The 56,643-nt window shown below is 70.4% G+C and carries 49 protein-coding genes and 1 CRISPR repeat array (1 of these 50 cut by a window edge); of the genes, 35 read left to right on the top strand and 14 right to left on the bottom strand.

What is annotated here, in order from left to right:
* Positions 1-28, top strand: partial view of an SDR family NAD(P)-dependent oxidoreductase gene (locus tag ABT061_RS11460; RefSeq protein WP_350915313.1) — the end only. 1,520 nt of this gene lie to the left of the window's left edge; 28 of the gene's 1,548 nt are visible here — the last part of the coding sequence; its start codon lies off the left edge, out of view; it ends in the stop codon at positions 26-28.
* Between the two features lie 173 nt (positions 29-201).
* Here ABT061_RS11460 and ABT061_RS11455 read toward each other — a convergent pair whose 3' ends face one another.
* The 4 genes from ABT061_RS11455 to ABT061_RS11440 form a co-directional block, all read right to left on the bottom strand.
* Positions 202-1,866, bottom strand: coding sequence for a GNAT family N-acetyltransferase (locus ABT061_RS11455; RefSeq protein WP_350915311.1), 1,665 nt, complete (start codon positions 1,864-1,866; stop codon positions 202-204).
* Between the two features lie 329 nt (positions 1,867-2,195).
* Entirely contained in the window at positions 2,196-3,395 is a 1,200-nt protein-coding gene (locus ABT061_RS11450) for an SMI1/KNR4 family protein (protein ID WP_350915310.1), read from the bottom strand.
* Between the two features lie 404 nt (positions 3,396-3,799).
* Positions 3,800-5,122: a hypothetical protein gene (locus ABT061_RS11445; RefSeq protein WP_350915308.1), complete on the bottom strand. Its 1,323-nt coding sequence runs from the start codon at positions 5,120-5,122 to the stop codon at positions 3,800-3,802.
* A gap of 522 nt (positions 5,123-5,644) precedes the next feature.
* Complete coding sequence (locus tag ABT061_RS11440; protein ID WP_350915306.1) at positions 5,645-6,691, bottom strand: S66 family peptidase; 1,047 nt, start codon at positions 6,689-6,691, stop codon at positions 5,645-5,647.
* Positions 6,692-6,802: 111 nt separating this feature from the next.
* Between ABT061_RS11440 and ABT061_RS11435 the strand changes: the two genes are divergently transcribed.
* A complete protein-coding gene (locus tag ABT061_RS11435) occupies positions 6,803-7,114 on the top strand; it encodes a calcium-binding protein (RefSeq protein WP_350915304.1) in 312 nt (103 codons plus the stop codon).
* Positions 7,115-7,259: 145 nt separating this feature from the next.
* On the opposite strand, the gene ABT061_RS11430 is transcribed toward ABT061_RS11435, so the two are convergent.
* The gene (locus ABT061_RS11430; RefSeq protein ID WP_350915302.1) at positions 7,260-7,484 is read right to left on the bottom strand and encodes a hypothetical protein; all 225 of its coding nucleotides are present in this window, start codon (positions 7,482-7,484) and stop codon (positions 7,260-7,262) included.
* 134 nt (positions 7,485-7,618) lie between these two features.
* On the opposite strand from ABT061_RS11430, the gene ABT061_RS11425 reads away from it, so the two are divergent.
* Positions 7,619-8,602, top strand: a complete 984-nt coding sequence (locus tag ABT061_RS11425) for a GNAT family N-acetyltransferase (RefSeq protein ID WP_350915300.1) — start codon at positions 7,619-7,621, stop codon at positions 8,600-8,602.
* Between the two features lie 71 nt (positions 8,603-8,673).
* The gene (locus ABT061_RS11420; protein WP_350915298.1) at positions 8,674-9,717 is read left to right on the top strand and encodes a PLP-dependent cysteine synthase family protein; all 1,044 of its coding nucleotides are present in this window, start codon (positions 8,674-8,676) and stop codon (positions 9,715-9,717) included.
* 99 nt (positions 9,718-9,816) lie between these two features.
* Here ABT061_RS11420 and ABT061_RS11415 read toward each other — a convergent pair whose 3' ends face one another.
* The 3 genes from ABT061_RS11415 to ABT061_RS11405 form a co-directional block, all read right to left on the bottom strand.
* Complete coding sequence (locus tag ABT061_RS11415; RefSeq protein ID WP_350915296.1) at positions 9,817-12,132, bottom strand: M64 family metallopeptidase; 2,316 nt, start codon at positions 12,130-12,132, stop codon at positions 9,817-9,819.
* A gap of 173 nt (positions 12,133-12,305) precedes the next feature.
* On the bottom strand, positions 12,306-13,727 hold the full coding sequence (locus ABT061_RS11410; RefSeq protein WP_350915294.1) for a S28 family serine protease: 1,422 nt from the start codon (positions 13,725-13,727) through the stop codon (positions 12,306-12,308).
* Between the two features lie 160 nt (positions 13,728-13,887).
* Complete coding sequence (locus ABT061_RS11405; protein WP_350915292.1) at positions 13,888-14,790, bottom strand: putative sugar O-methyltransferase; 903 nt, start codon at positions 14,788-14,790, stop codon at positions 13,888-13,890.
* Between the two features lie 741 nt (positions 14,791-15,531).
* Here ABT061_RS11405 and ABT061_RS11400 point away from each other — a divergent pair.
* From ABT061_RS11400 to ABT061_RS11380, 5 genes are all read left to right on the top strand, one after another.
* Complete coding sequence (locus ABT061_RS11400) at positions 15,532-18,294, top strand: helix-turn-helix transcriptional regulator (RefSeq protein ID WP_350915290.1); 2,763 nt, start codon at positions 15,532-15,534, stop codon at positions 18,292-18,294.
* A gap of 28 nt (positions 18,295-18,322) precedes the next feature.
* Complete coding sequence (locus tag ABT061_RS11395) at positions 18,323-19,549, top strand: methyltransferase domain-containing protein (protein ID WP_350915288.1); 1,227 nt, start codon at positions 18,323-18,325, stop codon at positions 19,547-19,549.
* Positions 19,542-20,537, top strand: a complete 996-nt coding sequence (locus ABT061_RS11390) for an NAD-dependent epimerase/dehydratase family protein (RefSeq protein WP_350915286.1) — start codon at positions 19,542-19,544, stop codon at positions 20,535-20,537. Before ABT061_RS11395 ends, ABT061_RS11390 begins: the two co-directional genes overlap by 8 nt.
* A 158-nt stretch (positions 20,538-20,695) precedes the next feature.
* Positions 20,696-21,301 carry a dTDP-4-dehydrorhamnose 3,5-epimerase family protein gene (locus ABT061_RS11385; protein WP_350915283.1) on the top strand — a complete coding sequence of 202 codons (606 nt, stop codon included), beginning with the start codon at positions 20,696-20,698 and terminating at the stop codon, positions 21,299-21,301.
* 87 nt (positions 21,302-21,388) lie between these two features.
* The gene (locus tag ABT061_RS11380; protein ID WP_350915281.1) at positions 21,389-22,864 is read left to right on the top strand and encodes an NDP-hexose 2,3-dehydratase family protein; all 1,476 of its coding nucleotides are present in this window, start codon (positions 21,389-21,391) and stop codon (positions 22,862-22,864) included.
* Here ABT061_RS11380 and ABT061_RS11375 read toward each other — a convergent pair.
* Entirely contained in the window at positions 22,830-23,939 is a 1,110-nt protein-coding gene (locus tag ABT061_RS11375; RefSeq protein WP_350915279.1) for a DegT/DnrJ/EryC1/StrS family aminotransferase, read from the bottom strand. The genes ABT061_RS11380 and ABT061_RS11375 overlap by 35 nt on opposite strands.
* 404 nt (positions 23,940-24,343) lie before the next feature.
* On the opposite strand from ABT061_RS11375, the gene ABT061_RS11370 reads away from it, so the two are divergent.
* Together ABT061_RS11370 and ABT061_RS11365 are read left to right on the top strand one after the other, a co-directional pair.
* The gene (locus ABT061_RS11370; RefSeq protein WP_350915277.1) at positions 24,344-25,537 is read left to right on the top strand and encodes a macrolide family glycosyltransferase; all 1,194 of its coding nucleotides are present in this window, start codon (positions 24,344-24,346) and stop codon (positions 25,535-25,537) included.
* Complete coding sequence (locus tag ABT061_RS11365) at positions 25,537-27,105, top strand: AfsR/SARP family transcriptional regulator (RefSeq protein WP_350915275.1); 1,569 nt, start codon at positions 25,537-25,539, stop codon at positions 27,103-27,105. Before ABT061_RS11370 ends, ABT061_RS11365 begins: the two co-directional genes overlap by 1 nt.
* On the opposite strand, the gene ABT061_RS11360 is transcribed toward ABT061_RS11365, so the two are convergent.
* A complete protein-coding gene (locus ABT061_RS11360) occupies positions 27,021-28,634 on the bottom strand; it encodes an FAD-dependent monooxygenase (protein ID WP_350915273.1) in 1,614 nt (537 codons plus the stop codon). The two genes, ABT061_RS11365 and ABT061_RS11360, sit on opposite strands and share 85 nt — an antisense overlap.
* 153 nt (positions 28,635-28,787) lie before the next feature.
* Here ABT061_RS11360 and fabG point away from each other — a divergent pair, with 153 nt between their 5' ends.
* The 22 genes from fabG to ABT061_RS11250 all read left to right on the top strand — a co-directional run bounded on the left by fabG (position 28,788) and on the right by ABT061_RS11250 (position 48,005).
* Positions 28,788-29,537, top strand: coding sequence for a 3-oxoacyl-ACP reductase FabG (gene fabG / locus ABT061_RS11355; protein ID WP_030916371.1), 750 nt, complete (start codon positions 28,788-28,790; stop codon positions 29,535-29,537).
* Between the two features lie 48 nt (positions 29,538-29,585).
* A complete protein-coding gene (locus ABT061_RS11350) occupies positions 29,586-29,882 on the top strand; it encodes an acyl carrier protein (RefSeq protein WP_343964540.1) in 297 nt (98 codons plus the stop codon).
* Positions 29,879-30,355, top strand: coding sequence for a 3-hydroxyacyl-ACP dehydratase FabZ (gene fabZ, locus ABT061_RS11345; protein ID WP_350915271.1), 477 nt, complete (start codon positions 29,879-29,881; stop codon positions 30,353-30,355). Before ABT061_RS11350 ends, fabZ begins: the two co-directional genes overlap by 4 nt.
* Before the next feature lie 3 nt (positions 30,356-30,358).
* Positions 30,359-31,423 (top strand): aminomethyl transferase family protein, encoded by a 1,065-nt coding sequence (locus tag ABT061_RS11340; RefSeq protein WP_350915269.1) that lies wholly within the window; start codon positions 30,359-30,361, stop codon positions 31,421-31,423.
* A 28-nt stretch (positions 31,424-31,451) separates the two neighbouring features.
* Complete coding sequence (locus tag ABT061_RS11335; protein ID WP_350915267.1) at positions 31,452-33,722, top strand: beta-ketoacyl synthase N-terminal-like domain-containing protein; 2,271 nt, start codon at positions 31,452-31,454, stop codon at positions 33,720-33,722.
* The gene (locus ABT061_RS11330; RefSeq protein ID WP_350915264.1) at positions 33,719-34,549 is read left to right on the top strand and encodes a nitroreductase family protein; all 831 of its coding nucleotides are present in this window, start codon (positions 33,719-33,721) and stop codon (positions 34,547-34,549) included. Before ABT061_RS11335 ends, ABT061_RS11330 begins: the two co-directional genes overlap by 4 nt.
* Positions 34,546-35,787, top strand: a complete 1,242-nt coding sequence (locus ABT061_RS11325) for an FAD-dependent oxidoreductase (RefSeq protein WP_350915262.1) — start codon at positions 34,546-34,548, stop codon at positions 35,785-35,787. The genes ABT061_RS11330 and ABT061_RS11325 overlap by 4 nt, the downstream gene beginning before the upstream one ends.
* Entirely contained in the window at positions 35,784-36,665 is an 882-nt protein-coding gene (locus ABT061_RS11320) for an alpha/beta fold hydrolase (protein WP_344745556.1), read from the top strand. Before ABT061_RS11325 ends, ABT061_RS11320 begins: the two co-directional genes overlap by 4 nt.
* Before the next feature lie 20 nt (positions 36,666-36,685).
* Entirely contained in the window at positions 36,686-37,591 is a 906-nt protein-coding gene (locus ABT061_RS11315) for an ACP S-malonyltransferase (protein ID WP_350915260.1), read from the top strand.
* Positions 37,588-38,019, top strand: a complete 432-nt coding sequence (locus ABT061_RS11310; RefSeq protein WP_350915258.1) for a holo-ACP synthase — start codon at positions 37,588-37,590, stop codon at positions 38,017-38,019. The genes ABT061_RS11315 and ABT061_RS11310 overlap by 4 nt, the downstream gene beginning before the upstream one ends.
* Before the next feature lie 27 nt (positions 38,020-38,046).
* Positions 38,047-38,895 carry an ester cyclase gene (locus ABT061_RS11305; RefSeq protein WP_350915256.1) on the top strand — a complete coding sequence of 283 codons (849 nt, stop codon included), beginning with the start codon at positions 38,047-38,049 and terminating at the stop codon, positions 38,893-38,895.
* 13 nt (positions 38,896-38,908) lie between these two features.
* On the top strand, positions 38,909-39,727 hold the full coding sequence (locus ABT061_RS11300; RefSeq protein ID WP_350915254.1) for an alpha/beta fold hydrolase: 819 nt from the start codon (positions 38,909-38,911) through the stop codon (positions 39,725-39,727).
* Positions 39,724-40,206: a 4'-phosphopantetheinyl transferase superfamily protein gene (locus tag ABT061_RS11295; protein ID WP_350915252.1), complete on the top strand. Its 483-nt coding sequence runs from the start codon at positions 39,724-39,726 to the stop codon at positions 40,204-40,206. Before ABT061_RS11300 ends, ABT061_RS11295 begins: the two co-directional genes overlap by 4 nt.
* Positions 40,206-41,252 (top strand): right-handed parallel beta-helix repeat-containing protein, encoded by a 1,047-nt coding sequence (locus ABT061_RS11290; RefSeq protein WP_350915250.1) that lies wholly within the window; start codon positions 40,206-40,208, stop codon positions 41,250-41,252. The genes ABT061_RS11295 and ABT061_RS11290 overlap by 1 nt, the downstream gene beginning before the upstream one ends.
* Positions 41,249-42,187 carry an ABC transporter ATP-binding protein gene (locus ABT061_RS11285; protein WP_350915248.1) on the top strand — a complete coding sequence of 313 codons (939 nt, stop codon included), beginning with the start codon at positions 41,249-41,251 and terminating at the stop codon, positions 42,185-42,187. The genes ABT061_RS11290 and ABT061_RS11285 overlap by 4 nt, the downstream gene beginning before the upstream one ends.
* A 2-nt stretch (positions 42,188-42,189) precedes the next feature.
* The gene (locus tag ABT061_RS11280; RefSeq protein WP_350915246.1) at positions 42,190-43,368 is read left to right on the top strand and encodes an ABC transporter permease; all 1,179 of its coding nucleotides are present in this window, start codon (positions 42,190-42,192) and stop codon (positions 43,366-43,368) included.
* The gene (locus ABT061_RS11275; protein ID WP_350915244.1) at positions 43,365-44,516 is read left to right on the top strand and encodes an ABC transporter permease; all 1,152 of its coding nucleotides are present in this window, start codon (positions 43,365-43,367) and stop codon (positions 44,514-44,516) included. Before ABT061_RS11280 ends, ABT061_RS11275 begins: the two co-directional genes overlap by 4 nt.
* Before the next feature lie 32 nt (positions 44,517-44,548).
* Entirely contained in the window at positions 44,549-44,716 is a 168-nt protein-coding gene (locus ABT061_RS11270) for a hypothetical protein (RefSeq protein WP_350915242.1), read from the top strand.
* Entirely contained in the window at positions 44,713-45,588 is an 876-nt protein-coding gene (rfbA, locus tag ABT061_RS11265) for a glucose-1-phosphate thymidylyltransferase RfbA (RefSeq protein ID WP_350915240.1), read from the top strand. The genes ABT061_RS11270 and rfbA overlap by 4 nt, the downstream gene beginning before the upstream one ends.
* Positions 45,589-45,826: 238 nt before the next feature.
* Positions 45,827-46,168, top strand: a complete 342-nt coding sequence (locus ABT061_RS11260) for an ArsR/SmtB family transcription factor (RefSeq protein ID WP_350915238.1) — start codon at positions 45,827-45,829, stop codon at positions 46,166-46,168.
* A gap of 70 nt (positions 46,169-46,238) precedes the next feature.
* Entirely contained in the window at positions 46,239-47,351 is a 1,113-nt protein-coding gene (locus ABT061_RS11255) for a CapA family protein (RefSeq protein ID WP_350915236.1), read from the top strand.
* 12 nt (positions 47,352-47,363) lie between these two features.
* Complete coding sequence (locus ABT061_RS11250; protein ID WP_350915234.1) at positions 47,364-48,005, top strand: protein-L-isoaspartate O-methyltransferase family protein; 642 nt, start codon at positions 47,364-47,366, stop codon at positions 48,003-48,005.
* A gap of 138 nt (positions 48,006-48,143) precedes the next feature.
* Here the strand turns inward: ABT061_RS11250 and ABT061_RS11245 are convergent, their stop codons facing one another.
* Positions 48,144-48,479, bottom strand: a complete 336-nt coding sequence (locus ABT061_RS11245; RefSeq protein ID WP_350915232.1) for a hypothetical protein — start codon at positions 48,477-48,479, stop codon at positions 48,144-48,146.
* 564 nt (positions 48,480-49,043) lie between these two features.
* Between ABT061_RS11245 and ABT061_RS11240 the strand changes: the two genes are divergently transcribed.
* On the top strand, positions 49,044-50,867 hold the full coding sequence (locus ABT061_RS11240; protein WP_350915230.1) for an APC family permease: 1,824 nt from the start codon (positions 49,044-49,046) through the stop codon (positions 50,865-50,867).
* A 66-nt stretch (positions 50,868-50,933) separates the two neighbouring features.
* On the opposite strand, the gene ABT061_RS11235 is transcribed toward ABT061_RS11240, so the two are convergent.
* From ABT061_RS11235 to ABT061_RS11225, 3 genes are read right to left on the bottom strand one after another with little or no spacing between them, the layout of a single operon-like run.
* The gene (locus tag ABT061_RS11235) at positions 50,934-51,773 is read right to left on the bottom strand and encodes an ABC transporter ATP-binding protein (RefSeq protein ID WP_350915228.1); all 840 of its coding nucleotides are present in this window, start codon (positions 51,771-51,773) and stop codon (positions 50,934-50,936) included.
* Positions 51,770-52,573 (bottom strand): zf-HC2 domain-containing protein, encoded by an 804-nt coding sequence (locus tag ABT061_RS11230; protein ID WP_350915226.1) that lies wholly within the window; start codon positions 52,571-52,573, stop codon positions 51,770-51,772. The genes ABT061_RS11235 and ABT061_RS11230 overlap by 4 nt, the downstream gene beginning before the upstream one ends.
* Positions 52,570-53,097 carry an RNA polymerase sigma factor gene (locus ABT061_RS11225; RefSeq protein ID WP_350915224.1) on the bottom strand — a complete coding sequence of 176 codons (528 nt, stop codon included), beginning with the start codon at positions 53,095-53,097 and terminating at the stop codon, positions 52,570-52,572. Before ABT061_RS11225 ends, ABT061_RS11230 begins: the two co-directional genes overlap by 4 nt.
* Before the next feature lie 116 nt (positions 53,098-53,213).
* Between ABT061_RS11225 and ABT061_RS11220 the strand changes: the two genes are divergently transcribed.
* Complete coding sequence (locus tag ABT061_RS11220) at positions 53,214-54,167, top strand: nucleoside hydrolase (protein ID WP_350915222.1); 954 nt, start codon at positions 53,214-53,216, stop codon at positions 54,165-54,167.
* 181 nt (positions 54,168-54,348) lie between these two features.
* Positions 54,349-56,633: a CRISPR direct-repeat array (repeat unit 28 nt; unit sequence GGACCATCCCCGCGGGCGCGGGGCCGAC).
* Positions 56,634-56,643 lie beyond the last annotated feature (10 nt).

Here is a 56,643-nt window from a genome sequence, read left to right as displayed (position 1 = left end):
CAAGGACTACGCGGAGGCCCCGTGGTAGGCGGACCTCATGACCGGGATCGTACGGAGGTGTCGCGGGCTCGCGATGCTCGTTGACCGGGTGCTGTCCGCCGGAGGTATCGGGCGACTGTTCGTCAGTGGCAATCCTCTCGGCCCGGCGGGTGCCGAGGCTGATCCCGGCGGACGGCTGTGGCGGCCAACGAATCCGCTCGATCAAGCCGAGGCCGCCGCCCGTAGGGCCGATACCAGCAGGTAGCCCGGGTATTCGCGCAGCCGAGGATAGGCACTGGTGTGGTAGCAGTTCCAGTAGCTGATCACCCGCTGTTCCGTCACTGTCAGAAAGTCCGGATTGTCGGCGAAGAATCGCCCGTAGGCGGCGTGGACACCGGAGCCGGGCCGGCCGAGACCATCAAGCATGCGGTGGACATCCCCCACGATCTCCATGACGTACTCTCCGACCAGTCGCGCCACGTACGGGATGACCCATGGCTCCAGTGAGCCGACGATCTGAGCGAGGTGGCGCTGCCGGACGAACCCGTCGTGGTGACGGGTGTAGAGGCAGTGCAGGATCACCCGCTGGACGGGGGACAGCGCACTGAGCGCCTCGGAGGTGGGTTCGGGATGGTAGATCCGCTCGGGAACGGTGACGCGGTCCTCGCCGACGGTCACCTCAAAGGACGTCGCCGAGCAGTGTCCGGCGATCGGCATGACCCCGACAGCAGTGCGAACGTCGTCGGCCAGTGCGAAGGGGAAGGCGCACGTGAGGGATTCGTTGAGCCTGCCGGCCGGTTCCGGCTGCCGCGGCTCGGCGGTGGCTCGCCACCGATAGTGGGCGTCGGGGAGGTTCTCCTCGTTGTCGCCGCCGTCTCCCAGCGTCACCAGGGTGAAGCCGTGCCGTTCGTAGAAGCGGCGGGCGCCGGTGTTCTGCTGGAACACGTGCAGGTTGAGCAGGCTGGGCCGTACCTTCCTGGTCTGGGCGAGCAGGGCTGAGCCGATGCCGTGGCCCTGGGCCTCCGGCGCGACGTACAGGTGTGCCAGCCACTGGTCGTCCAGCGCGGCGAATCCGGCGACCTGGCCGTGTAGTTCGGCCACCCATGTCTCGTGGCTGGCGACCACGACCCCGGCGATCCAGGCCCGGGTCTCCTCGTCGGTGTGCAGCCGCGGCAGGTAGGTCATCTGGCCACGCGCGGCCAGGAAGACGTCCGCGATCCGCTCCGCGTCGCCGCGCCATGCCCGGCGTACGAGCGGTAGCGCGTCGTGTGCCACGAGTTCGGCCATCTTGCGCAGCCGAAGGAAATAGGTGAACGCCTCGGAGAAGGACAGGGGGTAGCCGAACCGTACGGCACGCAGGTCGGCCAGGCAGGACCGCAGGATGTCCCGATGGTCGGGATGCAGGGCTCCGCCCCGGCGCAGGTAGGTCTGTACGCAGCCCGCGACGGTCAAGTCCAGCATGGCCAGATCGGCCTTGTCCGCGGGCGGTACCTCCGGGAAGGGCAGCCGCTCGTACTGGGTCCACAGGGTTTGCACCGTTTGGTGCATCGCCTCGTGCGCGTCCGGGCCTGGCCAGCGCCAGCCGTGCCGGTAACGGCGCTCGTCGGCGGATACGGTGCGGCGATCGTGTTTTTCCACCGTACGGCGCAGCGCGAACGCCGCCATCTCCGCCAGCCGGGCTTCCCGGCTGGTCTCCAGGATGTCCAGCGCGCGGAGCAGGGCGGTCTCGTCCGTCCGTATCCGTCCGGCGCGGCCGGTGATGTAGTCCCAGGTCGCGTTGTATCCAACGGGCATGTAACGCTCGACCGCGCATCTGAGGGAGGTGTAGCGCAGGCCGTACGGCAGATCCTGATTCCGGACCCGGCGTGCGTAGATACCGAAGCTCATGATGCCGCTCGGACGGCTTCGCGGGCGTTCACCTTCTCGGACATCGTCATACAGTGCCATGTCCGGCTATGAACGGGCCATCGGATATCGCGGCATCCGTTGATGTCAGCCCAGGCCGAGCGTTTGGCGTGGCCGTAGGGCGCGGGCGCGCAACGCGGCCTTGGCGGCGGCGGCGCCCTGCGGCGTGAGTGCGAACGGTGCGCTGAGCGGGCGCGTGGGGCGATGGCAGTCGAGTGCTCACAGAGGTAGAAGTTCATCCGCGAAGGTCCATGGGTGGTGATGGATCGTCCACCGCGTCCTTGCCGAGGATGACACCACGGAGCCCACGGTCAGCCGGTGGCGATCGCGTCGAAGCGGGGGGCGTCGGTGGTGTGTCCCCAGCGGCGGCATTCCCAGGCCAGGCGCCGGGCGCGGAGTCGTAGCGCGATGGGGGTGCGGTCGGCGGGACGTGGGTGGCCTGCCGATCGGAGTCCTCTCCCGAGCGGGGCGTCGGCGCGCAGGACCTCCTCGGCGGCCGAGGGGTCACCGGTCAACACCCGCAGGAGGGCGCGGCGCACGTAGCCGAAGTCGTCGTTGGGACAGCGCGCGATGTGCTCCTCGGTCGCCGCGTACGCGTCGTCCAGCCGGCTCTGCGTCAGGAGCAACTCGACGCGCAGGCGGTGCAGCAACGACCTGTCGAGCCACCAGCCGTTCCGCGGGATCGCGTGTTCCACGGTGGTCAGGGCATCGGTGATGCCGCCTTCCTCGCGCAGCAGCACGGCTTCGGCGAGCGCGAGGCGCACCGCTTCGTGGTCCCCTTCGGCGCCGACCGCATGGGCTTGGGCGAGGAGGTCGCGGGCGTCGCTGTTGCGGCGTTCGTAAAGGGCGAGGTAGGCCCGGCCGGCCAGCCGCAGGACTTTCACCGCCGGCTGCTCGTCACCGTCGGCGAGCGGCGGCGGGAGGAGGCTGAGCAGCCGCCGGTCCACGCTCCAGCCGGTCTCGTCGCGCACGGTGGCCTCGATCCGCTCACCCAGCACCTCGCGCAGCGAAACCTCCAGCCAGTCGTGGTACCACGCGCCGAACGACTCGGCCTGCGGGGCCAGCGCCTCGCCGACGCACGTCCAGTCGCCCCAGACCTGGCCCGCGGCGGGGCCGTTGACGACCAGGTGAGAGCGGTAGCCGCAGCCGTGCTCGGCGACCGGCAACAGTCCCTCGAACGCGGCTTCCATGACGTCGTCGTAGTCCTCGTCGTCCGTGGGCGGCTCCCACTCCTCCGTGAACGGGAACAGACCGAACCGCGCCCAGGCGCCGTCCAGCCGCACCCCGTGCACCCCGTAGTACGGGCCGGCGCCGCCATTGCCGAGCCGGGTCAGGAACGTGCGGTAGTCGGCCGGAAAGCGCACCCCGATCCGCGTCTCGACGGCCTCCAGCGCGGCCTCGTCGAGCGGCGGCTTGAACCGGTAGCGGTGTTCGCGGGCGCCGAAAAGGTCGAGGTCCGTGTCGTACTCACGGAGCGCGTCGAGGCCGCGCCGGATGACGTCCAGATCCACAGCGGCACCCTACCCGGAGGCGGCCTGAATACGGCGGAAAGGGACTTTGGGTGTTAAACACCGGGCTGGTGTGGGGTGATGGGTGCCCTTGGTCCGATCTCTCGAACGCGTCCACCTCGAAGGGAGGTCATGGTGGGTGTCTGGGCAGGGGTTTTCCTTGATCTGGGTGATTGAGCACCTCCCCGGCGTGCTCAATCACCCAGATCAAGGAAAGTGTCACTTCCGGGGTGTCGGCGGCGGGAAACGGGTGGCCGACGAAAGTGGTCTGCTTCTACGCTCAACGGAGGTATCGGGCGGCTGTTCGTCAGTGGCAATCCTCTCGGCCCGGCGGGTGCCAAGGAGCCGGCGAGGCTGATCTCGGCGGACGGCTGCGGCGGCCAATGAGGCGGAGAACCAGGTAGGTTTCAGCCGGGTGGCGGCTCGCGCGCCCACCGGGGCGGCTCGCGCCTGGCGGCTTCGATCGCCGCGCGGGTGGGACGTCCGACCGAATCGGGGATCCGGTCGAGAGGGACACCGAGCGCCTCAGCCCAGAGGCCGCGCCAGGAGAGCCGACGGGCGGCCTTCCGCTCGGCGCGGTGACGGCGACGGTCGGCCTCCGCCCGGGCAGCGGACTCGTCCCGCAGCCACGGCGGGGTTTTCCTGAGCAGTCCCGCGACGTGGTCGGCCGCCCAACGGCCGCTTGCCGGGCGGAGCCGCCGGATCACGTCGGCGGGTATGCCGAACATCTCGGCCACGGACTCGTCGGACAGCCGGGAGGCCGCTCGGGCGGCCTGGTCGACGGCGGCTCGCTCTGCTCGGCGCCGCTGGGAGGCTTCTTCGACGGCACGCCGCTCCTCCGCGTGGACGGCTCGTTGCAACTCCACCTCCGCCCGCGCCCGCAGTAGCCAGGCAGGAGGTGAGGAGACCGCCTCACGGAGGAGGGGAGCCAGTAGGTGGCCGCCGAACTGGGGCAGCTCGGCTGAGATCATCTCAACGGGCACACCCAGCTCCCGTTCCGCGTCCCGGGGCGAGACCAGGAGACGCACAAGTTCCACTGATCTCGGGGTGAGTTCGGCGAGCATCGCCTCCAGCTCGGTGCGAGAGAGGCGGGCATCGCGCAGGATCTCGGTGAGCGGCGGGACGCGGGGGTCCGCCATACGGCTAAGGGGTCTGAGCGGCCCCGGCCAGACGCCGGCGGCGGCCATCAGCGCAGCGGTCCACAGGAGGATCCGCACGCCGTCCGCGTCGAGGGTGGGCTTGGTCGCCTCTATCTCCGCGCGGGTCGCGACGGCGCGTGCGAGGTTCAGCTTGCGGGTCTGGACGGCCTTCCTGGCTGCCTCGGAGCGGGAGACCGCCCGCGCGGCGGCGCGTAGCTCGGCGTCCGCGCGGACGTGGTCGGCCAGAGCGTCCACGTCAGCGGCGCGGTAGTAGCGAACGGTGAGGGTCTGGCCGTACTTCCGGATCTCCTCGGTGGCCACGGGTGCCAGACCGGCGGCGGCGGTGATCCGTTTGAAACGGTCGGCCGAGACGCCGAGCCTGGCCGACGCCTCGGTGATGGTGCAGCGGCGTTCCGCGGCGAGTAATTGCCGGAAGTGCTCGATGTCGGCTTCGGCCGCCCTGACGGAGACGGGATCGAAGGTCCGGTCGGGAAAGCGCCGGAGCAGGCCGGTCGTGACCGCGAGTTCGATCTCCCAGACGCTGAGCCCGAGCGACTGCCGGACCGCGTTCCTGCCCAGGCCCCGTGCCATGGCCCCACCTCCCGTGTCGGACGTCAGTGTGCCGGGCCGCTACGACATTTCAGTGAGTCGTTATATCGCGGCGGAGAGTAACCGAGACATCGTCGTGGTTGTCGCAGACGTCATCGCCCCGTAGACCGCCGTCTTTTGGAGTCCAGGGGACGGCACGTCATACGGATCTTCCCGAGTGCCGCCGGTTCTGGGTCGGTTGAATCCACCGATCCTTGGGTGGGCGGCCTCTTCCGTCGCTTCCTCGACGGCTTCCGCTACCGGTGACGGCGGCGTCGTGCTGAAGGAAGAGGGGCGATGAGTGACGGATATTCCACTGTCCGGCAGATCGGCGGGGCGTCCAGGCTGCGGATCGACCATGGGGCGTCGAGCTTGGGGCCCAGGTGGGCCAGCAACTCGATCACCACTTGCGGGCTGCATTGACGGATCGCCCGGCCGAAAATCTTCAGAGCACCCCGGTCCGATAACGCTCGGATACCAGGAGACCGCCGACCGTACGCGCTCGCCGACAGCGCACAGCCGGGATCAGTAGTGAGCGATGATGCGTCGAGCCGGGCCGTCCACGGTCACCTGTCCGCCGTAGGGCAGGATCCATTGGGGATCGGTGTGCCCGAAGTCGACCCCGAACACGACCATGGCCTCGGGGTTGTAGGAGTCCAGTGCCCGCAGGATCGCTTCGCGTTGTTCGGCGCGGTAGGTGTCCCGCGCTTCGGGTGCGGTGCGGCGCAGCAGGCCGCTCGCTTTGGCCGTACCGATGAGGATGGCCGGAAACTGCGCGAGCAGACCACGTTCGCCGGCGTTGCGTAGCATGCGGAACACCTCCTGGGCCGAGGGCATCTCCTCGGAGGTCTCCAGCAGCAGCACGCAGCCGGCGTAGTCTTCGACCGGGCGGATCCATCGGTTCGCGGCCAGGTTCCAGTGCAGGATCTCCAGGTTGCCGCCCCAGGTGGGGGCGGTGACGACCCGGTCGGGCCGGTGCCAGCTCCAGCCGGGACTGGGCCGGGTCGGCGCCGCACGGTTCAATGACGCGGGTTCGCCCCAGTCGAGCTCGTCTTCGCTGAACACGTCGACCGGATGCAGTTCGATGTCCCCGCCGGTGAGCAGCGCCGCCCGCAGTGAGTCGGCCGACACCGGGTGCAGGCCGCCGCCGCGCCCCAGGTGCACCATCGTCGATCCGCCGTGATAGCCCGCCACATCAAGGTTCCACAACCAGTTGAGCAGGTTGGTGTTGTCGCTGTAGCCGACGAACGGCTTGGGGTTGGCGGTGACCACGGCGGGATCCAGGAAGGGCAGCACGCTGATCTGGTCATCCCCTCCGATTGTGGCCAGCACCGCGCGGATGTCCGGGTCGGTGAACGCGTCCATCAGATCGGCCGCTCGATCCTGTGCCGAGGCGCTCAACCGGCGGGTCGTCGGATATTCCACCGGTTCCAGCCCGAACTCGTCGCGAAGCCGCCGCATCGCCAGCTCATGCACGGCCGGGAACATCCCCGGTGCCGCGAAGGAGGGCGAGACCACCGCGACCCGGTCTCCGGCGGTCAGCTTCGCAGGCGTGGTCAGATTGGTGCGCATGTCCTCATCTAACCGGATCATGCGACTGGAAGCTGATAGGGGAGGTCGACCTCGGTCCCTCAAGCTGAGATCACGGCCATGGCGCCGCGCTGCCCTGGTTAGGTTGTGGCCATGGGGAAACTGAGCAAGGCGGAGCTGGACGCGTTGGTCGAAGAGGCCACAGTCGACGCCTACAACGAGGACGAGCAGCTCTCCGGGTTCCACGTCATGCTCGATGAGCACTTGGCGCTGCCGTTCCAGACGACCGTCCTGGGGGTCGAGGTCACCGTCAAGGAGATCGACCTGCTCCCGGGGAGCGGAATCGTCGCGATCTGTGTCCGCGGGTCACACCGGCAGACGATCGGCATTCTTGACCTTCCCCTGCCGACTCCGCCGCCTGAGGGTTCAGAGTGGATCGAGGCCTACCGGCATTGGGGCCCCTGACGCTGTGCGGTGCTGCGCGTGCTGGTGGAGTCAGATCCGGATCGGTTGGTCAGGGGCGGAAGCCACTCAGAGCCAGAAGGTGTCGTGGCGGAAGGAGAAGGCGGCCGGAGACGGCGAACTCCGCACGGCTGATCCTGCGATGATGTCAGCCCAGGCCGAGCGTTTGGTGTGGCCGTAGGGCGTGGGCGCGCAACGCGGCCTTGGCGGCGGCGGTGCCCTGCGGCGTGAGCGCGAACGGTGCGCTAAGCGGGCGCGTGGGGTGATGGCAGTCGAGTGCCCACAGCCGGTGGCGCATGGCCACTCGCTCGTCGAGGACCGGTTGGGCGAGGCCACCGAGGGTGCCCCGTTCCTGGCCGAGGACCTCAATCATGTTCCGATCGAAGTCCTCGGCGCTCATGGGGCAGTGGGCGATGACGGTCGCGACCGTGGTGTCCCGGTGTCGAGAGCCTCGTCGCGGGAAAATCGGTCGCCGGGCCGGGTGGTCTGCTTCTACGCTCGATAACCATGACCGTCGAGTGGGCCCCGCTGGGCAAGGACGATGTCGGGGCGTGGGCGGAGTTGCTGGTGGCGATCGATGCGGTGGATCAGGTCGGGGGGAGAGAGTCCGCGGACGACCTCGCCGAGGAGCTCGTCAATCCGCTGCTCGATCCCGTCGAGGGCACGCTGGGGGCGTGGGAGTCCGGCCGGCTGGTCGCGTACGGGGTGACCATGGCTCGGGCCGCGGCCGAGCCGGTGCATCGGATGAGCCTGTGGGGCGGGGTGCATCCGGAGTATCGGCGCCGGGGGCTGGGGGGCCACCTGCTGGAGTGGGCGATAGGCAACACCCCGGTGCTGCACGAGCGCCGCTTTCCCGGGCAGCCGCTCGAACTCCACGTCGAGGTGGACAGCCGCAACGAGGGCTTGCGGGCGCTGGTCGCCGGAGCCGGGATGGAGCCGGCCCGGTGGTTCTACGGGATGGCCCTCGACCTGGGCGCCGAGCTGCCGGAGGTATCGCCGCCGGACGGGCTCCGGATCGTCACCTACCGGGATGACCTGGAGGACGCCGTCCGGGAGGTGCGTAACCGCTCGTTCGTCGACCACTGGGGGAGTGTCCAGCACACCCCGGAGTCCTGGCGGAACACCATCGTCGGGGTGAAGGTGTTCCGGCCCGAGGGGTCCTTCGTCGCGCTGGACGCGACGGGGAAGAGCGTGGGCATTCTGCTCACCCACTATTTCGAGGCCGACACCGAGGCGACCGGGGTCCGTGAGGCGTGGATCCAGATCATCGGCACCCTGCGCGAGTGGCGCGGGCGCGGGGTGGCGGGCGCGCTGCTCGCGCACGCGCTGCGCGAGTTCCGCGCGCAGGGGTACGACAAGGCCGGGCTGGGGGTGGACGCGGACAACCCGACCGGGGCTCTCGGCATCTACACCCGCGCCGGGTTCGAGATAGCGCACCGCACGGCCGACTACGGGCTCCCGCTGGTTCCCTTGGCGGCAGGGCGATCATAAGAACGCAGGACAACGGCAGGAACACTGTTGGCAGGTATGGTTCGGCGGGCCGCACGGTTTGGATTGCCCGGATGATCAGTGCGTGGGCGGCGGAGGCGATCGTACGGCTGGATGACGAGATGGAGCGGGCGGGCTGCACGCCGCTGCGCCGGTTCCCGTTGCCCGCCGGGTGGGAGGTGCGGCTGTGGATGAAGGACGAGTCGGCGCAGCCGACGGGGAGTCTCAAACACCGGCTGGCGCGTGCCCTGTTCCGCCAGGCGATCGCCTCGGGCCGGATCGCGGAGGGCACCACGGTGGTGGAGGCCACCGGGGGTGCGATGGCGGTCGCCCAGGCCTACTTCGCCCGGTTGCTCGGCCTGCCGTACGTCGCGGTGATGCCCAGGAGGTCCTCGGGGGAGGGCGTCGAACGGCTGGGCGGGACGTGCCGGTTCGTCGATCCGCCCCTGGCCATCTACGGCGAGGCCAGGGAACTGGCCGATCAGGTCGGTGGCCACTACCTGGACCACTACGTCTCGGCCGCGGCCGTCGACTGGCACGGGGGGAGTCTGGCCGAGGAGCTGTTCAGGCAGGTGGGGGAGTGCCCGCACTGGGTGGTCGTCGGCGCGGGCACCGGTGCCACCTCCGCCGCCGTCGGCCGTCACCTGCGTGCCCATGAGCTGCCGGGCCGGCTGGCCGTGGTCGATCCGGAGAACTCCGCCTACTTCCCGGGCTGGGTGAGCGGCGCCGCCGACTACGGCACCGGGATGCCGTCCCGGATCGAGGGGATCGGCCGGCCGAGGATGGAGCCGGGGTTCGTCCCCGATCTCGTCGACCTGGTGGTGCCGGTGCCGGACGCCGCCAGTGTGGCCGCCGCCCGCCGGGTGCGCCGGGAGACCGGGCTGACGGTCGGCGCTGCCACGGGCACGAACCTGTGGGGTGCGCTGGAACTCGTCACGCGGATGCGCGCCCAGGGCGTCCGGGGCGACGTGGTGACCGTGATCGGCGACGCCGGCGCGCGCCACCTGCGGACCTGCCACGACGATGGCTGGGCGGCGGACAGGGGGCTGGACTGGCGGCCGTACGCGGCGCGGCTGGAAGGCCTGCTCGATCATGGGGAGTGCTGGACGACTTCGTGAGACACGAGGGTGGGACGTCCCGCACCCGACTGTGCGGAACGTCCCACCGTTGAGCGCGGGTGAGCCCCTACCGGGGGGCGCTCACCCGCGTTCTCCCCGTCAGTGGCCGTGGTTGTGCTCGTACATGCCCTTTTCCGGGATGGTGCTGGAGACCACGGCTTCGTAGGCCTTGCCGCGGGGGTTGGGGCGGGGGTCGACGAGGCCGGCGCACTGGCCGCTGCCGGTGATCTGGTTGGACACCCCGGCGTTGGACGGCGCGGGCGTGTTGCCGCCGCAGGCGAGCGCGCCGCGGACGCTGGTGCCCGCCATCACGAGCGCGTCGACGGTGGTGTTGTCGTTCAGCACCGCCGCGCCCCTGAGGTCGGAGCCGGCGATGATCAGCTGGCCGGTGGTGCCGGAGACGGTGACCGCGCCGTTGATCCGCGCCTTGAGCAGGTGCACCTCGGCGGCGGCGGACGAGGTGACCGCTCCGCTGATCGTGCCGCCGGTCACCACCAGGGACGCGCCGGCGGAGACGGTCACCCCGCCGTTGATCCGGGCGTCGTTCAGGCAGGTGACGCCGGAGCGGACAGCGAGCGTCCCGTTCCTGGTGCCGGTGACCGTGGTGGTGCAGGCGGGCGGCGTAGCGAGGGTGGTGACCGTGAAGCTCTTGGCCGTGCCGTAGTTGCCGCTGGGGTCGATCGAGCGGTACTCGACGGTGTGCCTGCCGCGCGGCAGCTTGCCGAACGTGAGGCTGTCGATGACGGTGCCGCTCTCGCTGAACGTCCACGGCAGGTCGGCGGAGGTCGGCCAGCCGAAGTAGTTGAACCAGCCGTCGCCGTCCACCCGGGACTCGCTCACCACGTACCCGTCCTGGTCGTCGCCGCCGGTGAGCCTCATGGTGAAGGGGCCGTTGTAGACGTGGGTGTCGCCGGAGGCGACCAGCGGCTCGGAGAGCTGGTAGCCGGTGGTGGGCGGCGTGTTGTCGACGGTCCAGGACCGGGTGTCACCGCCGGAGGTGGCGGTGAGGGTGTGGTTGCCGGGGGTGAGGGTGAGCGCGCCCAGATCCAGGTCCCCGTCGCTCTCGTCGAGCCGCGCGCCGTCCAGCGTCCAGGTGACGGCGGGGACGCTGTCGTCGGGGTGGGTGGTCTCGACGTAGACCACCTCGTCGTGGCCGACGGCCTGGTTGGTGGGCGTGGAGGAGAGCAGACCGGCGCCGACCTCGGCGGGGACGGTGGTCACGGTCGTGTCCACGGTCCAGGTGCGGGTCGCGCTGAGGGCACCGGAGCGGATGGCCGGGTCCCGCACGAAGCCGGTCGGGTCGGCGACGGTCGCCTTCACCGTGTGCCTGCCGGCCGGCAGGTTCAGCGTGCGGAGGTCGAGCGCGGTGCCCCCACCCGGCAGTTCGGTGCCGTCGACGCTCCAGGTGGTGGTCAGCGAGTGGCTGTTGGGGTGCAGCGGCTCCACCCAGAGCACCCGGTCGGCGCCGACCGGCGACGTGGTGGGCGTGCCGTCCTGGATGAGGCCGACCTTGGCGGAGATCCTCTGGGTCATGACCTCACGGCTGACCTGGTCGTAGTAGTAGCCCAGCGTCCTCATGATGGAGTGCTCGCTGGGCCGCCAGACGCCTTTGCCGAAGTACAGGCCGCCCTCGTGGCGGCCGATGGTGCCGCCCGCCTCGCTCGGCTCGCCCAGCCAGCGCCACCACTTCTTCCGCTGGTCGGCGATCTGCTGCTCGGTCAGCAGGGTGTGGTGTACGGAGCTCGGCTCGGCCCCGGCGTAGGTGCCGCCCTCCACGCCGCGCGTGTAGTAGGTGTACTCGTCCTGCAGGCCGCCCAGCGAGTGGCCGATCTCGTGCGGTGCGATGAGGGCCGACATCGAGTTGTGGCCGGAGGAGGTGGCGTAGGCGCCGCCCGCTCCGCCGTAGGTTCCGCTGTTGCCCAGGGCCAGGATCTGCCGGTTGGCGCTGCTGGTCCCGGTCACCAGGTTGGCGTACGTGTTGGCCGCCGAGTTGCTCATGGTGATCAGCCGCTGGACGCTGGCGGGGTTGCAGCCACCCCAGAAGGCCATGCTCAGCGGGGTGTTCTTCTTGCCGGAGGCCAGGTCGGGGTCACAGCCGATGCCGGACTCGCCGGAGACGATGTCCACCCGGTAGACGTTGAAGTAGTTGCGGTAGGACTTGTAGGGCTCGATGGACCACATCACGTTGAGCTGCTGATCGGTGTCGGCGGCGAACGCGGACTGCTCCTTCTCGGTGTAGCCGTCGCCCATGATGATCAGATTGAACCGCTTGGCCGGGGCTCCGGTGACCTGGAGCGGCACCACGGTGGCGCTGCCGACGGCGGCGTCGGCGGCGTTGGCGGGGGCTATCGGAGTGAGCAGGGCGGCGGTCATCGAGACGGCCGCCAAGGCGGTGAGCGGCCTGGTGATACGCATGGTTGGGGGAACCTCCAGGGGGCGGTCGGGGCGGCCCCGCACGGTCGTGCGTCGGCGCCCCGGGCATTCATCTCAAACAGGGATTTATGGGCTCATTTGGTGGAACAGCGGGCGCTCGCCCAAGGCGCCCGGGGACCGGTACGGCCGCGGGCCGGCCATACCGGGAGGGAAGGTCAGCGCTCCCCGCGAGAGGGGAGCATGTCGTCGTCGGGGAGGGACGGCACCGCGCGGCTGTTGACGGTGATGCTGTCGGACACCCCGGCCCAGCGCCTGAGCGTCGCCGTCGCCGCGTCACGCTCGGCCGGGCTCAGCTGGGAGATGTTCGCGCCGTGGTTGGCGCCGGGGGCGACGTACAGATGGGAGTCGTTCCGGCTGGGCGTGAACCGCTCCGCGCTCCACGGGTCGTTCTCGCCGTAGATGAACATCATCTGGCTCGCGTCCTTGCGCACCCAGTGGTCCACGTCGAGCATCGGCTTCGGGTCGTGCCCGGTGCGCAGCTCGGCGGGGAGCACCGAGTTGGGCTGGTACAGCTTGGGGTATCTGGCCACGCCGCGCAGGTGCGCGAACTTCAGGTCGGGCCAGCCGAGCTGGCTCGCCGCCTGGTAGTAGTACGGGGCGTAGTAGTTGAGGCCCTGGTCGGTGTAGAAGGAGAAGCCCGCGATGTTGTCGATCCACGCGTAGATCTCGTCATCGGAGGCGGTGGCGGCCGGCACCTTCGCGCAGTCGGACACCTTGGCGTACTGCCAGAACGCCCAGACCGTGTCGAGGACCGTCATCTCGAACGACCGGTCGGCGGTGCCCAGGGTCTTCTCGAAGGTGATCCCGTCGCGCGCGGCGGTCTCCACCAGCTTCGGAACCAGCCGCTCGCGCCGCTTGAGCGCCTCGATCTGCACGTTGTCCAGCGCGGTACGGCAGGCCTGGTCGGCCACGTTCGCGAAGAAGTCGTCGTAGGTGTGGTCGGACGGGTTGACCCGGTCGTTCGGCGCGACGTAGGCCACCACGCCGTCCACGTCATCGGGGTAGAACCGCCGGTGGTAGACCGAGGTCATGCCGCCCTTGCTCGCGCCGGTCTGGATCCACTTCCCCGAGTAGACCGTCTTGAGCGCCTCGACGATCCGGTGCTCGTCACTGGCCTCCTGCCAGATGTCGAGCTTTCCCCAGTCCGCCGGGTCCGGGCGGGAGTTCCGGAAGAACCGGTGCTCCACCGAGACCTGGTTGGCGCCGAGCAGCCGGGTCGGCTCGGTCTGGGAGGCGCCGGGGTTGACCGGCAGGCCGTACCCGCCGGTGTACAGCACGACCGGCGCGTCGGCGGACCGGTGCAGCAGGGTGAACCGCTGCTCGTACGTGCCCTTGCCCGGATGGCGGTGGTCGATCGGCTGGGTGAGACGCAGGACGAAGAACCGGTAGCCGGTCGGCCGGGTCTCCGAGACCACGGTCAGCCCGGGGATGGCGGTGAGCTTGCCGAGGAGTTCGTCCTCGACCGCCGCGGCGGGGGACGCGAGGCCGGGTTCCGCCGCCGCGGCGGGGGTGACCCCGGCCAGGCCGATCGAGCCGGCGGTGAGGGCCGCCAGCATGAGGGCGGGAAGTGCGCGCACTGATATGTCTCCTTCTGACACACGAAGTGTCGAAGGAGGCTATCGATCATGCTTTGTCCGTGGTAGTCCTAATTTCCATAATTCCAGTGTTATGGGAGTGTCTGTGGTGGTTGGTCTGGAACGCCGACTCGCCGCCGGCTCAGGGCGCCGGGAAGGCCGATCACGACTTCGCGTACAGGGCCTGCCAGTAGTAGCTCCACGGGGTTCCCCAGCCGTCCGCGACGAGTCGCCAGTCGTCGCCGGGCTGGTACACCTCGACGAAACGCTTGGACTGCGCCTGGACCGCCTCGCTGTCGTGCACGTCGATGATCTCGCGAAGCAGGCCGGATTGGAGGGCCTGCTGGACCACGGCCTGCCCCTCGTAGTGTCCGTCCAGGTCCGGGTCCAGGTACTTGCCGACCGGGTTCTTCGTGTAGGAGTGCGTGGCGATGCCGTCGATGAGGGAGAGGTAGTTCCTGACCGTGTCCGCGGGCATCTCGGCGAACGAGTCGATGTTGACGCACAGGTCGAAGGGCTCGCCGCCGGGGAGGTCCTCCACCTCGTCGATGCCCAGGAACCTGATCTTCTCGAACTGCTCGCCGGTCAGCGCGGCGCGCAGATACTCGCGGGAGAGCTTCAGGCAGTTCTCCAGGTCGATGATGTGGTACTCCGCGACATCGTGGTTCGACAGGATGGTGTGGCAGGACCGGCCGTACCCGGCGCCGATCTCCAGGATCCGCGCGCCGTCCATTTTCACGGACCGTGCCATGAAATCGAGCTCAAGAACCGCCTGCAGGTAGTCCAGGCAGATCGACTCACCCTTCAGGGTGACCGTGATGGGCTCTCCCAGCTGGCGGTTCCTGATCCGGAGCATGCGCTCCCAGTTCTCCGGTGACAACTGGAGGCCAAGGTTGTGGATGAGCGTCTTCAGATATCTCCGGCCGTTGACCTCGGGGTTCCAGAGTGCGATCTTGTAGTTTACCCGGCTGGATTTGAAACGGCTCAGATCGGGGGTCTCGCCCAGGGCGAGATTGTTCTCGTTAATGTGCGCCCACTGAGGACTCTGGCCATATTTATGACTCATTTGTCTGCTCTTTCCTGGCGCTCGGCGATTCGGGGTCCGCAGGGCGCCGCACCCACGTCCGCACGAGTATCGCGCACCGAACCGGCTCGCGCCTAGATCACTTCTCCGGCTCTCCCGGGGCCCGGAACCCCGGCACGCGGCGGCCCTCCGGAGCGGGCGGCGCCCGGCCCCGGCGTTGATCGCGGGCATGATCGTGACAGGGGGTTAATGGCGGTGCCGCCGAATGCCCAGGTCAGCACGGGGGCGTTACCCGAAGGACAACAAGATGTACTCACAGTTCCACAGGTTGTTGTCAATAAATTTATCCAATTGTGACATATCAACTATAAGATCACGTTTCATGATCACGAATCTCCCCGTACCGGACGGACCGTCGGCATGGCCGTGGCGTGGGGCTCCGGGCGTAGCGGCGCCGGACGGGAGGTTACCCGCGGTTGCCCGCTGACACGGCGGGTCTCGGTGAGCTAGGAATGATGTCACTGAACGAGACGCTCGCTGACCGGTTCGGAACGTGAAGGAATTCGGGATTGTCGATGCTTTTGCCGTTGGGTCAACGGATTCACCGTGGCGCCGGACCCGATGAAACCGCCAGTTTTCCACGAATAGCAGGCCGCCCGCTCCGCCCTCTCACCACAGCCCCGTCGAGAACGACCCCTGTCTGAGAATTCCACGAAGTGGGGGAGTGGTTCACTCTGCCGCTGCGCAGGACCCGGGTCGCCAGACTAAACGAGGATGTAGTAAATGCTGGCATCGCAGCATCGCAGCGTACTTGATGTCCTGAAGGGGTTGCTCGCCGAGAGCAGCGCGGGAAACGGCCGGTTGGTGCTGGTCAGCGGGGGATTGGCAAGCGGGAAGACCGAGTTGCTGCACGAGTTCTCGCGGGTCGCGGCCACCTCCGGCGCGTTGCTGCTCAGCGCCACCGGCTCCCTGGGGGAGAACACCCTGCAGGCGGGCATGATCGACCAGTTGTTCCACGGTGCGGGGCTGCCGCCGGAGGTCTCGGACCAGGTGTCACGGCTGATCCGGCGGCACACCGTGACGACCGGCGCCACCCGGCACGCCGAGGCCGAGGTCGTCCGCGAGATCGGCGACGTCCTGCTGGAGCTGTCCAGGGAGCGCCCGGTGGTCGTCGGCGTCGACGCCGTCCATCTGGTGGACGGCCTCTCACTCCGGCTGCTGCTCTATCTGTGCCGCAGGATAAGCTCCGCCCGCATTCTGCTGATCATGAACGAGTGGGATCTGCCGCAGTCCACGATCCCGTCCTTCTCCGCCGAGGTCACCCGAGGGTTCCACCACCGGATCTGGCTGACCCCGCTGTCGGTCGGTGACATCGCCGAGGTGCTGCCCTCGACGATGGATCCGGCCGCCGCCGTCGCGCTCCAGCGGCTGAGCGGTGGGAACCCGATGCTGGTCAACGCCCTGATCGAGGACCATCGTGCCGACCCCGGCGACCCGATCGCCGCCGGGGCGGCGTACGCCCAGGCGGTGATGGCGTGCCTGCACCGGTGGGAACCGGAGCTGCTCTGGGTGGCCCGGGCCCTGGCGGTCCTGGGGGAGCCGGGCTCGGCCGGGCTGACCGGCGGCCTGGCGAAGATCAATCCGAAGGCCGCCGAGCGGGCGGTGGAGGTCCTGACCGAGGCGGGCCTGCTGGCCGGCGGCTGGTTCCGGCACCCGGTGGCCGCCGCGGCGGTGCTGGACGGCATCGGTGCCGAGGAGCGTTCGTGCCTGCACGTCCGCGCGGCCGTGCTGCTGTACCAGCGCGGCATGTCCACCACGAAGATCGCGGGGCATTTCGTCGCCGCGGACCGGGCACCGGAGGACTGGGCGACCGGGGTGCTGCGGGACGCGGCCGAGCAGGCGCTGGCCGGCAATGAGGTGGCCGTGGCCGTGCAGTGCCTGGAGCTGGCCCTGCGGTCCGTCCGCGACGAGGGCGAGCGTCTGGCGATAACGAAGGTGCTGGTCCGGGCGCTGTGGCGGGTCAACCCCTCGGCGGCCGCGCTGCATCTGCCGCTGCTGCGGGAGGCCCTGGAGAAGGGATGCCTGTTCGGCCAGGACGCGGCGGCCGTGGTGCGGCACTCGCTGTGGAACGGCGACGTGCAGACGGCGTCGAGGGCGATGGAGGCGCTGACCGCGACCCCCGATCTGCTGAACGTGCAGACCGCCGCCGAGCTGCACCTCACCTACCAGTGGTTCTACGGGACGTCGCGGGGTCCGCACGGGAGGTTCGACACCGCCTCCGCCTGGGGCGCCGAGGCCCGCAGGATGACCTCGATCTGGACGCACGGCGACGGCGAGGTGGCGCTGGTGAGCGCCGAGAACATCCTGCAGAGCTGCCGGCTCGGCGAGACCACCCTGGAGGTGGTGGCCATCGCGGTACTGACCCTGATGTACGGGGGCAGGACGGAGCGGGCCACTCACTGGTGTGACGAGCTGATCGACGAGGCGGTCCGCAGCGGCGCGCTCACCTGGCAGGCCGTGCTCGGTGCGGTCCGGGCCGAGATCGCGTTCCGGCAGGGGGAGGTGGTGGTCGCCGCGACCAAGGCGCGGGCCGCCCTGGAGCTGATGCAGGCGCAGAGCTGGGGCATCCTGATCGGCTACCCGAGGTCGACGCTGCTGCTGGCCCACACGGCGATGGGGCAGTACGAGGAGGGGGCCGAGCTGCTGCAGCAGCGGGTGCCCGACGAGATGTTCGCGACCCTGATCGGCCTGCGGTACCTGCACGCGCGCGGTCACTACTACCTGGCCACCGATCGGGTGCTCGCCGCGATCAGCGACTTCCAGACCTGCGGCAGGCTCATGCAGGACTGGGAACTCGACCGGCCGATGCTGGTTCCCTGGCGCAGCAACCTGGCCGAGGCGAACCTCCGGCTCAGCCGCTGGGGGGTGGCCCGCGACCTGGTGACGGAGCAGATGGAGCGGCTCAAGCCCATCGACCTGCGGACCCGGGGCGTCTCCCTGCTGATCCTGGCCGCCGCCAGCGGGCTCGCGCAGCGTGTCGAGCTGCTGCGCGAGGCGGCGGAGTGCCTGCGGACGGCGGGCGACCGGCTGCTGCTGTCCCGGGCGCTGGCCGATCTGGGCGCGGCCCTGCAGCAGCTCGGGGAGGCCGACGAGGCCAAGCCGCTGATCTGCCGGGCGATGCGGGAGGCCGAGATCTGCCACTCCGGCGTGATGCCCCTGCGGCTCAGCAAGAGCTGGACCACCGGCCCCGTTCTGCCGGACGCGGGGGAGCCCGCCGAGGACCCGAACCCGCTGGGGCTCAGCGACTCGGAGTGCAGGGTGGCGGAGCTGGCCGCGCTCGGGCACACCAACCGGGAGATAAGCCGGACGCTGCACATCACGGTGAGCACCGTCGAACAGCATCTGACCCGCGTCTACCGGAAGCTGGGAGTGAAGAGCCGGGCCGATCTGCCCCCGGTTCTCACGCCCCCCGACCGGCGGGGATCCGTCAGACCACCCGAGGCGGAAGCGAGAGCCAAGTCGGGCATGCGGGGAATCGCACAGTGAACAGTTCGCCCAATCTCAGGAGTCACACATGCCAGTCACCTCGCCGTGCCGGATCTGCTCGGGCACGGTTCGTGAGTTCCTCGACTTCGGCAGGCAGCCGCTCTCCGACGCGTTTTTGACGCCGGAGGACCTCGAGAGGGAGTTCTTCTTCACCCTCGCCGTGGGGATCTGTGAATCGTGCACGATGGTGCAGCTCATGGAGGAGGTGCCGCGCGACCGCATGTTCCACGAGAGCTATCCGTACCTCTCCTCGGGGTCGGCCGTCATGCGCGAGCACTTCCAGGCGATCGCCAAGCGTTTCCTGGCCGTCGAGCTCACCGGGCCCGACCCGTTCGTCGTCGAACTCGGCTCGAACGACGGCACCATGCTCCAGGTGATCGCCGAATCGGGTGTCCGTCACCTGGGGGTGGAGCCGTCCGGCGGGGTGGCGGACCTGGCCGCGGCCAAGGGCATCCGGGTGCGCAAGGACTTCTTCGAGGAGGCGACCGCGTCCGACATCCTCGCCGCCGACGGACCGGCCGACGTCATCTACGCCGCCAACACCCTGTGCCACATCCCGTACATGGAGTCGATCCTGCGCGGTGTCGACAGGTTGCTGGCGCCCGGCGGGGTCTTCGTGTTCGAGGACCCGTACTTCGCCGACATCCTGGAGCGCACCTCGTTCGACCAGATCTACGACGAGCACTTCTTCTTCTTCACGGTCCGCTCGGTACAGGAGATGGCGAGGCGGTTCGGGTTCGAACTCGTCGACGCGGAACGGCTCTCCGTGCACGGCGGCGAGGTCCGCTACACCCTGGCGCGTCCGGGAGCGAGGCAGCCGACCCAGGCGGTGACCGACCTGCTGGCCGAGGAGAGCGCGGCCGGGGTCACCGAGTCGGCGACGCTCGAGGGCTTCGCCTCCCGGGTCGGGCACATCCGCGAGCGGCTGCCGGCGCTGCTGGGCGAGCTGCGCGACAAGGGGGAGCGGGTCGTCGGATACGGCGCCACCGCCAAGAGCGCGACGGTGACGAACTACTGCGGCATCGGCCCCGAGCTGGTCCCCTTCGTCTGCGACACGACCACGGGCAAGCAGGGCAGGCTCACGCCGGGGGCGCACATCCCGGTACGGAGCCCCGAGGCGTTCTCCGACCCCTACCCGGAGTACGCGCTGCTCTTCGCCTGGAACCACGCGCAGGAGATCATGGAGAAGGAGAAGGAGTTCCGCGCGGCGGGCGGCAAGTGGATCCTCTACGTTCCCGAGGTGCGCGTTGTCTGACCAGCCGCTGGTCGTGGTCCTGGGCGCCTCCGGTTTCGTGGGCTCCGCCCTCGTGACGGAGCTGGCCGGGCGGGATGTCCGGCTGAGGCTGGTGGCGCGGAGGCCCGCCGTGATCCCCCCGGGCCACGCGGCCGAGGCCGAGGTCCGTACCGCGGACCTCACCGGCGCGGGCCAGGTCGCCGAGGCGATCGCCGGCGCCGACGTGGTGGTCAACCTGCTGCTCTACACCGGCGGCGGGACCTGGCGGGCGGCGGAGGACGAGTCGCCGGGCGAGCGGGTGAACGTCGGCGTGGTACGCGACATCGTCGCGGCCATCCGGGCGGAACGCCGGGACGGCCCACCCCCCGTGGTCCTCTTTCCCGGCTCGACCTCCCAGGTCGGCCCGAGGGCGGAGGCCAGGATCGACGGCACCGAGCCGGATGACCCGGTGACCGCCTACGACCGGCAGAAACTGGCCGCCGAGCGGGAGCTGAAGGCCGCCACGGCGGAGGGTCTGCTGCGCGGGGTCACGCTCCGGCTCGGCACGGTGTTCGGCGGCCGGGTCTCCCCGACCGCCACCGACCGGGGGGTGGTGACCACCATGGTGCGCCGCGCGCTGGCGGGTGAGCCGCTGACCGTGTGGAACGACGGGACGGCCGAGCGTGACCTGCTCTACGTCGGGGACGTGGCCGGCGCCTTCCTGGCCGCGCTCGACCACGCCGACTCCCTCGCGGGCCGGCACTGGCTCATCGGCACCGGCGGCGGCCGGAGCGTGCGCGACATCTTCACGACCGTCGCCGCGACCGTGGCCGCCAGGACGGGGGCGCCCGCGGTCCCGGTCGTCTCGGTGCCGGCGCCGCCGGACGCCACCGGAATGGACTTCCACAGCGTCGTCGCCGACCCGGCCGCCTTCCGCGCGGTCACCGGATGGCAGGCCCGGGTGCCGTTCCGCGAGGCGCTGGAGCGCACCGTCTCCTCGCTGATCCGCGCTGACGAGGTGCCGCTCTGATCTGTTTCAGGCGACCCCTATCTTGCTCGCGGGCGACCCCTACCTTGTTGACCCCGCACCGGCGGTCCGAGCATGCTGGACCGCGTTCCGTGACCGTCCGTCATCCTCGACCGATTGGCGACTGTTGTGACCGAACACCCCCCGGCGGCGCGGCCGTAATGAAATCCCGCGCGCTCGCCGTCACCGGCGCTTTCGAATTCACTCCCGAGGTGTTTCCCGACGAGCGGGGCCTCTTCGTCTCCCCGTTCCAGGAGGCGGCGTTCGTCGAGGCGGTCGGGCACCCGCTCTTCCCGGTCGCGCAGACCAGCCAGAGCGCCTCGGCGCGCGGCGTGCTCCGCGGGATCCACTTCACCCTCGCCCCGCCGGGGACCGCCAAGTACGTGCACTGCGCGCGGGGAAGCGCGCTGGACATCGTCGTCGATCTCCGGGTCGGCTCCCCGACGTTCGGGGAGTGGGACCAGGTGGTGCTGACCGGTGAGAGCTTCCGCTCGGTGTACTTCCCGCCGGGGCTCGGCCACGCCTTCGTCGCGCTCGAGGACGACACCGTGATGTCCTACCTGCTCTCGCAGCGGTACCGGAAGGAGAACGAGCTCGCGCTCTCGGCCCTCGACCCGGAGATCGGGCTGCGGCTGCCCGAGGACCTGGCGCCGATCCAGTCGGAGCGGGACCGGGAGGCGCCGACCCTGGCGAAGGCGCGGGCGCTGGACATGCTGCCCGACTACAAGGAATGCCTGCGGATCGAGGAGACCTTCCGGCAGGCGTGACGGCGGTGTGCGGGAGCCGGTCGCGGCTCGGGTGAGCTCCCGAGCCGCGACCGTCGGAAGATGAAATTTCGTATCAAAGGAGCCAGCATGGCCGTACCCTCCCGGCGGCAGACTCGTTCACCGTTGCAGGTGCGGCTCGCGGAATCCGTGCTCTCCCCGGGTGGGTGGTTCGCGACACTCGACGAGTTCCACCGATGGCTGGCCGAGACGGCGAGCCGTACGTACATGAACGTGCGGAAGGTGCCGTTGAACGGGCTGTCCGGGTGGGAGGTGGAGCGGCACACCGGGAACATCCGGCATCGGACCGGAAAGTTCTTCAGCGTCGAGGGTCTGGACGTCGACGTTCCCGGCCGGACGGTCTCCCACTGGTCCCAGCCGATCATCAACCAGCCGGAGATCGGCATCCTGGGCATCCTGGTCAAGGAGATCGACGGAGTCCTGCACCTCCTCATGCAGGCCAAGCACGAACCGGGCAACCACAACGGCCTGCAGCTCTCTCCCACCGTGCAGGCCACCCGGAGCAACTACACCCGGGTGCACCAGGGCAGGCCGGTCCCCTATCTCGACCACTTCCTCGACACCTCGGGCCACGAGGTGATCGCGGACATCCGCCAGTCCGAGCAGGGCGCCTGGTTCTACCGGAAGCGCAACCGGAACATGATCGTTGAGATCACCGGGGAGATCGAGGTCGCCGAGGGCTTCTGCTGGCTGACCCTCGGCCAGTTGCACACCCTGATGTCGGTGCCGGATCTGGTGAACATGGACGCGCGGACCGTGCTGGCCTGCATGCCGTTCTCCGGAGCCGGGCTGACGTCGGCCCTGACCGCGGCGCTTTCGACGGAGCCGGGCGACGGGTTCCGCGCCGCGCTCGTCCGCTCCTGCGATCCGGGCGAGACCGGCCCGCACACCATGGGGGAGGTGCTGAGCTGGATCACCGACATGCGCACCAGGACCGACCAGCAGGTCAGGCTGATCCCTCTCGACGAGGTGCGGGGCTGGCGGCGGACGGACGAGCTGATCTCCCACGAGACCGGCCGCTACTTCGACGTCGTCGGGGTGAGCGTGGAGGCGGGCGGGCGCGAGGTCGGCCGCTGGGACCAGCCCATGATCGAACCCTTCGGGACCGGGGTCATCGCGTTCCTGGTCGGAGAGATCGGCGGAGTGCTGCACGCCCTGGTGCACGCGCGGGTCGAGCCGGGCTACGCCGACGTGGTGGAACTGGGGCCGACCGTGCAGTGCACCCCGGAGAGCTACGACCACCTGCCCGCCGGGGCGCGCCCGCCCTTCCTGGACGAGGTGCTGGGGGCCGGCCCCGAGCGCGTCCGGTTCGAGACGATCCTGTCGGAGGAGGGCGGGCGTTTCCACCGCGCCCGCAACCGCTATCTCATCGTGCACACCGACGAGGCCGCCGGGATCGACCACCCCGAGTACCGCTGGCTGAGCGTGTCCCAGCTCGGAGAGCTGCTGCGGCACAGCTTCTATCTCAACATCCAGGCACGCAGCCTGCTGTTCTGCCTGACCACCCTGACTACAACGCCGCCAGCACCTCTCGCAGCGCGCTGATCACCCTGTCCTGGACGTCGCCGGGCAGCGACGGGTACATCGGCAGCGAGAAGATCTCACCGGCCAGCTCCTCGGTGACGGGCAGGCTGCCCCTGCCGTAGCCGAGGTGGGCGAATCCGGTCATGGTGTGGACCGGCCACGGGTAGCTGATGTTCAGCTGGATGTCGTACGCCTTCAGCGCCTCGATGATGTCGTCGCGGCGGGGGTGGCGCACCACGTAGACGTAGTAGACGTGGTCGTTGCCCTCGGCGAGCGCGGGAAGGACGAGTTCGGTGTCGCCGAGACCGTCGGCGTAACGGGCCGCCACGGCTCGCCGGTCGGCGATGTACTGGTCGAGCCGGCGCAGCTTGCGCCGGAGGATCTCGGCCTGCAACTCGTCCAGCCTGCTGTTGTGGCCGGGGGTCTCGACGACGTAGTAGGTCTTCTCCATGCCGTAGTAGCGCAGCCTGCGCAGGTTCCGCTCGACCTCGTCGTCGGAGGTGAGCGTCGCGCCGCCGTCCCCGTAGGCGCCGAGCACCTTGGTCGGGTAGAAGGAGAACCCGGCCGCCTTCCCCATCGATCCCGCGACGCGCCCGTGGTGGCGGGCGCCGTGCGCCTGTGCGCAGTCCTCGAGGATCATCAGGTCGTGCCTGGCCGCGAGCCGCTCCAGCGGCTCCATCTCGACGCACTGGCCGTACAGGTGGACCGGCAGCAGGCACCGGGTCCGCTCGGTGATGGCGGCCTCCACCTGGGCGGTGTCCATCAGGTAGTCATCCCGGCGCACGTCCACGAAGACCGGGGTCGCGCCGACGGCGTCGATCGCGACCACCGTCGGCGCCGCGGTGTTGGAGACCGTGATCACCTCGTCGCCGGGGCCGACCCCCAGGGCCTGCAACCCCAGCTTGATCGCGTTGGTGCCGTTGTCGACGCCGACGCAGTGCCCCACCCCGTGGTAGTCGGCGAACTCCGCCTCGAAGGAGCGGACGCTCTCACCGAGGACCAGTTGCCCTGACCGGAACACCGTCTCGACGGCGTCCATGATGTCCTTCTGCTCGCTGTCGTATTCCCGCAGATAGTCCCAGACACGCGTGGTCATGGCAGTCCCTTTCTCGAAAGCTCGGCCCAGCATAATGACCGGCGGGAATCGGGGGAGCCCCTGTATCCAGGCGGAAACCGGCACCCCGGGAGGTGGCCGGCGGCGGTCCCGGAATGGCTAGGGGTAACCCCTAACACTTCACCCGGTACCCCAGTCTCCGTCGCCGTTCGTTGCGGATGAATGGCGGCCCGGCTAGGGTGGCGCTCTTTTTCCGTTATCGCGTTGTGAACTCGATCCCGGGCGCGCGCGCCTGTGGAAGACGGTTAGGGGTGTTGCCCTAAATGGGCCCTAACTAGCATTGCCGACAGATCGCAGTGACTGATTTGTCGCCGATGGGCTAGTTTTTTTGTCGCGAAATCAGTGCTTATCAGGTCAGAAATCCCAGAGAGACAGGATTCTCCCAGATGGCGAAACATTTCCTCTTCCTGGTTCATCCCGACCATGGCCACGTGATCCCCAACCTGGCCGTGGTGACGGAGCTGGTCCGCAGAGGAAACCGCGTCTCCTATCTGACCGGAGACATGATGGTGGGCATCGTGGAGGAGGCCGGCGCCACCGCGCTGCGCTACGACTCGAAGTACCGGGACTCGGACTTCCTGAACCTGGCGCGCGACCCGCTCTACCTGCTCTCGGTCCTGCTCGACGAGAGCGCGGACATGCTGGCGGCCCTGGAGTCCTACCCGGCCGACGACCTCCCCGACATGATCGTCTACGACACCTCCATCCTCTACGCGGGGCGCATCCTGGCCAGGAAGTGGAACCGGCCCGCGACCCAGCTCATCCCGATGTTCGCGTCGAACGCGAACTTCTCGTACCTGAACGCGATCTACAACTCCGACGGGGCCGAGCAGTCCATGCCGAACTGGGTGGACGACATGTTCGCCCGGATCAGCGCCCTGTCCAGTGCGCACGGGGTCGACGTCCCGCCCGCGGAGCTGTGGTGGGAGATCCAGGACTTCAGCATCATCAACATGCCGCGGTCCTTCCAGTACGTCGGTGACAGCTTCGACGAGCGGTTCGCGTTCGTGGGGCCGTGCCTGGGCGAGCGGAACTTCCTGGGCGAGTGGCAGCCGCCGGCCAGCGGGCTTCCGGTCGCGCTCGTCTCGTTCGGCGCGGTCTTCAACGAGTATCCGGACTTCTTCCAGATGTGCGTACGGACCTTCACCGGCGTTCCGTGGCACGTGGTGATCACGGTCGCGGACGGAATGGACCCCGCGGACCTGGGCCCGCTGCCCCCCAACATCGAGGCGCATCGGTGGATGCCGCACTACAAGGTGCTCCAGCACGCCTCGGTGGCCGTCACCCACGGGGGCATGGGCACCGTGATGGAGGCACTGCACTCCGGCTGCCCGATGGTGGTCGTCCCGACGTCATCCATCGACGCGGTGGCCGCCCGGCGGATCGAGGAGCTGAACCTCGGCCGGTCCATCCCGCCGGAGGAGGTCACCGGGGAACTGCTGCTCCAGGCGGTGCTGGAGGTGGCGGGCAGCGAGGTCATCCAGCGGTGCACGGGGGAGATGCAGAAGGATCTGCATGCCTCGGGCGGTACCCTTCGGGCCGCCGACGAGCTTGAGAAGTACCTGATGCGGATCCAGTGATGGACGAACCACTCGAGTTTCGGATCATGGGGCCGCTCGGGGTGTTCAGGAAGGGCGAGGAGCTTCGGATCGGCGGCCCCAGGGAGCGCGCGATCCTGGCCAGCCTGGTACTGAACGCGGGCCGCGTCGTCGGGGTGGACCGGCTGATCGAGGCGGTGTGGGGCGGGCACGCCCCGCAGAGCGCCCGCGGGCAGATCGCCATCTGCGTGTCGCGGCTGCGCAGGGCGCTGGGGGACCGGGCGGACGACATCATGACGTCGAGCCCCGGCTACCTGCTCAGGGCGGCCCCCGAGCAGATCGACAGGCTCCGCTTCGACGACCTCGTGGCGCGGGCGCGCCGGCAGGCCGCCGGGGGCGATCGGGAGGGTGCGATCGCCATGTTGCGGGACGCGCTCTCCCTGTGGCGGGGAACCCCGTTCGAGGACATCCACAGCATGCGCTACGACGCGGCCCGGCTGCGGGAGTCGCGGCTGGAGGCGATCGAGGCCTGCCTGGAGCTGGAGCTGGAGCTCGGCAACCACCTCAAGGTGATCGCGGAACTGGTTCCCGTGGTGGAGGAGCACCCGCTCAGGGAGCGCGCCCGGGCGCAGCTGATGCTGGCCCAGTACCGCTCGGGGCGCCGCGCCGAGTCACTGCGGACCTACCAGGAGGGCCGGCGGCACCTGGTGGAACAGGTCGGGCTGGAGCCCGGCCCGGAGCTGAGGCGGCTGCACGACCAGATCCTGCGGGACGAGTCCGCGCTGATGGAGGTGCCGGGGGTGCGACGGGCCGAGGAGTTCGTCATCCCCTCCCAGCTCCCCCCGCAGGCCCTGCCGTTCACCGGGCGTACCGCGGAGCTCGCCGTCCTGGACGACGCGCTCCGCTTCTCCCCGGAGACGACCGGGCCGGGAACGGTGGTCGTGACGGGTCTGGGCGGCTTCGGAAAGACCGCGCTGGCCCTGCGGTGGGCGCACCGCAGGATCGCCCAGTTCCCCGACGGGCAGCTCTTCGCCGACCTGCAGGGGGACGAGGGCGCGGCGGCCCTGCCCCCCGGTGTCGTCGCCGGCCGTTTCCTGCGCGCGCTCGGCGTGGCCGACCAGGCCATCCCCGAGGATCTCAGCGAGAAGCTGGCCCTGTACCGCAGCAGGACGGCGCGCCGGCGGCTGCTCGTCGTGCTGGACAACGCCCGCGACAGCGCCCAGGTCATCCCGCTGCTGCCGGGCGGCGCGCACTGCCGGGTGATCGTCACGAGCCGGGATCCGCTCGACGAGTTCGTGGCCCGCCAGGGCGCGCACCGGGAGTTCGTCCGGCCGCTGGGCTTCGAGGAGTCCAGGGCACTGGCGGTCATGCTGGTCGGCACCGCCAGGATGGAGGCCGAGCCGCAGGCGATGACCAGGCTCGCGGCCAGTTCCTCGGGGTGCCCGCTGACCCTGCGGATGGCGGCGGCGCGGCTCTGCTCGGGGTCCTACCGGGGATCGGTCGACGAGCTCGCCGGCCACGACGGCTACAACCTCGCCAGGATGGTGTCCAGGGCGCCGGTCAGCGCGTTCGCCGACGCCTCCGCGCCGGGGGAGCGCCAGCCGACGTGACCGTCGGGGCGGATGAGTACGGCTCCGGCGGTGCCCACGCCGAACTCCTCCGCCCACGTCGGTGAGGTGAGCTCCGCCGAGCCGTCGGCGGAGATCTCCAGCGCGGTGACGGCGACCCCGGTGTCCTGGGCCGCCTGCTTGGCGGCCTGCGCCCAGCCGGTGCCCGCGGGCGTCATCAGGGTGAACGAGCTGCCCAGCAGGTCCAAGGTGGAGACCTGGCCGCCCCGCCGCGACAGCCAGACGTGGGGCATCCGGTGGCCGGGGCGGGCGGTCGGCAGGTAGGTCCGGTAGGGGTCGGCGGGTTCGGGGGCGGGCGTCCCGTCCGCGACGACGGCGGCGGAGTCGTAGTGGAAGCCGAGCACCAGGCCCTCCGAGCTGCGCCGGCCCGCCTGCTGGTCGATCGACTCCTGCATGGTCAGGCGGCCCTCCATCATCTGGAAGGTGATGAGCGCGTTGTTCAGGCTCTCGGTGACCGTACGGTCGGAGATCGGGCGCCGCTCGGGCGTGTAGGTGTCGAGAAGGCCGGCCCCCGCGGTGCCCCGGAGCACGGCGGCGAGCTTCCAGCCGAGGTTGTGCGCGTCCTGGATGCCGCAGTTCATGCCGAACCCGCCCTGCGGGGTGGCCACGTGCGCCGCGTCCCCCGCGAGGAAGACCTGGCCGCTGCGGAACTCGTCGGCGACCACGGCCTGCTGGAGCCAGGGCATGATGCCCACGATGTTCACCGCCAGGTCGGGGATGCCCGCCGCGGACCGCACCGCCGCGACGCAGACCTCCTCGGTGAAGTCGTCGGGGCTGCCGCCGTGCGCCGGGTCGTACCCGGTCTGGATCATCCACCGGCGCCGGTTGTCCACCGCCTCCACCGCGCACGGCGGGTTGCTGAGCAGGAAGTAGAGCGCGGCCTGGCGATCACGGAGCAGCGGCCCCAGGTCGGCGTCGAACATGACGCTGATCATGTTGCCCAGCGGGGGAGGGCCGGTCATGGCGATGCCGAGCGCGTCCCTCGTGGTGCTCCGGCCGCCGTCGGCGGCCACCAGGTAGCGGGCGCGGACTGTGCGGCGGACCCCCGCGGACTCGATCACCGCCTCGACGCCGTCCGGGGTCTTCCGCATCTCCGTCATGGTCGTGTCGAAACGGACGTCGGCGCCCGGCTGCGCCTCGGCGAGCGCGCGCAGGATCACCTCGAAACGGTCCTGGGCGCAGATGTAGGTGTAGGTCGGGCTCTGCGGGGCGTCCTCGTGCAGCGGCGCGACCGCCCGCAGGAAGTCGTCATCGGTCAGCGACGTTCCGACGCCCACCGCCAGGGTCTCCTCGCGGGGCAGTCCGGCGCGTTCGACCTCGTCCTGGATTCCCCACGCCCTGACCAGTTCCATGGTCCTGGTCGAGATGAGCCGGGCCTTGGGAAAGAGGGAGGTCTTCTGGTGCCTCTCGACGAGCAACGAGGATATCCCGTACCTCGAAAGCTCGATCGAGGCGGACAGGCCGACCGGGCCGCCTCCGACAATCAACACCTCGACATCGAGCTCGTCCATGGGCGTCAGCGTTCCGTACCGCTGTCATCAGCGTCAATAGCCGGATATCCGGATGATATCGGGCTGAAAACCGGCTTCAGTAGCCTCTCCCCTTGCAAGCGGACGATCAGGTCGGCTCCCTTTCACCTCACCACTGACACCCTGGAGACGAGGATGCTCTTTACCGAAGGCTCGGTGGCCCTGGTAACAGGCGGGTCGCGCGGAATCGGGCGGGCGGTGGCGCTCGATCTGGCCAGGGAAGGCGCTCACGTCGTGGTCAACTACCTGCGCGCCGAGCAGGACGCCAAGGACCTCGTCGCCCAGATCGAGCAGGAGGGTGGCGGCGCGACGGCCGTACAGGCCGACGTCACCAAGGAGGAGGAGGTCCAGCAGCTCTTCCGCGGCCTGCGCTCCGACTTCGGCCGGCTGGACGTGCTGGTGACCAGCGCGGGCATCACCCGCGACCGGCACCTCGTCGCCATGAGCCTTGCGCAGTTCCGCGAGCCGATGGACGTCAACGTCACCGGCACCTTCCTGAGCTGCCGGGAGGCTCTCCGGATCATGCAGCACCAGCGGCGCGGCTCGATCGTGACGCTGTCGTCGGTCAGCGGGCTCGACGGTGGCTTCCCCGGCCAGACGAACTACGTGGCGTCCAAGGGGGCGATCATCGCCTTCAGCAAGGCGCTGTCCTACGAGGCGGCGCCGCACGGTGTCCGGGTCAACGTGGTGGCCCCTGGCTTCGTCGCCACCGACATGACCCGCAGCGTTCCCGCCCAGATCAGGAAGCAGTACGAGTCCCGCATCCGGCTGGGCCGGATGGGCAGGCCCGAGGAGATCGCGTCGATCGTGAGCTTCCTCGCCTCGGACAAGGCCTCGTACGTCACCGGAGAGGTGATGGTCGCCCACGGCGGCGGCCTGGGCTGAGCCTGTCATCAAAAGCACGAGCTTCGACAGCACGAGCACGGAGGAAAGATGACCATCGACGAGCTGCGCGCCAGGGCTGCCCAGCGTCAGCAGGCGTGTGACCAGATCAAGAAGATGATCGTGAACCGGCTGGATCTGGAGATCGAGCCGAACTGGATCACCGACGACCAGCCCCTGTTCGGCCGCGGCCTTGAGCTGGACAGCCTGGACATCCTTGAGCTCTACGTCGCGATCGAGGCGGAGTTCGGGGTGGCCCTCTACGACAGCGAGATGGCGGTCTTCGGCTCGGTGTCCCGGCTCGCGGAGACGATCAAGCCCGAACTGCGAGCGGCAGCCGCGGTATGACCGTTGCCCAGTCGTCCAGGGAATCGCTCAGCCTGAACAACGACCAGATCAGGGAGCTGATCCCGCATCGCTGGCCGATGCTGCTGCTCGACCGCGTCGACAAGGTCGAGCCGGGCGTCAAAGGCACCGCGATCAAGAACGTCGCCGGGACCGAGATCTGGTTCCAGGGGCACTTCCCCGACGAGGCGATCCTGCCGGGCGTCGTGGTCATCGAGGCGATGGCCCAGCTCGCCGGAGTGGTCTTCGCGCTCACCGGGACAAGCAAGATCAGTTACTTGGCGGGGGTCAGGTCGATGCGCTTCCGCCGCCGGATCGTCCCCGGTGACCAGCTGGTCCTGACCGCGGAGCGGAGCGCGGGCGGCAGAGGCTTCGGGGAGTACCGGGTCTCGGCGCGGGTGGACGGGAACATCGCCGCCGAAGGAATCATCACGATCGCCGACCCGGCGGCCGGCAGCACTCATGGAGAGGTGTGAGAAATGGATTCCGTGCTCGCGAACGCGCACCCGGAGGAGACCGTCTTCGGCGAGGTGCTGGACGTGACCGTCCCACTGCGCTTTTCGACGCCGGCCGAGGAGTACAAGGCCCTCAGGGAGCGGGCCGCGCTGCTCGACCTGAGCGGGCTCGGCCTGATCGAGATCAGCGGTGACGGCGCCGTCGACTTCGCGCAGCGGGTCCTCGCCCGCGACGTCGAGTACCTGACCTCCGAGCGCTGCATGATGAGCCTCGTCCTGGACGAGTCGGGGCAGATCGTCGACCAGGTGGTCGTGTGGGGCCGGGAGAACGGGATGTTCCTGGAGAGCTCCTGCGGCGCCGGGCCACGCCTGCTCGAACACCTGCAGAAGCACAACGACGAGGGCGTCGACATCGTCGACCGCTCCGGCGACCTGACCATCCTGGGACTGGAGGGCCCCTACGCCTGGGGCGTGGTGGGCCGGCTGATCGACGGTGAACTGGCCTCGCTGCCGTTCGAGGCCGTGGTGGACACGACCTGGAACGGCGTGGACATCGTGTTCGGGCGGACCGGGTTCACCAGCGAGTACGGCTACCAGATGATCGTGCCCACCGAGTCGGCCGCCGAGCTGTGGCGGCAGTCGCTGGAGCAGGCGGTGCCCGCCGGCAACGAGGCGCTGGAGATCGCCATGCTGGAGGTCCGGCAGCCGGTGATCCGGCACGAGGCGACCGGCGGGGTCAACATCATCGAGGGCGGCGCCAACTGGCTCGTCGACATCACCAAGGAGTCGTTCATCGGCAAGGAGGCGGTGCTGGAGGCGTTCAACGGCTCCGTCGGCCGCCGGACCCTCGGCTTCAGCGGCGGCGGGTCGGTCCCCGAGCCCGGCACCCGGGTCCTGGCCGCCGGTCAGGACATCGGCGAGGTGGTGTACGCGGTGCACAGCCTCGGGCTGGGCGCCACGCTCGGCCTGGTGCGGGTGGACGCGGAGTTCGCCGCGGCGGGTCTGCAGTTCACCGTCGGCGACGCCGAGGTCACCACGCTGACCAGCCCCTACATCACGCCCAAGAGCTGGAGCATCCCGATCATCTGATCGGTTGATCGTCGGAGAAGGAGTGAGCATGGCGTCGCGCCCCGTCGTCATCACAGGTCTGGGTGTCATCTGCGCCATCGGCCGTGACCCGGAAGAGTTCTGGCTACGGCTCATGGCCGGCCAGGGTGGTGTCACCCCGGTCGACGACGAGGCGTTCGCCGTGTTCACCGCCCGGTACGCGGGTCAGGTCCCCACCGAGTGGATCACCGGGCAGCTGCCGGACTCCGACGCCGCCCTGGACCGCACCGCCCAGCTGGCCCTCATCGCGGCACGTCAGGCCGTCGGCCAGGCGGGGTTGTCGGCGGACGACGTCGAGGCCGACCGGTTCGGGCTGGTGCTCGGCAAGTGCCAGGCGACCCCCGACGCGGCGGGCCGCTACCAGCCCATGCACCGCACCGGCGACGTGGTGGCCGGGCGGCTGGGCATGCGCGGGCCGCGCATCCTGGTGTCGACCGCGTGCGCGGCCGGCGGCAACGCCGTCGGCCTGGCCAAGGACAAGATCCTCACCGGCGAGGCGGACGTGGTGCTGGCCGGTGGCGTCGACCCGCTGCTGTTCGGGACCTACGCCGGATTCGCCGGGCTACAGGCGCTCAGCACCGGACCCTGCGCGCCCTACAGCCGCTCAGACGGTCTCAACCTCGGCGAGGGCGCGGCGTTCCTGCTGCTCGAACCGCTGGACCGGGCGCTGGCCAGGGGGGCGACCCCGCTGGCCGAGGTCGCCGGGTACGGGCTGTCCGCGGACGCCTACCACGCGACCGCCCCCGACCCCACCGGCCGGGGCGGTGCGAGCGCGGTACGCCGGGCGCTGGCCGACGCGGGCATGAGCACCGACGACGTGAGCTACGTCAGCGGTCACGGCACCGGCACGCCGGCCAACGACGCGATGGAGGCCAAGGTGATGCGGGCGGTCTTCGGCGACCGCGCGCCGCGGGTGCCCACCAGCAGCATCAAGTCCTTCGTCGGCCACACCCTGGGCGCGGCCGGCGCGGTCGAGGCGGTCGCCAGCGTGCTGGCGCTCCGGCACGGCATGGCGCCGCCGACCATCGGCTTCGACGCCGACACCACGACGGACCTGGACTTCGTGCCCAACGTGGCCAGGCGGATGCCGATCGAGACCGTGGTCTCCAACAACTACGCCTTCGGCGGCAACAACGTCGCGCTCGCGCTGACCACCCCGGGTGGCGAGCGCGAGTACGAGGAGTTGCCCGACCGGCCGGTCGTGATCACCGGGCTGGGCCCGGTCAGCGGGCTGGGCACCGGGATCGCCGAGCTGGCCGGGGCACTCGCGGAGGGCCGCCAGGCCGCCGGCCGGGCGCCCTCGCTGGAGGGACGGACGTTCGCGCCCCGCTCGCTCTGGCGGCACATGAACCACCTGTCCAGGATGGCGATCGCGGCCTCCCGGCTGGCCTGGGAGGACGCCGGGATCAAGCTGCCCAGGGCGGCGCTGGACAACGTCGGACTGATCTTCGCGACCGCGGCGGGCTCGGTGGAGAGCACCGGCGGATTCGACGAGAGCGTCGCGGTCGACCCGAACAAGCCGGCCGTGCTGAGCTTCTCCAACGTCGTGCTGAACGCCACCGGCGGCGCGGTCTGCCAGACCCTGGGCCTGCGCGGCCCGACCACCACGATCTGCAACGGCGAGGCCTCGGCCTCGATCGCGCTGGACTGCGCCATTGAGATGATCAAGGCGGGCAAGGCGGACGTGGTGCTGGTGGTGGCGGCGGACGAGACGACGGCGGCCGGGGCCGCCGAGGACACTGTGGTCACCCCCTACGACCGGGAGCGCACGGGGTCCGTTCCCGGATCCGCGGCCGTGGCCATCCTGGTGGAGTCGGCCGAGCACTGCGCCGCCCGCGGGGGACGCGCGTACGCGCGGATCCTGGGCAGCGGCCACGCCGGCACCGGGGAGCAGGGCGAGCGGGAGTCGATCAGGCGCAGCCTGGCAGGCCTCTCCGCGGGGAAGGCCGGTCTGGTCGTCGGCGCGGGTACCGGCGGCCGGTACGACGCCGACGAGGCGGCGGTCCTGCTCGAACTGGTGCCGGACGGCCTGCTCACCACCTCGGTCGGGCAGACCGGCGACTGCCAGGCGGCCTCGGGCGCGATGAACCTCGCCGTGGCCGCCCTGGCGATCCGCGACGGGATCGCCCCCGCGCTGCACGGCCTGGAACACCCGTACGCCGGTGAGGTGGAGTCCTACGTCAGGAAGCCGCACCTGTCGGAGGCGGTCGAGCAGGCGCTGGTGCTGACCGCGGCGGCCGACTCGGTGCGCGGCGCCGTCCTGCTGGGGGCGATGCCATGAAACCGGCCCCGGAGGCCGGCCCGGAGACCGATCGGTTGCCGACCACCACCCGGTCCGTCCGGCGGCGGCTCGACCTTGACCGGTCTGTGCCACGCGAGGAGGCCGGCCCGCCGTTCGACGTCTCGGAGACCGATCGGCTGCTGACCACCACCCGGTCCGTCCGGCGGCGGCTCGACCTTGACCGGCCGGTGCCGCGCGAGGTCGTGGAGGAGGCCCTGGAGGTCGCCGTCCAGGCTCCGACCGCCAACAACCAGCAGCACTGGCGCTGGCTGGTGGTCACCGAGCCCGCCGTCAAGGAGAAGCTCGCCGAGCTGATGCGGGTCTCCTGGAACTTCCATCGCAACGACGTATGGACCAGCGCCGGCCGCAGAAGGAACAGCGAGGCGGCACGGCGGAACAACGCCTCGGTGGTCGCGCTGGCCGAGGGGATCGCGAGGGTGCCCGTCCTGGTCATCCCCTGCGTGCTCGGCCGGCCGCCGGACATCGCGGCCATCGACGCCGCCTGGGAGCGGCAGATGGCGGCCAAGCCCGCGGAGGACACCGGACACGAGGTGCGGCTCGGCGCCATGCGGGCGAGCACCTTCTACGGCTCGATCTTCCCGGCGATCTGGTCCTTCCAGCTGGCACTGCGCAGCCGGGGCCTGGGCAGCACGATCACCTGCATGCACGTGCCCTTCGAGCGACAGGTGGGCGAACTGCTCAACATCCCGTCCGGGGTCACCCAGGTGTGCATGGTGCCGGTCGCCTACACGATCGGTACCGACTTCCGACCGGCGAAGCGGTACCGAGCCAGAGAACGCACGTATTGGGAGGGGTGGCAGGCATGACCGTTGAGTACGCCGATGTCGTCGTCGTCGGTGGCGGAATCGCGGGCGCGTCCGCGGCCAGCAAGCTGGCCGCGGGTGGTCTGTCGGTCGTCTTGCTGGAGAAGCAGAAGGTCTACCAGGACCTGGTGCGCGGAGAGTGGCTGGCACCCTGGGGCGTTCGGGAGGCACAGCTGCTCGGCGTCGCCGACTGCTTCGCGGCGGGCGGCGCCTGGGAGATCCGCGAGTGGATGACCTGGGACGAGGCCATCCCCGCGGACGAGGTCGAGGCCATCGACATGACCCGGTCGATGCCCGAGGTCGGCGGCCCGCAGTCGTTCCCGCACCACGCGGTGTGCGAGCTGATGGCGGCGCAGGCGGCGGAGTACGGCGCCAGGCTGGTGATGGACGCGGCCAAGATCAAGGTCACCCCCGGCAAGGAGCCGACGGTCACCTACCTCGACAACGGCACCGAGCACGAGATCAGGACCAGGATGGTGCTCGGCGCCACCGGCCGGGTCGGCAACGTCGGCCGGCAGATCGGCGTCTCGATGAGCGGCTCCGTGCACCACTGGGGCGGCGGCATGATGGTCGAGGGGCTGGACGACTGGCCCTCCGACGTGCAGGCGATGGGCACCGAGGGCGACGTCATGTTCATGGTGTTCCCGCAGGGCTTCGGCCGGGCGCGGCTCTACCTCAACCTCGCGACCGGCACCCAGCACCGCTACCGCGGACCCGACGCGGTGCGGAACTTCCTGAACGCCTTCGAGCTCAACTGCCTGCCCGACCGGGGCAAGGCGGTGACCCAGGCGGTTCCCGCCGGGCCACTGGCGGTCTGGCCGTCGATGACGCTCATCCCCGACGGGCCGCCGCTGACCGACGGGGTCGTGCTGATCGGTGACGAGGCGGGAAACGGCGACACCGTACTGGGCACCGGCCTGTCGTGCAGCATGCGCGACGCCAGGACCGTCGCCGACATCCTGCTGGAGAGCGACGACTGGTCGGTGGGGGCCTTCGACCCCTACCTGAAGGAGCGCAAGGCACGGATGGACCGCCTGAACTTCGGCGCGGCCATCATCAGCAAGCTGTACGCGGAGTTCGGGCCCGAGGCCACCGAGCGGCGCAGGCGCGCCCGCCGGTTGATGTCGCAGAACGTCGCACTGCAGGTGACGGGGCTTTTGAACATGGTGCCCCCGGAGGATGTGCCGGAGTTCGGCTTCAGTGAGTTCTTCGCCGAACGGTTGTTTAGGGAGACCGCATGAGCATGGAATCGTTGGTCAACAGGACGCTGCACGTCAACGGCGTCGACATCGCGTTCGTCGACCAGGGCGAGGGCGATCCGGTGGTCCTGCTGCATGGATTCCCGGACTCCTCCTACCTGTGGCGCCACCAGATACCGGCGCTGGTCGAGGCGGGCTTCCGGGTCATCGCCCCGGACCTGAGAGGGTTCGGCGAGTCCGGCAAGCCGCAGGAGATCGAAGCCTACGACATGCAGACGATCGTCAACGACGTCGTCGAACTGACCCTGGCACTGGGCATCCGCAAGGCGCACCTGGTCGGTCACGACTGGGGCGCGGCCATCGCGTGGATGTACTCGTTCCTGATGCCCCGCAGGGTCGACCACCTGGCCGTGCTGTCGGTCGGTCACCCGGGGGTGTTCTCCACCCCGACGCTGGAGCAGCGGGCGGCCTCCTGGTACATGCTCTTCTACCAGTTCCCCGGGGTGAGCGAGACGCTGCTGCGCCGCAACGGGTGGCGGCTGTTCAAGCAGATCATGGGGCGCGAGGGCGACCACACCCGCTACCTGCGCGACCTGGCCCGCCCCGGCGCGCTGACCGCCGGCCTGAACTGGTACCGGGCCAACCGCTCGCCGGAGTCCGAACTCCGTCCCGAGCGGCCCTTCCCGCCGGTGCTCGCCCCCACGCTGGGCATCTGGTCGGCCGGTGACAAGGCCATGATGGAGGAGGGCATGACCGGCTCCGCCAAGTACGTCAAGGGCCCCTGGCGCTACGAGCGGATCGAGGACGCCAGTCACTGGATCCCCCTCGACGCCCCCGAGCAGGTCAACAAGCTGCTGATCGGCTTCCTGGGCACCGAGAAGCCGGCCGAGGCGGCCAACCGCCGCAGGCGGCGGCTCTAGCCGGGGGACAGGGGGATCTCATGCTCGGGTTCCTGTTTCCAGGACAGGGCACGGTCCGCGTCGGCATGGGTGCCTGGCTGCGCCGTAAGCCGGTGGCCGCGGAGGTGTTCGCCCAGGCGGACGAGCTGCTCGGGCAGCCGATCTCGCCGCTCTGCGCCAAGGGGCCGCTGGACCGCCTGGTCGCCACCGAGCACGCCCAGCCGGCGGTGACCGTGTGCAACCTGGCGGCGCTGGCCGTGCTGCGCGCCGACGGGCACGAACCCGGCCTGGTCGCGGGGCACAGCGTCGGCGAGCTCAGCGCGCTGTACGCGGCGGGCGTGCTCGACCTGGCGGGCACGCTCCGGCTGGTGGAGATCCGTTCCCGGCTGATGGCCGAGGTCGGGGCGACGGGCGGGATGAGCGCGGTCATGGGGCTGGCGGTCGAGGAGGTCGAGGCGCTGGCCGCCGAGGCCGCCACCGCGGACGAGCCGCTCGTCGTGGGCCTGGAGAACGCGCCGGGCCACGTGGTGGTCTCCGGCGCCCTGCCCGCGATCGAGCGGCTGGGCAAGCTGGCGAGCGGCGCCCGCAAGATCGTGCCGCTCCAGGTCAGCAACGCCTTCCACTCCCCGCTGATGGCCCCGGCGGTACCCGGCTGGCGGGAGGCGGTGCGCGCCGCGCCGATGGCGCCGCCCCGCGTCCCGGTCGTGCCCAACGTCACCGCCGAACCCACCATGGATCTGGACGTGATCAGGGAGGCGCTGATCACCCAGCTCACCGAGCGGGTGCGGTGGACCGAGACGGCGCTGCGGACCACCACGACCACGCTCTGTGTCGAGGTGGGCGACAGCAAGGCGCTCACCGGGCTGTCGCGCGGCGTCGGCGCCCGCTGCCTGAGCATGACCGATCCCGGCACGCCGCGGCGGCTGGCCCAGGAGCGGGGCGCGTGAGCCGGTGGGGCTGCGCCATGGTCTCCTTCGCCGGGCTCTCCCGGCCGAAGGAACTCCTCGGCGAGATGCGGCTGGAGCAGGTCTACACCCGCCCGGAGCGTCTGCGGTCGGGCACGGGCCGCACCCTCCAGCACTGGGCGGGCCGCCTCGCGGCCAAGCGGGCGGTGCTGCGCCTGCTGGAGGTCGCGGAGACCGCCGAGCATCTCGGCCAGGCGGAGGTGCTGCCCCGGCCCACCCCGATGTGCTCCCGGAGTGCGGTCTGCCTGCACGGGCACCCGCCCGACGTACGGCTGAGCGGTGCCCTCGCCGACGCGGCGGGGGGCAGGGAGCGGATCCGGATATCCATCAGCCACACCGCCGCCTGCGCGCTGGCGGTCGCGCTGGTCTCGGCGCGGCTCCCCGAAGACGACCACCTCGATGGGGTTTGACGATGAGGCTCGACGGTGAGGCCTGACATGGACATGCGACAGATCGCGGAAAGCCACCTGAAGGCCTGGCAGAGCGGGGACGCCGAGGCCGTGGCCGCGTCGGTGGACGCCTTCGACGATCCGGACACGGCGGGCCCGCTGAGCGGGGACGCGCTGGCCGCCCACGCGGGCGAGGTGCTGGCCCGGTTCGGCAACCTGCGCCTGCACGTCGAGCACCTGGCCGTCACCGAGGAGTTCGCCGTGCTCTCCTGGACGCTGGAGGCCGACCACCGCGCCCCCTACCTGGCCATGCCCGCCGTCGGCAGGCCCGTCCGCGTCACCGGGACCGACCTGCTGGTCAGGGACGGTGAGACGGTGCGCGTCCAGCGGTGCTTCGACCGGCTGGCCGTCGCCGCCGCGCTGGGATTCGAGGCGAGGTTCGTGCCCGAGGCCGACGAGGAGCGGGAGTTCGGGGTGAGCACGCGGACCACCCTGGGACGTACCGCGCGTCCCGGCGCCCTGGCGCTGACCTGGCTGGAGGTCGACGACGGCGCGCAGGCGGCCGAGGTCGACCTGCTCAGCGTGGAGGTCGTCAAGGCGCTGCGCGCCTCGAAGGGATTCCTCGGCGCCTCGACCTTCGACATCGGCAGGCGCAAGTTCACCCTGAGCGCCTTCGACCGCCCGGAGTCCGTCCGCGCCGTACACGGCCGGCCCCACCAGCGGGCGATGCGGCGCTTCTTCAAGGGCGGACTGTGCACCCGGGCACTCACCAGCATCTGGCTGCCGGCCACGGTCCGCGAATACGCTCGCTGTCTCGACTGCGAGACCGTCTTCTCCACGGACGAGGGCGCGGCCTGCGGTTGTGGCTGGATTCCCGAGCGCGAATCCCTATTGTGACTGGAGTGCGATCTTGCCCACCCCCTCCCCCTGGTCCCCCTTCACCGCCGAGCACCGGCTTGACGGCAGTGACCGGCCAACCGTGGTGTTCATGTCCGCCCTGTTCGCCGGAGGCTGGATCTGGGATCATCCCTACCGGCGGCTGGAGAACGCCGGCTGGCCGGTGCTCCGCACCAACGAGCCCATCTGCGCGCTCGACAGCAAGATCGTCGGTTCGATCGAACGACTCGGCGACGTGCTGCTTGAGGTCTGTGACGCCGCGGGGGTCAAGGACATCATCATCTGCGCCAACTCCCTCGGCGGCCTGGTCGCGATCGACCTGGCGGGCCGCTTTCCCGAGCGGGTACGCGGCATCGTGGTGAGCGGGGCCCCCGGCCTGACCCCCGACCCCGACGTCGGCCTGAGCTTCGACCGCAGGGCGAGCGTGCAGCCCGCGGGCGAGGAGTTCCGCGACCGCATGCTGAGCGCCCTGTTCCACGGCGAGCCGCTCTTCACCGAGGAGCAGCTGGAGGCGACCGCCACCCTGCTGCGGCACCCGCCCGCGATGGTGAGCATGGCCCGCAGCATCAAGGCCACCCGCGTCTACAAGGTGCTGCCGGCCATGGACAAAGTGACCTGCCCTTCGATGTACGTGTGGGGGGAGTACGACCGGATGACCCCGGTCGACGCCTGGGTGAAGGCCCTGGCCGGCTACCCGCAGTACGAGATGGTCCTGGTCAGGGAGTGCGGGCACATCCCGATGATCGAGCGCGCCGACGAGTACTCGGCCTGTCTCGACCGGTTCCTGGCACCCTTCGTCGAGGCGGCCGGGACGGCCGGGGTGTCCGCGTGACCCGCTCGGCGGTCCTGGTGGGCGTGGACATCGTGGAGACGGACCGGATCGCCAGGACCGTCTCCGACGGCGGCGCCGCCTACGGCAGGCGGGTCACCACGCCCGCCGAGCGGGAACTGCACGCCGGCTCGCCTCTCGCGGACGCCGCCTCGTTCGCGGTCAAGGAGAGCTTCATCAAGGCGGTGGGCGGCCGGCCGGCCGGATTCGACTGGCACGACTTCGAGGAGCGGGGCGAGGAGCAGGGGTGGGCCACCCCGCTGCTGGCCGAGGCGGCGTCGGCCCTGGGCGCGTCCACCGAGCTGACACTGACCACGGGCGCGTCGTACACCATCAGGGGCGCCAGCCGCCGCGCCGCCCTGGCCCGGCTGGCGCCGCAGGAGAATGACGCCCCGGTGGCCGGCGCGGCCCGGTGGGGCCTGAGCGCGGGACTGCTCGTCGCGCTGGCGATAGTGACCGTCGATTCCAAGGGAGCACTGTGATGTCGCTTGTCCAGGCGGAGGGGGAGACCTTCGTCAAACCCGGAGAGTCGATCCAGCGAGCGCTCGACGAGGCGGGGCCGGGAGCGACCATCCGCCTGACCGAGGGGACCTACGCCGAGAGCCTGTGGATCAGGCACAGCGGGGTCACCCTGGTCGGTGAGGGACCGGAGCTGACCAGGCTGGTTCCCGGCGCGGCGGCGGAGGTGGGCATCCCGCAGCTGCACGACGCGTCGGAGGACGTGGTCAGCGGCATCAGCGTGCACGGTGACGGTATCCGCGACGTCACCGTACGCGGGCTGGCGGTGAGCGGCTTCTCCGGCTCCGGCGTCTACGCGCACACGGTCCAGGGGATCGTCGTCGAGGACGTCGAGGCGCGGGACAACGACTTCTGGGGCATCTACGTCCGCGAGTCCAGCGGCGTCGAGGTGCTGCGCTGCCGGGCCTCGGGGAGCCAGTACGCGGGCATCGCGCTGAGCTTCTGCCCCGAGGCGAACGCGCTGGTCGCGGAGAACGAGACCTCCGCCAACGCCTTCGGGATCTTCGTCGACAACTCCTCGAAGGCGCGGATGCTGCGCAACACCTGCCACGGCAACTCCGCCGGGCTGCTCCTGCTCAACCAGACCTACGAGGGCGAGCTGCCGGGCGGGGTGAACGACTGCCTGGTGGCGGAGAACGAGCTCCGCGGCAACGGGCTGCTCAGCGGGGAGGGCAACCCGAACGGCCTCGGCGAGGCGGGCCCGCCGATCTCCGGGGTGGGCCTCGCACTGATCGGTGCCCACCGCGTCACCGTGGTGGGAAACCGGATCCACGACAACCACCCGAGCGGCCCCTCGGTCATGGGCGGGGCGTTCGTGCTGGGATCGTCCAAGGACTGGGGAGGCGACGAGTCCCTGGACAACCACATCTCCTGGAACCGGATCACCGGCAACACCCCGCTCGACGTTCAGGTCGACGCCGACTTCACCCGGCAGGGTTTCGCCAACAACGTGGCGAACGCCACCGCGCCCGACGTGATCGAGGGCTGCGCCGCCGAGGAAAGCCGATGACGGCCACCCTGAGCTGTACGGGGCTGAGCAAGAGGTACGGCGACATCCTCGCCGTACAGGACGTCGGCTTCTTCATCGAGAAGGGGGAGGCCTACGGCCTGCTCGGTCCCAACGGGGCGGGCAAGAGCACCGCGATCTCCATGCTGGTGGGCCTGCTACGGCCGGACGCGGGGAGCGTACAGGTCTGTGGCCACGATGTCGCGACCGATCCGCTCGCGGCGAAGGCGAAGATCGGTTACGTCCCGCAGGAGATCGCGCTCTACCCCGACCTGACCGGCCGGGAGAACCTGCGCTTCTTCGGCAGGCTCTACGGGCTGCCCCGGCGGGAGCTGGCGAAGCGGATCGACGAGGTGCTCGACTTCGTCGGCCTGTCGGACCGGGCGGACGGAAAGATCGACACCTACTCGGGCGGGATGAAGCGCCGGATCAACATCGGCGCGGCCCTGCTGCACCGGCCGGAGGTGCTCATCCTGGACGAGCCGACGGTCGGGGTGGACCCGCAGAGCCGCAAGGCCATCCTGGACGGGGTCGAGCAACTGGTGGCCGACGGCATGAGCCTGCTGTACACCTCGCACTACATGGAGGAGGTCGAGCGGGTCTGCAAGCGCATCGGGATCATCGACCACGGCAAGGTCGTCGCCGAGGGCACCCGCAAGGAACTCGTCTCCACCCTCGGTAGCGCGGACCGGGTCGAGCTCGTCCTCGACGGCGACCTGGATATCGCGACCGACAAGCTGCGCGCGGTGGAGGGGGTCACCGAGGCGGTACGGGCGGGTACCTCGTCCATCCGGCTGATCGTCAACGAGGGAAGTCACCTGTTGCCCACCCTCATCGCCGCGGTGCGGGGCATCGCCGTCGTGACGGCCGTCGAGGTCATCGAACCCGACCTTGAGGCCGCGTTCCTGCACCTCACCGGCAACAAGCTGCGGGACTGACGATGCTGAGAGCTCTTTTCGTGGTGAGCCGTCTCGAACTGCGCGCCAGGTTCATGGACGGTACCGCGGTGCTGACTGCCCTGCTCGCCCCCATCCTGCTGGCCTCGCTGTTCGGGTTCGCCCTCGGCGGGGACGATCCGCCCCTGCGCGCCACCGTGGGCTTCGTCGATCTCGACGGCGGGGAGTTCCCCTCCAGCGTGCGCCGGGAGGTGCTGTCGGCCAAGGAACTCGACGGCATGCTGACCCTGCGCGACTTCACGACGGAGAAGGACGCGCAACAGACCCTCGACGACGGGGACATCGGCGCGGCGATCGTGTTCCCCTCGGGGTTCAGCCAGGACGTCGGCGCCGGACGCGGGGGGAAGGTCACCGTGCTCACCTCCCCGGAGACGCCGCTGGCCGGAGTGGTCGCGAGCAGCATCGTCGACCGGATCTCCGCCCTGGTGGACGCCCGCACCCTCGCGGTCAAGGCGTCCCTGGACGCCGGCGTCTCCGCGGACAAGGTCAAGGAGTTCGTCGAGCGCAACGGCGCGAGCGGCCCGGCGCTGACCCTGGAGAGCGACCCCATGGCGGGCGGAAAGGTCGACCTGTCGGTCTACTACGGCTCCGGCATGGCCGCGCTCTTCGCCTTCTTCGTGGTGGGCACCTCGGTCAGGAGCCTGCTCACCGAGCGCAACCTCGGCACGCTCAACCGGATGCGTGCCGCGCCCATCCGGCCGTGGATCCCGATCGTGGGCAAGGGGGTGGTCGGCTTCCTGCTGGCACTGGTCAGCGTCTGCGCCGTCTGGGCCTCCTCGGTGCTGCTGTTCGGGTCCACCTGGGGTGATCCGCTCGCGGTGTTCGCGCTCTGGACCGCGCACGTGCTGGCCGCCGCCGCGATCACCATGCTGGTGGCCAGCAGGGCGAAGACCGACTCCCAGGCCGACGGGCTGATCATGGGCGTCTCCTTCGTCTTCGCGTTCCTGGGCGGCAGCCTGGTGCCGATGTACAACCTGCCGGACTTCCTGCAGAAGGTGGCGCTGTTCACCCCGAACGGCTGGACGTCGACGGGACTGACCGAGCTCGCCGGTGGCGGCGGGGGCCTGGCGACGGTCGCCGGCCCGATCGCCGCACTCTGCGGGATGGCACTCGTGGCCGGCGGCGTCGCCGCCTTCGGCTTCCGGAGAGGACTACTCGGATGAGCCCGAGCCCGGTCAGAGCCCTGGTGGCGGCCAACCTGCGCCGTCACTCCCGTGACAAGGTGGGCCTGTTCTTCATGGTGGTCATGCCGTTCGTGACCATCCTCTTCGTCGGGATGGCCCTGGGCGGAAGCGCGTCCGGACAGGATCGGATACCGATCGGGGTGGTCGCGCAGGACTCCGACCCGGTCGCGACGGCCGTACTGCGCCAGCTGGAGACCAACCCCGACCTCGCGATCGAGCGGATGGACGCCGAGGAGCAGGTGCGGTCCGGCGTGCGGACCGGCGCCCTCGCCGCCGGCCTGCTGATCCCGCCCGGGTCCACCGACCTGGAACTGGTCATGACCCAGACCAACGGCAGCGGCATGGCGGCACGAGGCATGATCGATGTCGCGGTCGGCAAGGTGGCCGCGGTGCTCGAAGCCGTGCGGGCGGCCGAGGCGGCGGGCGCGCCCCCGGCCGAGGCCGAGGCTCTGGTACGCAAGGCCCAGGCCGAGTCGGCCCAGGTGGCGGTGAGCACCAGTGGCGCCGCGGAGAGCTCCACGCCCCGCGGATTCGCCTACACCGCACCCGCCAACGTGCTGCTGTTCACCTTCGTCAACTCCATGGCGGTCGCCGCGGCCCTGGCCGAGAGCCGCAGGCTGGGCATGATCCGCCGTTCCCTCGCCGGGCCGGTGCGGGAGCGCTCGGTGCTGCTCGGAGAGGTGCTGAGCAGGCTCATCATCGCCATCGTGCAGGCCTGCCTGATCATGGTGGTGAGCACGCTGATGTTCGACGTGTCATGGGGAGACCCGCTGGGCGTCGCCGCGGTCGTCGGCTCGTTCTGCCTGGTGTCCACCGGCGCCGCGGTGCTGGTCGGCAGTCTGGTGCGGTCGCCCTCCCAGGCCCCCGCGATCGGGCCTCCGCTGGGCATCGTGCTCGGCATGCTGGGCGGCTGCCTGTGGCCGCGAGAGGTCGCGGGCGAGACCATGAACATGATCGGCTACCTGGTCCCGCACGGCTGGGGGATGGACGCGCTGATCACGCTGACCAAACCGGGCAAGGGGCTGGGCTCGGTCCTGGTCGAGGTGGCCGTACTGCTCGGGATGGCGGTGCTCCTGCTGGGCATCTCGCTCGTGGTGTTCCGCAAGCGCATGCGCACGTCCAACTGACCGAACGCGGCACTGGGGGAAAGGGGCGGCGAATGCGCATCCTGGTGACCGGCGGGGCCGGTCTCATCGGCTCCCGTCAGGTGTGCGCGCTCACGCGCGGTGTCTCGGCGGCCGCGCCGGAGATCGTGCCGGAGACCGTTACCGCGCGCCGGTGCCGGGGCGGCCGAGCCCATGCCACGGACCCGGCGGTCCGCACATGAAGGGCATCGTGCTGGCCGGGGGCTCGGGCACCCGGCTCCGGCCGCTGACCACGATCACCTCCAAGCACCTGCTGCCGGTCTACAACAAGCCGATGGTCTACTACCCGCTCTCGGTGCTGATGCTGGCCGGAATCCGGGAGATCCTGCTGATCAGCACCCCCGAGCATCTGCCGGGCTTTCGGACGCTGCTCGGCGACGGCTCCCGGCTGGGCCTGCGCCTGAGCTATGCCGTCCAGACCGCGCCCCGCGGGCTGGCCGACGCCCTGGTGGTCGGCGGGGAGTTCGTGGGCGACGACCGGCTGGCCCTCATCCTCGGCGACAACATCTTCTACGGTCACGAACTCCCCTCGGTGCTCCGCGACGAGGTCGGCAAGCTCGACGGCTGCACGGTCTTCGGCTACCCGGTCGCCGATCCCGAACGGTACGGGGTGGCGGTCATCGGCGAGGAGGGCCGGCTGATCGACATCGAGGAGAAACCGGCCCGGCCCCGGAGCAACCTCGCCGTCACCGGCCTCTACCTCTACGACAACGTCGCGCTGCGCTATGCCGCGGAGCTGACCCCTTCGGCGAGGGGCGAGCTGGAGATCACCGACCTCAACCGGCGCTTCCTCGCCGAAGGCCGCGCCAGGCTGGTCAACCTGGGCCGGGGTACGGCCTGGCTGGACACCGGCACGCCGGACAGCCTGCTGGAGGCCGGGGTCTTCGTGCAGGTGCTGGAGAAACGGCAGGGCGTGCAGATCGCCTGCCTGGAGGAGGTGGCCTACCGGATGGGTTACATCGACGACCACGGGCTCCGCGAGCTGATCGGCCATGCCGGATCCGTGACGGAGGAGGGGCGCTATCTGGTCCGGGTGCTGGAGGCCTCCATCTGAGCGGCGGTGTCGCGCCACCCGCTTCGTTCCGGCCGGAGGGCAGGGGACACCACCGCTTCCCGGCCGCCGTGGACATGGTGACGCCTGTGACCGAAGGAGAACCTCGATGGCAGACGGCGGGCGTTACTCCAAGGCCCTGCCGCCCCTGCTCGTGGACCCGCGCGACGAGCACTAATAGATACACATCAATATCGACCAAAGTTGACATAGGTAGCTGTCTATGTCGGGAGGGGGAGCGATGGAGCCGATGGAGCTTCTGGAGTACAGCCCGCCGCTGGCCCGAGAGTCGCTGAACGCCGAGCAGGCCGCGGGGGTGGCGCGGGTCTTCAAGGCACTCGGCGATCCGGTGAGGCTGCGCGTCCTGTCGATCGTGGCCAGCCACGCCGGTGGCGAGGCCTGCGTCTGCGACATCACCGCGGCCTTCGAGGTCTCCCAGCCGACGATCAGCCACCACCTCAAGGTTCTCAAGGAGGTCGGCCTGCTCACCTCCGAACGCCGCGCCTCCTGGGTCTACTACCGCGTCGTCCCCGAGCCCCTGGCGGACCTGTCGGCCCTGCTGAACATCCCGGCCGAGGTCTGACCGGCGTCGCCGTCCGCATCTCGTCAGCGTGCCCCGTGCCGGGCGCCCGGGGCACGCCTAGCATGGAGGTATGCGCACCGATCCGGTGACGTTGTTCCTCTGCGGGGACGTCATGCTCGGCCGCGGCGTCGATCAGATCCTTCCGTACCCCGGTGACCCGACGCTGCAGGAGAGCCATGTCCGTGACGCTCGGACATATATCGATCTCGCGGAGGCGGTGAACGGCCGAATTCCCCGGCCGGTCGGCTTCTCCTGGCCGTGGGGGGATGCCCTGGGGGTGCTGGCGGAGGTCGCGCCCGATGTCCGGGTGGTGAACCTGGAGACGAGCGTCACCCGGAGCGATGACTTCGAGGTGGGGAAGGCCGTGAACTACCGGATGAGTCCAGCCAACCTGCCCTGTCTGCTGGTCGCCCGGCCCGACGTCTGCGTGCTGGCGAACAACCACGTCATGGACTTCGGCCGACGAGGCCTGGAGGAAACGCTCGACGCCCTGGCCGACGCGGGACTGCGAGCGGTGGGGGCGGGCCGGGAGGCGGACGAGGCGCGGCGACCCGCGATCGTCACCGTCGAGGGTGGCGGGCGGGTCCTGATCCTCTCCTGCGGGACGGAGTCCAGCGGCATTCCGCCGGAATGGGCGGCGGCCCCGGATCGCGGGGGTGTCGATTTCGTCCCTGAGCTGTCGGAGACCGCCGCGGCCGAGGTGGCCGGCCGGGTGCGGCAGGTGAAGCGCCCCGGTGACGTCGCGGTCGTCTCCATCCATTGGGGCTCCAACTGGGGCTACCACGTTTCCCGAGATCAGCGGCGCTTCGCGCACCGCCTGGTCGACGGCGGTGTCGACGTGGTGCACGGGCACTCCTCGCACCATCCCCGGCCCGTCGAGGTCTACCGAGACAAGCTCATTCTGTACGGCTGCGGTGACCTCGTCGACGACTACGAGGGCATCACCGGCTATGAGGAGTACCGGGACGATCTTCGGCTGCTGTACTTCGTGTCGGTGGAGCCGGAGTCGGGCAGGACGGCCGGTTTGCGGATGGTGCCCATGCGGGCCTGCCGGATGCGCCTCCAGCACGCCTCGGGCGAGGACTCCGAATGGCTGCGGGCGGTTCTCGACCGGGTCGGCCGTGACCTCGGATCACGGGTCGACCTGGAGCCGGACGGCGCGCTCGCGCTCCGGCGGATGTAGGCGGGGCCGGACATGACCGCAGGCGCCTCTCCCGAAGATCTCATCCGGGCCGTCCGGGCGATGGGCGTCCGCGACGAGCGTCTGCTGGAGGCCGTACGCGCGACGCCGCGAGCGGGATTCGTTCCCGCGGACTGTATCGCGATCGCCTACTACGACGAGCCCATCCTGATCGGGCACGGGCTGGTGACCACGCAGCCCTCGCTGTCGGCAAGGATGATCGAAGGTCTCGGTCTCGGCGGGACGGAACACGTGCTTGAGATCGGCACCGGCCTCGGTTTCCAGACCGCGCTGCTCGCTCGCCTGGCCGCCGATGTCGTGACCGTCGACCTGTGGGCGGACCTGGTCCGGCAGGCGCGCCGGAACCTCGCCCGGCAGGGGATCGGCAATGTCGAACTGCTCGTCGGAGACGGTGGTGGCGGCGTGCCGGACCGCGCTCCGTACGACGGCATCGTCGTGTCGGCCGCGTTCCCGGAGGTGCCCCCGCCGCTGGTCGAACAGCTCCGGCTCGGCGGCCGTCTGGTACAGCCCATCGGACCGGGCGGGCGGGAGGAGGTCGTCCTGTTCCAGCGCACCGTGACCGGACTTGAGCGTCGGCAGGTCCTCACACTGGCCAGCTTTGTCCGCCTTCACGGAAGGTACGGCTTTCCGTCCTGAGGGTGCGACCCGTCTCCCCGCGGGCCTCGCCAAGCTCATCTTGACCACTCTGGGCTCGATCCTGGTGATCGTCCTGCTCGCACTTCCGTCGGCAGAGCGTATTTCCGCAGAGCGTAGCAGGCGGCGGGCCACGACTTCTCAGGCACCGGATCGCCGTAGTCGCGCGCGTCCGGTCACGGCGGCGGCCACCAGCAGCGCGCCGCACAGTCCCATGCCCAGCGTCGTCACCGCGGCCAGCACCGAGCCTTCCTCGATCGACAGTGACGCCAGCCCGGCCAGTCCTGCCGCGACCCCTGCCGCCGCGATCCACGGCTCGATCTCGTCGTGCGTGATCTCCCATGATCGCGCGTCCCCCAGGCCGATCCTGGCCGCCAGCCCGCCCCAGCCGCGCACCGGCCCGAGCCTGACGCGCCGCGCGAGTACGAACAGGGCGAGGCCGACGCCCAGCAAACACAATCCCGCGACCTCGTTCACGACACCCTCCAGCAGGCGGTGGATCCTGGCCCGGCGACGCCGTATGACGCCGCTCTTTCCAGTCCCATGGTGAGCCGGTACCCGGGCCCGTCACTATGGCTTTGACGCGATCCATACGCCTTTGCGGGATTTTCTGACGCCGTCACCGCGCCGCATTTCCGGATGTCGGCACTCCCCACGACTTCGGGCGCCGGCAGAGGTGGCGGGATGGGGCTCACCGTCCTGTTTCCCACTGGATCTCCTCGTGATGAGTCGTTGCCGGGCACGGCGGTTCCCCGGCCGGGAGCCGCCGAGGGCGACCGTGGAAAGGTACGTCAAGGAGCTCCGCGACCTGCGCCGCAAGCGGAGAAGGGCCCTGTGCGTCCGGTCTCTCTGGTCACGGCGTGGAATGGCCACCGGTTCGAGTAGTGATCCCTTCCGGTCGCGCGGTCGCCGTTGTCGTCGCGTCGCCGTGGGATGCGCATAGTTATTCACCGTAAAGGCGTCAAAAACGTATATGGGCGGACAATTGTTCTCTGGGCTGGGGGTGACGATGAGGTGTAGCCCTCGTACAGGAGTGACGTGATGTCCGCGCTGTTGACCCCCGCTCGCCCCCAGGAGCCTTCTGATACCCCAGATACCGGTGACCGGCACCGGCTGACGGTCACCGGCGGCCTGGCGGCCCTCTCGCTGGACGCGATGGCCTCGGTGGCCTACGGTCCCGAGGCCATCGTCTTGGTACTGGCCCTGGCCGGCGGTGCGGGGCTCGGTTTCACCCTTCCGGTCACGCTGGCCATCGCGGCCCTGCTGGGCGTGCTGACCCTGTCCTACCGGCAGGTCGTCGCCGCCTTCCCCGAGGGCGGAGGCGCCTACGGTGTGGCCAAGACGTACCTGGGCCGCCAGGCCGGCCTGGTCGCGGGCGCCTCGCTCATCGTGGACTACGTCCTGAACGTGGCGGTCTCGGTCGCCGCCGGGGTCGCCGCGCTGACCTCGGCCTTTCCCGAGCTCCTGCCGTACACCGTGTGGCTGTGCCTGGCCGTGCTCGCCGTGATCACCATGATCAACCTCCGGGGCATCACGCACAGCGCCCGCGCCTTCATCGCACCGGCCGCCCTCTACGTCGGCGCCATCACGCTGGTGATCGTGGTCGGCCTGATCCGCAACGAGCCCGCCGTCTACGCCGAGCACACGCCCCACGCCCTGCAGACGGTCGGGGTGCTGCTGCTGCTCAAGGCGTTCGCCAACGGCTGCGCCTCGCTCACCGGCGTCGAGGCGATCGCCAACGCGGTGCCCTCCTTCAAAAAGCCGCGGGTCAAGCGGGCCCAGCGCGCGGAGATGGCGCTCGGCGTCCTGCTGGCCGTGATGCTGATCGGCATCGCCGTCCTGATCGAGAAGTTCGAGATCGCCCCCGCTGAGGGGGTGACCGTGCTCTCGCAGGTCACCCAGGCGTCACTGGGTGATGGCCCGCTGTTCTACCTGGTGCAGTTCTCCACGGTCGTGTTGCTCGCGCTGGCCGCCAACACCTCCTTCGGCGGCCTGCCGGTCCTGACCCAGCTGCTGGCCCGGGACAACAACCTGCCGCACCTGTTCGCGCTGCGCGCCGATCGGCACGTGCACCGCTATGGCATCGCCTTCTTGACCATCACCTCGGCCCTGCTGCTGATCCTGGCCCGGGGTGAGATGAACCTGCTGGTGCCACTGTTCGCGATCGGCGTGTTCGTCGGCTTCACCATCTCCCAAGCCGGTATGGTCAGGCACTGGCTTGGGGACCGACCCGCGGGCTGGCGGTGGCGGGCGGCCCTCAACGGCTTCGGCGCGCTGCTGACCTTCGTCGCCGCCATCGTGGTCACGATCTCCAAGTTCACCGAGGGCGGCTGGCTGATCGTGGTCACGATGCCGCTGGTGGTAGCGGCCATGCAATGGGTCAACCGCTCCTACGCCCGCATCGGCGAGCGCCTGGAACTGGGCAGGACGCCCGTCCCGCCGCGGCCGCGCCGCTCGCTCGTGGTGGTGCCGGTGCATACGATCACCCGCCTGACCTGCGAGGCGCTCGCCGCCGCGCTCTCCTTGGGAGACCGGGTGGTCGCGGTCAACATCACCCACCCGGAAGACGAGTCAGAGGCGCGAAGGTTCGTCGAGGACTGGGAGCGCTGGCACCCCGGCGTCGAACTGGTGCAGCTCTTCGACGCCCACCGGCGGCTGGACACCCCCTTGATCGAGTACATCAAGAGTGTGCCCGAGAGGCAGGTGTTCGCCCTCATCGCCGAGATCGAGCCCGAACACGCCTGGCAGCGCGTTCTGCAGAACCAGCGCGGCGCGGTCCTCGCCCGAGCGCTGCGTCGGCGCAGCGACGCCGTCGTCTGCCGGATGCGTTTCCGGGTAACGGCCACCGCTCACCATCACGGCTGAGGTGGTGACGGGGTACCGGCGTCGTCGCCGGCCGGGCCACTGTGCGCCGGGCCGAGTCGCGCAGCGTCATGCCGCCGCCTCCGCGGCCGTGCCGCCGAGCAGCAGCAGGTAACCGTCCTCCACGGTCGGCTCGGCCAGGCGGGCACCCTCCGGGGCGGGCCCGATGTTGCGGAACAGCCCGTCGCCGGTGCGCCAGGAGAGCACTCCCGACCTCTCCGAGGAGAACCAGACCAGGCCCTCGGCCAGCGCCCGGATCTCCTCGGGCGTGCCCTCGAACTCGCACCGTCCCGCCTTGAGCACGACCACCCGGTTGCAGAGGGCGGCGACGTCCTCGGTCTGGTGGGTGGAGAGCACGACGGCCCGGTCCTGCCCGATGCGCGAGATCAGCTCGCGGAACCGGAGCCGCTGCTCGGGGTCCAGGCCGGCGGTCGGCTCGTCCAGCAGGATCAGCTCGGGGTCGCCGAGCAGCGTCTGCGCGATGCCCAGCCGCCGCCGCATGCCGCCGGACAGCGTCCGGATCCGCTTCCCGCTCACGGAGGTCAGCCCGACCTCCTCGATCACCCGGCGCACCTCGTCGTGCCGGGCCCGCCGCTCCACCATCTCCTTCAGGATCGCCACGTAGTCGACGAACTCGAAGACCGTGAATCCGCGCTGGTAGCCCGGCTCCTGCGGCAGGTATCCCAGTCGCCGCCGGATCTCCAGCCGGTCCCCGGCCGGGTCCCGGCCGAGCAGTCTCAGCCCGCCCTCGTCCGGGGCGAGCACGGTCGCCAGCATCCTGATCAGCGTGGTCTTACCCGCGCCGTTCGGCCCCAGCAGACCGGTCACCCCCTTCCCCGCGGTGAAGGTGAGCCCGTCCAGGGCCCGGCTGCGGCCGTAGGCCTTCACCAGACCCGCTGCCTCGATCATGAGAACTCCCTGCGGTGCACGATGAGAAGGACGACGGATATGAAGGTGATGGCCAGGTAGCCCACCTGGCCGGCGCCGCCGAACATCGCCAGGCTCGGCTCGCGGAGGTTCGTGGCGACGACCACGACCAGCCAGGTCACCGCCACGGCGGCCCCGCAGTGGCGCGGGTCGAACCGGCGGGAAAGGACGAGGGTCAGCGAGGTCAGCGCGAGCGAGGGCAGCAGCCACGCGGCCACGGTCCAGTCGTCGCCCAGCAGGGCGAGGCCCATCACCAGCGCCAGTGCGGACGAGGACGTCAGCACCGCGGCGGCGCGCATCAGCATCAGCCGGAACATCGAGTACGGCGCGGCCAGGCCGATCTCGTGGGTCGGATCTCCGTCCCGGCCGAAGGCCACGGCGACTCCGGCGACCGGCAGGATCGGGGCCAGCGTGAGATAGACGAGCAGCCCCCACCGGGTCGTCTCCCCCGAGGCCAGCGCGGCGAACAGGAGCGCCACGGTGCCGGCCGCGATCCACGGCAGGCGCAGCGAGTAGGTGGCGCCCAGCAGCCGGGCCGTGTGGTCGTGGACGCCGATCGCCCGCAGCAGTCGTTCGAACGGTCCCGGCACGGGTGTGTCCACCGCGTCGGCCACCTCCGCCCAGACCCGGTCCAGCCGGGAGCGCGGTACCCGGGGCGCGAGCAGGCCCCGGCATTGATCGCAGGCCAGCAGGTGGGCCTCGACCGACGCGGCCAGTGTCGGGTTCAGCTCCCCGTCGGCGTACCTGACGGCCAGGCCGTCGTCCATGTGCCAGGTGCTCATGCCAGCTCCTCCCTCAACAGTGCCTTCGCGCGCATCATCCGGGTTTTGACGGTTCCCGCCGGGATGCCGAGCAGCCGCCCGGCCTCCCGGGTGGTCAGCCCGTCCAGCACCGTCGCCTGGACCACCGCGCGCAGTTCCGGGGAGAGCCGGCCCATCGCCTGGCCGAGCTCGCCGTACTCGATGCCGAGCAGCACCTGTTCCTCGGCCGAGACCATGACCTGCTCGTAGGCGGGCAGTGGCACCGCCGGGCGGCGGCGGAGCCGGTCCAGCAGGCGGCGGACGCCGATGCCCCAGATCCAGGCCGCGACCTCTCCCTTGCCCTTCCAGGTGCGCGCCGTACGCCAGACGGCCACGAAGGTGTCCTGGACCGCCTCGTCCACCAGCGCCGGGTCGGCGCACCGGCGGGTGAGCCGGATGACGAGCCAGGGTGCGTGCCGGGCGTAAAGGACCTCAAGGGCACGGCGGTCCTCGCCGGCGACGGCGTCGAGCAGCCGAGCGTCCGTCCAGCTCTCGTGCTCGCTCATGGGAGCCCTTTCAACGGTGTCATGCCTCTCTGTCGCATCCGGTCGCTCCGGCGGTTCACGGCTCCGTTCATGGCGTGGAACGAACCGAATGCGGTGTCGCGCCCGACAGGTGAGGCATGAGAAGGAAAATACTGGTCTCGCTGGTGGCGCTGTCCATGGTGTGCGCCGCGGCGTCGTGCTCGCCGGGAGTGCCGCTCGAGGGACCCCCGGGCACCGGGAAAGTCATCATCGACGCGGACATGGGCGAGCTGAACGACGACGCGCAGGCCATGTTCCTGCTGGCCGCCGCCGAAGGGGTGGAGGTGCTCGGGGTGACGACCGTGGGCGGCAACACCTGGCCGGAGGAGGGCACCGCGTACGCGCTGCGCCAGCTGGAGCTCATCGGCAGGACCGGCATCCCCGTGGTGACCGGCGAGACCAACGTGCCGGCGCCGAGGGACGACTACGACGGGGCCCTGGACCGGCCGCGACCGGCGTCCCACCGCGCGCTGGCCACCGAGCCGCACGGCGGCTACGCGACGACCCGGCCCGCGGCGGGCAGCGCCTCGGACTTCATCGCCGACCAGGTGAGACGCCACCCCGGCGAGGTGACCGTCTTCGCGCTCGGCCCGGCCACCAACCTGGCACGCGCCGTACGGGAGCATCCGGAGATGGTCCCCCTGGTCAAGGAGGTCGTCTATCTGGGAGCCGACACGGAGGGCGAGGAGTTCAACCGCTGGTTCGACCCCGAGGCGTCCCGGGTCGCCTTCGCCGCTCCGTTCAGGCGCCGGCTGGTCGTCACGCTGGCGGCGGCGCAGCGGCTCACCATGGACAGGCAGACCTACGAGCGGGTGGTCGCGGGGCAGGAGACCCCGGTCAGGAAGCTCTTCAAGGAGCTTTGGGGACCGCTCTTCGCCGGTGATCCGGGACATCGGGCCTTCGTCTGGGACGCCGTGGCCGCGGCGGCCTTCCTCCGCCCCGAGATCGTCTCGAACACGGACGGCCGCACCGTGCTGGAGATGGACCCGGACCGGTTCTGGGACCTCTACGTCACACGGATCGGCTCGGCCGGGCCGCCGAGCGCCGGGTAGTCGAGCCGCCAGCGGCGCTGCCCACGGCCCGCAGGGCGCACACGGTCGCCGGGCCCTCGCTCCACGGCCCACGCATCCGTCGGAGGTCGCCACCAGGCAGGCGCCGCCCTGGGCGATCTGCGTGTGCCGGACACCGAGCCGCTCGCCGATGAGCCAGCCGTACGCGGTGAGTACCCACACCGGACCATCCCCGCAGATGCGGGGCCGACACGGACACCTGCTCCTGGTGGATCTGCACCACGGGACTATCCCCGCAGGCGCGGGGCCGACGACGTCGCCCCGAGCCGCGAGGCCCTGTCCTGGGGACCATCCCGGCAGGCGCGGGGCCGACCTCATGCTGCCAGGGAGAGGTCTCTACAGCAGTGGACCATCCCCGCAGGCGCGGGGCCGACCGCCCCGAGGGCCAGGACGAACAGCGGTGGACGGGACCATCCCCGCAGGCGCGGGGCCGACAAGTCGTGCGCGAAATCGAACACGTAGACGCCGGGACCATCCCCGCAGGCGCGGGGCCGACTGAGACGGTCCAGGTCGGGTATGCGCTGCTGGAGGACCATCCCCGCGGGCGCGGGGCCGACCTGCGCCCCGTCCAGTGTGTAGTCCAGCTCGTCGGACCATCCCCGCGGGCGCGGGGCCGACCTCCGCGAGGTTGCCCGATCGCCCCGGATGGCGGGACCATCCCCGCGGGCGCGGGGCCGACGCACGGAGACGTGTGCGTCAACTCCGAGGGTCAGGACCATCCCCGCGGGCGCGGGGCCGACAGCGTGCCACATCAGCGTGGCGGCGGACTCCTCGGACCATCCCCGCGGGCGCGGGGCCGACTCGTAGAAGTCCAGCGGGTCATCAGCGTCAAGGGGACCATCCCCGCGGGCGCGGGGCCGACGGTAAAGCCCACCCCGGGACGGCGTCGGGCTACGGACCATCCCCGCGGGCGCGGGGCCGACGAACCTCCGCTGGGCTAAGCCCGCTGACCGCGCGGACCATCCCCGCGGGCGCGGGGCCGACCACACCCCCGCTGCCTTGAACAACTCCCGGCGCGGACCATCCCCGCGGGCGCGGGGCCGACAGCAGCGCGGCGCCGCTCGAGGCGAGGATCTTCGGACCATCCCCGTGGGCGCGGGGCCGACTTGTTCAGGCCACACTTCGCCAACGTTTGAATAGGACCATCCCCGCGGGCGCGGGGCCGACCAAGCGCCTGGTCGAGCCCGACCCGCCCCCGAAGGACCATCCCCGCGGGCGCGGGGCCGACTGGCCGAGTGCGGCCATGAGATGGCCGAACACCGGACCATCCCCGCGGGCGCGGGGCCGACAGCAGCGCGGCGCCGCTCGAGGCGAGGATCTTCGGACCATCCCCGTGGGCGCGGGGCCGACTTGTTCAGGCCGCGCTTCGCCAACGTTTGAATAGGACCATCCCCGCGGGCGCGGGGCCGACCAAGCGCCTGGTCGAGCCCGACCCGCCCCCGAAGGACCATCCCCGCGGGCGCGGGGCCGACTGGCCGAGTGCGGCCATGAGATGGCCGAACACCGGACCATCCCCGCGGGCGCGGGGCCGACCCTACTACCTCACCCAGATCGGGGACATGTTCCGGACCATCCCCGTGGGCGCGGGGCCGACCCCACCCGGCAGCTGTGGAAGCGACGACGTCCAGGACCATCCCCGCGGGCGCGGGGCCGACCTGGATGTGGTCTACGCCGTGTCGCTCTTGCAAGGACCATCCCCGCGGGCGCGGGGCCGACTGGTGCGCTGCCTGGATAAGGGCGGCCCCGGAAGGACCATCCCCGCGGGCGCGGGGCCGACCGGTCCGCTCGGTCCCCGTGTAGCAGCCGAAGGGGACCATCCCCGCGGGCGCGGGGCCGACCATGATGACCGTGAAGGTCTCCGTCATGTCCGCGGACCATCCCCGCGGGCGCGGGGCCGACGTCCGCCGTAGCGTGACCTTGACCCGCGAGCCAGGACCATCCCCGCGGGCGCGGGGCCGACGTCCTGGATGGCTCGTAGGGCGATGTCGCGGGCGGACCATCCCCGCGGGCGCGGGGCCGACCATGCCGGACAGGATCATCGTGCGAGTGCCGCTGGACCATCCCCGCGGGCGCGGGGCCGACGAACAGCCGTGTGAAGGCGGTGGATCGTTCCTGGGACCATCCCCGCGGGCGCGGGGCCGACTCTTTGGGATCGAGTCCTGCGGCGGCCCGCTGCGGACCATCCCCGCGGGCGCGGGGCCGACTTCGGGGACTGGATCGCCTCACGGATCAGCGTCGGACCATCCCCGCGGGCGCGGGGCCGACATGGGGTGGCTGATGTTCTCCCACGTGAGGTGGGGACCATCCCCGCGGGCGCGGGGCCGACACGTCGGCCAGCGCGGCGGCGGTCACCAAGTAGGGACCATCCCCGCGGGCGCGGGGCCGACCCGGTTCGGTGAGGACTTTCGCGCCGTTGCGGAGGACCATCCCCGCGGGCGCGGGGCCGACAGGTCGTCGT

It is taken from the genome of Streptosporangium sp. NPDC002544 (genome assembly GCF_040295965.1).
Classification (GTDB): Bacteria; Actinomycetota; Actinomycetes; order Streptosporangiales; family Streptosporangiaceae; genus Streptosporangium.
Note: the sequence above shows the minus strand (reverse complement) of the source record. Positions and strands in the feature narration are given on the sequence as shown.

What these genes read in the sequence shown, in the direction of transcription:
- ABT061_RS11455 (WP_350915311.1), bottom strand. Translation starts at nt 1,866, where the DNA reads ATGAGCTTCGGTATCTACGCACGCCGGGTCCGGAATCAGGATCTGCCG.
- ABT061_RS11445 (WP_350915308.1), bottom strand. Translation starts at nt 5,122, where the DNA reads ATGGCACGGGGCCTGGGCAGGAACGCGGTCCGGCAGTCGCTCGGGCTC.
- ABT061_RS11440 (WP_350915306.1), bottom strand. Translation starts at nt 6,691, where the DNA reads ATGCGCACCAATCTGACCACGCCTGCGAAGCTGACCGCCGGAGACCGG.
- ABT061_RS11435 (WP_350915304.1), top strand. Translation starts at nt 6,803, where the DNA reads ATGGGGAAACTGAGCAAGGCGGAGCTGGACGCGTTGGTCGAAGAGGCC.
- ABT061_RS11430 (WP_350915302.1), bottom strand. Translation starts at nt 7,484, where the DNA reads ATGATTGAGGTCCTCGGCCAGGAACGGGGCACCCTCGGTGGCCTCGCC.
- ABT061_RS11425 (WP_350915300.1), top strand. Translation starts at nt 7,619, where the DNA reads ATGACCGTCGAGTGGGCCCCGCTGGGCAAGGACGATGTCGGGGCGTGG.
- ABT061_RS11420 (WP_350915298.1), top strand. Translation starts at nt 8,674, where the DNA reads ATGATCAGTGCGTGGGCGGCGGAGGCGATCGTACGGCTGGATGACGAG.
- ABT061_RS11415 (WP_350915296.1), bottom strand. Translation starts at nt 12,132, where the DNA reads ATGCGTATCACCAGGCCGCTCACCGCCTTGGCGGCCGTCTCGATGACC.
- ABT061_RS11405 (WP_350915292.1), bottom strand. Translation starts at nt 14,790, where the DNA reads ATGAGTCATAAATATGGCCAGAGTCCTCAGTGGGCGCACATTAACGAG.
- ABT061_RS11400 (WP_350915290.1), top strand. Translation starts at nt 15,532, where the DNA reads ATGCTGGCATCGCAGCATCGCAGCGTACTTGATGTCCTGAAGGGGTTG.
- ABT061_RS11395 (WP_350915288.1), top strand. Translation starts at nt 18,323, where the DNA reads ATGCCAGTCACCTCGCCGTGCCGGATCTGCTCGGGCACGGTTCGTGAG.
- ABT061_RS11385 (WP_350915283.1), top strand. Translation starts at nt 20,696, where the DNA reads ATGAAATCCCGCGCGCTCGCCGTCACCGGCGCTTTCGAATTCACTCCC.
- ABT061_RS11380 (WP_350915281.1), top strand. Translation starts at nt 21,389, where the DNA reads ATGGCCGTACCCTCCCGGCGGCAGACTCGTTCACCGTTGCAGGTGCGG.
- ABT061_RS11375 (WP_350915279.1), bottom strand. Translation starts at nt 23,939, where the DNA reads ATGACCACGCGTGTCTGGGACTATCTGCGGGAATACGACAGCGAGCAG.
- ABT061_RS11370 (WP_350915277.1), top strand. Translation starts at nt 24,344, where the DNA reads ATGGCGAAACATTTCCTCTTCCTGGTTCATCCCGACCATGGCCACGTG.
- ABT061_RS11365 (WP_350915275.1), top strand. Translation starts at nt 25,537, where the DNA reads ATGGACGAACCACTCGAGTTTCGGATCATGGGGCCGCTCGGGGTGTTC.
- ABT061_RS11360 (WP_350915273.1), bottom strand. Translation starts at nt 28,634, where the DNA reads ATGGACGAGCTCGATGTCGAGGTGTTGATTGTCGGAGGCGGCCCGGTC.
- fabG (WP_030916371.1), top strand. Translation starts at nt 28,788, where the DNA reads ATGCTCTTTACCGAAGGCTCGGTGGCCCTGGTAACAGGCGGGTCGCGC.
- ABT061_RS11350 (WP_343964540.1), top strand. Translation starts at nt 29,586, where the DNA reads ATGACCATCGACGAGCTGCGCGCCAGGGCTGCCCAGCGTCAGCAGGCG.
- fabZ (WP_350915271.1), top strand. Translation starts at nt 29,879, where the DNA reads ATGACCGTTGCCCAGTCGTCCAGGGAATCGCTCAGCCTGAACAACGAC.
- ABT061_RS11340 (WP_350915269.1), top strand. Translation starts at nt 30,359, where the DNA reads ATGGATTCCGTGCTCGCGAACGCGCACCCGGAGGAGACCGTCTTCGGC.
- ABT061_RS11335 (WP_350915267.1), top strand. Translation starts at nt 31,452, where the DNA reads ATGGCGTCGCGCCCCGTCGTCATCACAGGTCTGGGTGTCATCTGCGCC.
- ABT061_RS11330 (WP_350915264.1), top strand. Translation starts at nt 33,719, where the DNA reads ATGAAACCGGCCCCGGAGGCCGGCCCGGAGACCGATCGGTTGCCGACC.
- ABT061_RS11325 (WP_350915262.1), top strand. Translation starts at nt 34,546, where the DNA reads ATGACCGTTGAGTACGCCGATGTCGTCGTCGTCGGTGGCGGAATCGCG.
- ABT061_RS11320 (WP_344745556.1), top strand. Translation starts at nt 35,784, where the DNA reads ATGAGCATGGAATCGTTGGTCAACAGGACGCTGCACGTCAACGGCGTC.
- ABT061_RS11315 (WP_350915260.1), top strand. Translation starts at nt 36,686, where the DNA reads ATGCTCGGGTTCCTGTTTCCAGGACAGGGCACGGTCCGCGTCGGCATG.
- ABT061_RS11305 (WP_350915256.1), top strand. Translation starts at nt 38,047, where the DNA reads ATGGACATGCGACAGATCGCGGAAAGCCACCTGAAGGCCTGGCAGAGC.
- ABT061_RS11290 (WP_350915250.1), top strand. Translation starts at nt 40,206, where the DNA reads ATGTCGCTTGTCCAGGCGGAGGGGGAGACCTTCGTCAAACCCGGAGAG.
- ABT061_RS11285 (WP_350915248.1), top strand. Translation starts at nt 41,249, where the DNA reads ATGACGGCCACCCTGAGCTGTACGGGGCTGAGCAAGAGGTACGGCGAC.
- ABT061_RS11280 (WP_350915246.1), top strand. Translation starts at nt 42,190, where the DNA reads ATGCTGAGAGCTCTTTTCGTGGTGAGCCGTCTCGAACTGCGCGCCAGG.
- ABT061_RS11275 (WP_350915244.1), top strand. Translation starts at nt 43,365, where the DNA reads ATGAGCCCGAGCCCGGTCAGAGCCCTGGTGGCGGCCAACCTGCGCCGT.
- ABT061_RS11270 (WP_350915242.1), top strand. Translation starts at nt 44,549, where the DNA reads ATGCGCATCCTGGTGACCGGCGGGGCCGGTCTCATCGGCTCCCGTCAG.
- rfbA (WP_350915240.1), top strand. Translation starts at nt 44,713, where the DNA reads ATGAAGGGCATCGTGCTGGCCGGGGGCTCGGGCACCCGGCTCCGGCCG.
- ABT061_RS11260 (WP_350915238.1), top strand. Translation starts at nt 45,827, where the DNA reads ATGGAGCCGATGGAGCTTCTGGAGTACAGCCCGCCGCTGGCCCGAGAG.
- ABT061_RS11255 (WP_350915236.1), top strand. Translation starts at nt 46,239, where the DNA reads ATGCGCACCGATCCGGTGACGTTGTTCCTCTGCGGGGACGTCATGCTC.
- ABT061_RS11250 (WP_350915234.1), top strand. Translation starts at nt 47,364, where the DNA reads ATGACCGCAGGCGCCTCTCCCGAAGATCTCATCCGGGCCGTCCGGGCG.
- ABT061_RS11240 (WP_350915230.1), top strand. Translation starts at nt 49,044, where the DNA reads ATGTCCGCGCTGTTGACCCCCGCTCGCCCCCAGGAGCCTTCTGATACC.
- ABT061_RS11235 (WP_350915228.1), bottom strand. Translation starts at nt 51,773, where the DNA reads ATGATCGAGGCAGCGGGTCTGGTGAAGGCCTACGGCCGCAGCCGGGCC.
- ABT061_RS11230 (WP_350915226.1), bottom strand. Translation starts at nt 52,573, where the DNA reads ATGAGCACCTGGCACATGGACGACGGCCTGGCCGTCAGGTACGCCGAC.
- ABT061_RS11225 (WP_350915224.1), bottom strand. Translation starts at nt 53,097, where the DNA reads ATGAGCGAGCACGAGAGCTGGACGGACGCTCGGCTGCTCGACGCCGTC.
- ABT061_RS11220 (WP_350915222.1), top strand. Translation starts at nt 53,214, where the DNA reads ATGAGAAGGAAAATACTGGTCTCGCTGGTGGCGCTGTCCATGGTGTGC.